Origin of the sequence: Lascolabacillus sp. (assembly GCF_028696275.1) — a bacterium.
Lineage (GTDB): Bacteria > Bacteroidota > Bacteroidia > Bacteroidales > Dysgonomonadaceae > Proteiniphilum > Proteiniphilum massiliensis.
Genome location: NZ_JAQVHI010000013.1, coordinates 1 through 53,712 on the forward strand (window position 1 = coordinate 1; position 53,712 = coordinate 53,712).

47 protein-coding genes are annotated in these 53,712 nt (G+C 39.3%); 25 read left to right on the forward strand and 22 right to left on the reverse strand.

The window, feature by feature from the left end; translation table 11 throughout:
* Positions 1-553: 553 nt before the first annotated feature.
* Positions 554-2,083, reverse strand: a complete 1,530-nt coding sequence (locus tag PHO43_RS04990) for a peptide MFS transporter (RefSeq protein ID WP_053827164.1) — start codon at positions 2,081-2,083, stop codon at positions 554-556.
* Positions 2,084-2,439: 356 nt separating this feature from the next.
* Here PHO43_RS04990 and PHO43_RS04995 point away from each other — a divergent pair, with 356 nt between their 5' ends.
* From PHO43_RS04995 to PHO43_RS05010, 4 genes are all read left to right on the forward strand, one after another.
* Positions 2,440-3,294 carry a prephenate dehydratase gene (locus PHO43_RS04995; protein WP_045090397.1) on the forward strand — a complete coding sequence of 285 codons (855 nt, stop codon included), beginning with the start codon at positions 2,440-2,442 and terminating at the stop codon, positions 3,292-3,294.
* Between the two features lie 76 nt (positions 3,295-3,370).
* Positions 3,371-4,540 carry a pyridoxal phosphate-dependent aminotransferase gene (locus PHO43_RS05000; protein WP_045090396.1) on the forward strand — a complete coding sequence of 390 codons (1,170 nt, stop codon included), beginning with the start codon at positions 3,371-3,373 and terminating at the stop codon, positions 4,538-4,540.
* A gap of 11 nt (positions 4,541-4,551) precedes the next feature.
* Positions 4,552-5,640, forward strand: a complete 1,089-nt coding sequence (locus PHO43_RS05005; RefSeq protein WP_045090395.1) for a bifunctional 3-deoxy-7-phosphoheptulonate synthase/chorismate mutase type II — start codon at positions 4,552-4,554, stop codon at positions 5,638-5,640.
* 95 nt (positions 5,641-5,735) lie between these two features.
* Positions 5,736-6,509, forward strand: coding sequence for a prephenate dehydrogenase (locus tag PHO43_RS05010; protein WP_045090394.1), 774 nt, complete (start codon positions 5,736-5,738; stop codon positions 6,507-6,509).
* An 83-nt stretch (positions 6,510-6,592) separates the two neighbouring features.
* Here the strand turns inward: PHO43_RS05010 and PHO43_RS05015 are convergent, their stop codons facing one another.
* The 3 genes from PHO43_RS05015 to tgt all read right to left on the reverse strand — a co-directional run bounded on the left by PHO43_RS05015 (position 6,593) and on the right by tgt (position 9,766).
* Complete coding sequence (locus PHO43_RS05015; protein ID WP_053827165.1) at positions 6,593-7,402, reverse strand: peptidylprolyl isomerase; 810 nt, start codon at positions 7,400-7,402, stop codon at positions 6,593-6,595.
* An 85-nt stretch (positions 7,403-7,487) separates the two neighbouring features.
* Entirely contained in the window at positions 7,488-8,591 is a 1,104-nt protein-coding gene (locus PHO43_RS05020) for an LptF/LptG family permease (protein ID WP_045090392.1), read from the reverse strand.
* A 44-nt stretch (positions 8,592-8,635) separates the two neighbouring features.
* Positions 8,636-9,766, reverse strand: a complete 1,131-nt coding sequence (gene tgt / locus PHO43_RS05025) for a tRNA guanosine(34) transglycosylase Tgt (RefSeq protein ID WP_045090391.1) — start codon at positions 9,764-9,766, stop codon at positions 8,636-8,638.
* A gap of 202 nt (positions 9,767-9,968) precedes the next feature.
* On the opposite strand from tgt, the gene lipA reads away from it, so the two are divergent.
* From lipA to PHO43_RS05090, 13 genes are all read left to right on the forward strand, one after another.
* Positions 9,969-10,832 (forward strand): lipoyl synthase, encoded by an 864-nt coding sequence (gene lipA / locus PHO43_RS05030; protein ID WP_053827167.1) that lies wholly within the window; start codon positions 9,969-9,971, stop codon positions 10,830-10,832.
* A gap of 81 nt (positions 10,833-10,913) precedes the next feature.
* Positions 10,914-11,621 carry a lipoyl(octanoyl) transferase LipB gene (gene lipB, locus PHO43_RS05035; RefSeq protein WP_045091010.1) on the forward strand — a complete coding sequence of 236 codons (708 nt, stop codon included), beginning with the start codon at positions 10,914-10,916 and terminating at the stop codon, positions 11,619-11,621.
* Between the two features lie 104 nt (positions 11,622-11,725).
* Positions 11,726-12,721 carry an AAA family ATPase gene (locus PHO43_RS05040; RefSeq protein WP_045090389.1) on the forward strand — a complete coding sequence of 332 codons (996 nt, stop codon included), beginning with the start codon at positions 11,726-11,728 and terminating at the stop codon, positions 12,719-12,721.
* 23 nt (positions 12,722-12,744) lie between these two features.
* Positions 12,745-13,617 carry a DUF58 domain-containing protein gene (locus PHO43_RS05045; RefSeq protein WP_045090388.1) on the forward strand — a complete coding sequence of 291 codons (873 nt, stop codon included), beginning with the start codon at positions 12,745-12,747 and terminating at the stop codon, positions 13,615-13,617.
* Between the two features lie 35 nt (positions 13,618-13,652).
* Positions 13,653-14,675: a hypothetical protein gene (locus tag PHO43_RS05050; RefSeq protein ID WP_053827169.1), complete on the forward strand. Its 1,023-nt coding sequence runs from the start codon at positions 13,653-13,655 to the stop codon at positions 14,673-14,675.
* The gene (locus PHO43_RS05055) at positions 14,672-15,655 is read left to right on the forward strand and encodes a vWA domain-containing protein (protein WP_045090387.1); all 984 of its coding nucleotides are present in this window, start codon (positions 14,672-14,674) and stop codon (positions 15,653-15,655) included. The genes PHO43_RS05050 and PHO43_RS05055 overlap by 4 nt, the downstream gene beginning before the upstream one ends.
* A 65-nt stretch (positions 15,656-15,720) precedes the next feature.
* The gene (locus PHO43_RS05060) at positions 15,721-16,743 is read left to right on the forward strand and encodes a vWA domain-containing protein (RefSeq protein WP_045090386.1); all 1,023 of its coding nucleotides are present in this window, start codon (positions 15,721-15,723) and stop codon (positions 16,741-16,743) included.
* 22 nt (positions 16,744-16,765) lie between these two features.
* On the forward strand, positions 16,766-17,488 hold the full coding sequence (locus PHO43_RS05065) for a tetratricopeptide repeat protein (protein WP_045091008.1): 723 nt from the start codon (positions 16,766-16,768) through the stop codon (positions 17,486-17,488).
* Between the two features lie 11 nt (positions 17,489-17,499).
* Positions 17,500-19,335: a BatD family protein gene (locus PHO43_RS05070; protein WP_288011507.1), complete on the forward strand. Its 1,836-nt coding sequence runs from the start codon at positions 17,500-17,502 to the stop codon at positions 19,333-19,335.
* A gap of 9 nt (positions 19,336-19,344) precedes the next feature.
* Positions 19,345-20,205, forward strand: coding sequence for a tetratricopeptide repeat protein (locus tag PHO43_RS05075; RefSeq protein ID WP_053827172.1), 861 nt, complete (start codon positions 19,345-19,347; stop codon positions 20,203-20,205).
* Positions 20,206-20,210: 5 nt separating this feature from the next.
* Entirely contained in the window at positions 20,211-20,912 is a 702-nt protein-coding gene (locus PHO43_RS05080) for a phosphatase PAP2 family protein (protein ID WP_045090385.1), read from the forward strand.
* Between the two features lie 132 nt (positions 20,913-21,044).
* Complete coding sequence (locus PHO43_RS05085; RefSeq protein ID WP_045090384.1) at positions 21,045-21,356, forward strand: hypothetical protein; 312 nt, start codon at positions 21,045-21,047, stop codon at positions 21,354-21,356.
* 117 nt (positions 21,357-21,473) lie between these two features.
* On the forward strand, positions 21,474-22,628 hold the full coding sequence (locus PHO43_RS05090; protein ID WP_045090383.1) for a universal stress protein: 1,155 nt from the start codon (positions 21,474-21,476) through the stop codon (positions 22,626-22,628).
* Between the two features lie 106 nt (positions 22,629-22,734).
* Here the strand turns inward: PHO43_RS05090 and PHO43_RS05095 are convergent, their stop codons facing one another.
* The 7 genes from PHO43_RS05095 to ribD form a co-directional block, all read right to left on the reverse strand.
* Positions 22,735-23,247 carry an OmpH/Skp family outer membrane protein gene (locus tag PHO43_RS05095; protein WP_045090382.1) on the reverse strand — a complete coding sequence of 171 codons (513 nt, stop codon included), beginning with the start codon at positions 23,245-23,247 and terminating at the stop codon, positions 22,735-22,737.
* Between the two features lie 66 nt (positions 23,248-23,313).
* A complete protein-coding gene (locus PHO43_RS05100) occupies positions 23,314-23,826 on the reverse strand; it encodes an OmpH/Skp family outer membrane protein (protein ID WP_045090381.1) in 513 nt (170 codons plus the stop codon).
* Between the two features lie 82 nt (positions 23,827-23,908).
* Complete coding sequence (locus PHO43_RS05105) at positions 23,909-26,620, reverse strand: BamA/OMP85 family outer membrane protein (protein WP_288011509.1); 2,712 nt, start codon at positions 26,618-26,620, stop codon at positions 23,909-23,911.
* Between the two features lie 19 nt (positions 26,621-26,639).
* Positions 26,640-27,416: an undecaprenyl pyrophosphate synthase gene (uppS, locus tag PHO43_RS05110; RefSeq protein ID WP_045090379.1), complete on the reverse strand. Its 777-nt coding sequence runs from the start codon at positions 27,414-27,416 to the stop codon at positions 26,640-26,642.
* An 18-nt stretch (positions 27,417-27,434) separates the two neighbouring features.
* Positions 27,435-28,115: a type IX secretion system protein PorG gene (gene porG / locus PHO43_RS05115; RefSeq protein WP_288009452.1), complete on the reverse strand. Its 681-nt coding sequence runs from the start codon at positions 28,113-28,115 to the stop codon at positions 27,435-27,437.
* 76 nt (positions 28,116-28,191) lie between these two features.
* A complete protein-coding gene (locus tag PHO43_RS05120) occupies positions 28,192-29,502 on the reverse strand; it encodes a DUF6242 domain-containing protein (protein ID WP_288011510.1) in 1,311 nt (436 codons plus the stop codon).
* 120 nt (positions 29,503-29,622) lie between these two features.
* Complete coding sequence (ribD, locus tag PHO43_RS05125) at positions 29,623-30,672, reverse strand: bifunctional diaminohydroxyphosphoribosylaminopyrimidine deaminase/5-amino-6-(5-phosphoribosylamino)uracil reductase RibD (protein WP_288011511.1); 1,050 nt, start codon at positions 30,670-30,672, stop codon at positions 29,623-29,625.
* A gap of 57 nt (positions 30,673-30,729) precedes the next feature.
* Between ribD and prmC the strand changes: the two genes are divergently transcribed.
* The 5 genes from prmC (at position 30,730) to PHO43_RS05150 (ending at position 33,977) form a co-directional block, all read left to right on the forward strand.
* Complete coding sequence (gene prmC / locus PHO43_RS05130; RefSeq protein ID WP_288011512.1) at positions 30,730-31,620, forward strand: peptide chain release factor N(5)-glutamine methyltransferase; 891 nt, start codon at positions 30,730-30,732, stop codon at positions 31,618-31,620.
* Positions 31,589-32,107 (forward strand): regulatory protein RecX, encoded by a 519-nt coding sequence (locus tag PHO43_RS05135; protein WP_288011514.1) that lies wholly within the window; start codon positions 31,589-31,591, stop codon positions 32,105-32,107. The genes prmC and PHO43_RS05135 overlap by 32 nt, the downstream gene beginning before the upstream one ends.
* A complete protein-coding gene (locus PHO43_RS05140) occupies positions 32,097-32,828 on the forward strand; it encodes a ComF family protein (protein ID WP_288011516.1) in 732 nt (243 codons plus the stop codon). The genes PHO43_RS05135 and PHO43_RS05140 overlap by 11 nt, the downstream gene beginning before the upstream one ends.
* A gap of 79 nt (positions 32,829-32,907) precedes the next feature.
* The gene (gene pyrE, locus PHO43_RS05145) at positions 32,908-33,558 is read left to right on the forward strand and encodes an orotate phosphoribosyltransferase (RefSeq protein ID WP_288011517.1); all 651 of its coding nucleotides are present in this window, start codon (positions 32,908-32,910) and stop codon (positions 33,556-33,558) included.
* Positions 33,558-33,977, forward strand: a complete 420-nt coding sequence (locus tag PHO43_RS05150; RefSeq protein WP_045090371.1) for a polyketide cyclase — start codon at positions 33,558-33,560, stop codon at positions 33,975-33,977. Before pyrE ends, PHO43_RS05150 begins: the two co-directional genes overlap by 1 nt.
* 19 nt (positions 33,978-33,996) lie before the next feature.
* Here PHO43_RS05150 and PHO43_RS05155 read toward each other — a convergent pair whose 3' ends face one another.
* The 5 genes from PHO43_RS05155 to PHO43_RS05175 form a co-directional block, all read right to left on the reverse strand.
* The gene (locus PHO43_RS05155; RefSeq protein WP_288011518.1) at positions 33,997-36,420 is read right to left on the reverse strand and encodes a glycoside hydrolase family 95 protein; all 2,424 of its coding nucleotides are present in this window, start codon (positions 36,418-36,420) and stop codon (positions 33,997-33,999) included.
* A 173-nt stretch (positions 36,421-36,593) separates the two neighbouring features.
* Entirely contained in the window at positions 36,594-37,349 is a 756-nt protein-coding gene (locus PHO43_RS05160) for a NigD1/NigD2 family lipoprotein (RefSeq protein ID WP_052673221.1), read from the reverse strand.
* Positions 37,350-37,484: 135 nt separating this feature from the next.
* Positions 37,485-39,323: a YgiQ family radical SAM protein gene (locus PHO43_RS05165; RefSeq protein ID WP_288011520.1), complete on the reverse strand. Its 1,839-nt coding sequence runs from the start codon at positions 39,321-39,323 to the stop codon at positions 37,485-37,487.
* Positions 39,323-41,047, reverse strand: coding sequence for a SulP family inorganic anion transporter (locus PHO43_RS05170; RefSeq protein ID WP_288010157.1), 1,725 nt, complete (start codon positions 41,045-41,047; stop codon positions 39,323-39,325). The genes PHO43_RS05165 and PHO43_RS05170 overlap by 1 nt, the downstream gene beginning before the upstream one ends.
* Positions 41,048-41,093: 46 nt before the next feature.
* On the reverse strand, positions 41,094-41,738 hold the full coding sequence (locus PHO43_RS05175) for a DUF4294 domain-containing protein (protein WP_288011522.1): 645 nt from the start codon (positions 41,736-41,738) through the stop codon (positions 41,094-41,096).
* Positions 41,739-41,965: 227 nt separating this feature from the next.
* Here PHO43_RS05175 and PHO43_RS05180 point away from each other — a divergent pair, with 227 nt between their 5' ends.
* Genes PHO43_RS05180 through PHO43_RS05190 form a run of 3 tightly spaced genes read left to right on the forward strand, consistent with a single transcriptional unit; the run spans position 41,966 to position 47,457 of the window.
* Entirely contained in the window at positions 41,966-43,771 is a 1,806-nt protein-coding gene (locus PHO43_RS05180) for an AMP-dependent synthetase/ligase (RefSeq protein WP_045090368.1), read from the forward strand.
* 51 nt (positions 43,772-43,822) lie between these two features.
* Positions 43,823-46,576 (forward strand): leucine--tRNA ligase, encoded by a 2,754-nt coding sequence (gene leuS / locus PHO43_RS05185; RefSeq protein ID WP_045090367.1) that lies wholly within the window; start codon positions 43,823-43,825, stop codon positions 46,574-46,576.
* 8 nt (positions 46,577-46,584) lie between these two features.
* On the forward strand, positions 46,585-47,457 hold the full coding sequence (locus PHO43_RS05190; RefSeq protein WP_053827186.1) for a YitT family protein: 873 nt from the start codon (positions 46,585-46,587) through the stop codon (positions 47,455-47,457).
* 7 nt (positions 47,458-47,464) lie between these two features.
* On the opposite strand, the gene PHO43_RS05195 is transcribed toward PHO43_RS05190, so the two are convergent.
* From PHO43_RS05195 to nusB, 6 genes are all read right to left on the reverse strand, one after another.
* A complete protein-coding gene (locus tag PHO43_RS05195; protein WP_288011525.1) occupies positions 47,465-50,314 on the reverse strand; it encodes an FAD-binding and (Fe-S)-binding domain-containing protein in 2,850 nt (949 codons plus the stop codon).
* Positions 50,315-50,418: 104 nt separating this feature from the next.
* Positions 50,419-50,616 carry a winged helix-turn-helix domain-containing protein gene (locus tag PHO43_RS05200; protein WP_045090364.1) on the reverse strand — a complete coding sequence of 66 codons (198 nt, stop codon included), beginning with the start codon at positions 50,614-50,616 and terminating at the stop codon, positions 50,419-50,421.
* A gap of 87 nt (positions 50,617-50,703) precedes the next feature.
* A complete protein-coding gene (gene coaE / locus PHO43_RS05205) occupies positions 50,704-51,297 on the reverse strand; it encodes a dephospho-CoA kinase (protein ID WP_288011527.1) in 594 nt (197 codons plus the stop codon).
* 2 nt (positions 51,298-51,299) lie between these two features.
* Positions 51,300-52,289 (reverse strand): YbbR-like domain-containing protein, encoded by a 990-nt coding sequence (locus PHO43_RS05210; protein WP_288010425.1) that lies wholly within the window; start codon positions 52,287-52,289, stop codon positions 51,300-51,302.
* Between the two features lie 16 nt (positions 52,290-52,305).
* Positions 52,306-52,617 carry a preprotein translocase subunit YajC gene (gene yajC / locus PHO43_RS05215; RefSeq protein ID WP_045090361.1) on the reverse strand — a complete coding sequence of 104 codons (312 nt, stop codon included), beginning with the start codon at positions 52,615-52,617 and terminating at the stop codon, positions 52,306-52,308.
* A 27-nt stretch (positions 52,618-52,644) separates the two neighbouring features.
* Entirely contained in the window at positions 52,645-53,571 is a 927-nt protein-coding gene (gene nusB / locus PHO43_RS05220; RefSeq protein ID WP_045090360.1) for a transcription antitermination factor NusB, read from the reverse strand.
* Positions 53,572-53,712 lie beyond the last annotated feature (141 nt).

Genomic DNA, 53,712 nt, shown 5'->3' on the forward strand with positions numbered 1-53,712 from the left:
CAGGTCAGGTAGTTACATGGGATGCTATGACAGCGTCACCACTTAATTATACTCCTGCTGACATTAATATTGGCAAAATGGATATGTCAGGATTTACTGTTCCCGTTCCAGGTAGTGCACAAAAATAGTTACACATCTCAGGGGTATACAAATAAAATTTGCCGAGAGTGATTATATATGAAAAAATTAAAACTTGTGATCATTTTGATACCACTATGTACAAATTTGAGAATTATCCAATGTTGCTTGTAGTGAATAGAAATTTTATTATTTATTATACATTATATTCGTATAGATTAAATTCTCAGATAATAACTTTGAAGTAGTAGGAAATGTATTTTATTTAGTGAGAGAGTATAAAGAGATGTTTTTTGCTTTTCATTTTCGTGAAAGGGTTGTTGATTTTTTAATTAGCAACCCTTTGTTAGGTTTTATGTGTAAAATGATTTTTTTTGACATTATGGTTATTGTGGTGTGAGAGGTAGGAAAAAGAAAAGTAGGAAGAAAACTACTAGTATTCTTCCTACTCGATTTACTGATTTTATAATCTACTCTATTTTGCAATTTTCTCAAGCCATTTCACCATTGCAAGCATAGTGAACATTGATATGAGACACGCAACTACAAACAGCATCCATGTAACAGTCATTGAGAATGATGTATAGAAGATTGCTCCGATAAACAGCAGACTGTTCCCAACTGCAGTTGCTCCAAGCCATGCACCCTGCATGATTCCCTGATATTTTGGAGGTGCAACTTTAGATACGAAGGAGATACCAAGTGGGCTGATAAACAGCTCTGCCACAGTTAGAATAAAGTAGGTTCCGATAAGTAACCATGGTGTTACACGAGCTGCGTCGGTTAATCCACCCATAGCGTCAACTTCCGATTTCAGTGGCAGACCCATTGAGCCTAATGCCATTACAGCGTATGCTAATGCAGCAATACCCATACCTATTGCTATCTTTCTTGGAGTTGAGGGCTCTTTGCCTTTAGCTCTCAGCCATCCGAAGAAGCCAACGATGATTGGAGTAAGGAATACTACGAAGAATGGGTTAATCGACTGGAATATTTCAGCTCCCTGAAGAGTAACAACTCCCAGGTCGATCTTTATAAGACTGAGATTGGTAAAGTCCTTTGCGAAATATGTAAGTGTGAGTCCGTTCTGATGGAAAGAGAACCAGAAAAAGATTACCACTGCAAAAACTGCAAACAGTGCGTATAGTCTCTGTTTAACCTCTTTAACATCCATTTCAACAATAGCCTCACCGTTTTCTGCTACTACCTTTTTATTTGCAGGGTCTGGGAATCTGTTTTTGTTTGTAATAAATACTACCAAAGAGATAAGCATTGCAAAAATTGCAACTGCAAAAGCATAATGGAATCCAGTAGTAAACACATTCAGATACTCATTTGCAAATGTTGTAAGATCAGTGTGACCAACATTAGAAGCAAGTTGCTGAAGTCTGTTTACCCCTTCAGGAGTAATTGTATTTCCGAGATATTGATGAATAAGGTCAGGCAGGTCAGCAATATATGTGAAACCATTTTTCTCAACCCACCAGTTTCTTACCCAAATAGCAAGAAATGGAGCGAAAATTGCACCAATATTTATAAACATATAGAACAGCTGGAATCCTGAGTCACGCATTTTAGCATATTGAGGATTGTCATACATCTGTCCCACCAGCGCTTGCAGGTTACCTTTGAAAAGACCGTTGCCAAAGGCGATAACAAGAAGACCAAAAGATGTTAAAGCCAGAAGTAGACCAAACTTATCGGCAGGTACCGGAGTTTGAGTTGGAATAGCAATAATGATGTAACCGAGAGTCATCAGTAGCAGCCCGGTTAATATAACTCCCTTGTAATTACGGGTTTTATCTGCCAGCAATCCTCCTACCAGTGCAAGCAGATAGATAGATGCATAAAAGATTGAGTAGATGATACCTGTTTGAGTCTCGTCGAGACCAAATTTTGTCATTATAAACAACGAGAGTATAGCCATCATGGTATAAAAACCAAATCTCTCTCCCATATTTGCCAGCGAAGCAGCCAGCAAGCCCTTTGGATGATTTTTAAACATTGTGTATTTATTAAGTTAATATAATATAGTTTCCGGGAAATTTAAATGGCAAATATAACAAGATTTTTATAATTACCGCAGAAGGATTTTACGAAATGTGATGAATGAGTGCTACTTGTAATATTTTCTCGTCATATTGTTTGGAAATATAAAAAATTTAGTACATTTGCACTCATTATCACAAAAAAAGCAATAAAGTGAACAATTCAATTTTTGCATATTCTTTCGGTTTTTACTTTTACTTTAGTAGGTGAAGGCAGGATTTTATATGCAAAGAATGAAGATAAAAAACATATCAAAATAAAATAAAGTCCTGTCGATAACACGATGGGACTTTTTCTTTTATAAGAAAGAGTATGAAAAGAGTAGCCATACAAGGTGGAGTAGGAGCATATCACGAAATCGCAGCACGTGAGTATTTTAAGGGTGAGGAACTGGAAATTGTGCCTTGCAGCACATTTAAGGATATATTTATTGAGGCAGAAAAAGATCCGGATCTTATAGGTATTATGGCAATAGAGAATACCATTGCCGGTAGTTTATTGCAAAATCATGATCTTCTGAAATTAAACAAATTACAGATAGCGGGAGAGCAGAAACAGCGGATTTCGCACTCACTTGCAGTCTTGCCTGGAGTAAAAATTGATGAAGTGCAGGAGGTTATGTCGCATCCGATGGCGTTGATGCAGTGTGAAGAGTTTCTCGATACACTGACCGGTATCAAGATTGTTGAGCATGATGATACAGCATTGGCAGCCAGAGATATAAAGGAGAAGAATATGAGGTCAACAGCTGCAATATGCAGTAGTCTTGCCGCAAAGATATATGGATTGGATATTCTTGCAGAGGGGATAGAGACAAATAAAAGAAACTTCACCCGCTTCCTAATCCTGGCAAAAGGTGATATGCTGCGTGAAGTACAGAAAGAGAATAATATAAATAAATCATCTCTCGTATTCATACTTCCTCATAATGAGGGGAGTCTGTCAAAAGTATTATCAGTATTATCCTTCTACGGTATCAACCTGACACGAATTCAGTCACTCCCAATAGTAGGCAGAGAGTGGGAGTATCAGTTTTACATCGATCTAACTTTTAGCGATTATAACCGTTATAAGCAATCGATTGATGCAATAATGCCTCTGATAAGTAATCTGAAAGTACTCGGTGAGTACCGCGAAGAGAAACATAAAATGAATCAGGATCAGTAAGAAGAACTGGTTATAAGTAAAGTAGTTATAAAATAACAGGTAGTAGAAAAAGTAATAAAGAACATTATAAGATATTATGAGTATTGAACCGGCAGAACATATAAAATCGATATCAGAATATTACTTCTCTGTGAAACTTGCTGAAGTTGCACGAATGAATGCAGAAGGGAAGAATGTGATTAGTCTGGCCGTCGGAGCACCCGACCGTATGCCATCGCAATTGACTATAGAGACACTCTGTTTATCGGCACAGCGACCAGATGTTCACGCATATCAGCCATACACCGGTATACCTGAGCTTAGGAAAGCATATGCAGGTTGGTATAAGCGTTTTTTCAATGTTGATCTCTCTGTTGACGAGGTGTTGCCTCTGATTGGATCAAAAGAGGGTATTCTTCATATATCAATGACTTTCCTGAATGTGGGTGATGGAGTATTGGTTCCCAATCCAGGGTATCCTACATACAGATCGGTTTCCAATCTGCTCAGAGCAAAAGTTATAGAGTATGACCTACTGGAAGATGATGGCTGGTATCCCGATTTTGATGCATTGGAAAAGATGGATTTGTCAGGTGTTAAACTTATGTGGGTAAATTACCCTAATATGCCAACCGGAGCAAAAGGATCTACCGAGCTGTTCGAGAAGCTGGTTGCTTTCGGGAAAAAGCATGAAATCATAATCTGTCATGATAACCCCTACAGTTTTATACTGAATGATAAACCCATGAGCATTCTTTCAGTTCCCGGTGCAAAAGATATCTGCATAGAGCTGAACTCATTGAGTAAATCGCATAACATGTCAGGCTGGCGCATGGGTATGCTTTCCTCAAATGCACAGTTTGTAAAATGGGTACTCAAGGCAAAAAGTAATATTGATAGCGGGCAGTTTAAACCTATGCAGTTGGCAACTGTAGCTGCTCTTTCCAATAGCGACGAGTGGCATACAGATATGAACAGGATTTATGCTGAGCGAAGGGTATGGGCAGAGAAAATAATGGATCTGCTAAATTGCAGATATGATAAAAGTCAGGTCGGCCTGTTCGTATGGGGTAAACTCCCCGATGAGGTGTCTGGCAGTGAAGAGTTTATAAATGATATACTATATAAAGCAAATGTATTTATTACTCCGGGGTTTATCTTCGGAAGTAATGGAGAGAGATTTATACGCATCTCATTAGGGTCGTCGGTCGACCTGATCAAAGAAGCATATAGAAGAATAGAAAATAAAATTAAAACAGAAAATTAAATAATTAAGATATGGAATTCGAATCAATTTTATTACCGGGAATAGATGCAAAGAGACCATTGGTTATCGCGGGTCCCTGCAGTGCAGAAACTGAAGAGCAGGTGATGACCACTGCAAAACAACTTGCTGCAACCGGAGTTAAAATATTCAGAGCCGGAGTATGGAAACCAAGAACAAAGCCGGGTGGTTTTGAAGGGATTGGAAGTTCTGCACTGAAATGGATGAAAGAGGCAGAGAAAGAGACAGGCATGTATATGTCTACAGAGGTGGCAACTGAAAAACATGTTTATGAGGCATTGAAGTATGGAATCGACCTGCTTTGGATTGGTGCCCGTACAGCTGCCAACCCGTTTGCAGTACAGGAGATTGCAGATACCCTGAAAGGTGTTGATATACCTGTATTGATTAAGAACCCTGTTAATCCTGATCTGGAGCTGTGGATTGGTGCACTTGAGCGACTATACAATGCAGGCATTAAAAAGCTGGGTGTGATACATCGCGGTTTCAGCACAACAGATAAAACAGTCTATCGTAATCTGCCGCAATGGCACATCCCAATTGAGCTTAAACGCAGATTCCCGACACTGCCAATTCTTTGCGATCCCAGTCACATTGGAGGTAGTCGCGATTTGATATTCAAGCTTAGTCAGCAGGCCATGGACCTCAACTATACCGGTCTGATTGTAGAGACTCACTGTTCACCAGATGATGCGTGGAGCGACAAAGCACAGCAAATTACACCTGCTGCTCTTAAAGATATTCTCGACAGGATTGTTATTCGCGATACTGTGCAAACAACAGAAGACCTGTCGGTACTTCGTGAGCAGATTGATGAGCTGGATAATGAGTTATTGCAGCTTCTGGCCAAGAGAATGCGTGTATCCAGAGAAATTGGACAGTATAAGCTTGAGCATGATATGCCAATCCTTCAGACACAGAGATATGATCAGATTTTGACCGACCGTGCATACCAGGGTGAGAGAATGGAGATGTCGGGAGATTTTGTAAAAAAAATACTTGAAGCCATTCATTCGGAGTCGGTCAGACAACAGATGCTGATTATGGAGAGGGAGAAAAAGGGAAATAAATCGGCTGAATAGGAAGATTATTAATTAGCATAATAGAGTTAGAACACTCAAATATAGTTTTTCAGACTGTATAGAGAATTTGACAATAGAATAATTTAAATAGTATAATGAGAATATTAATTCTTGGCGCAGGTAAGATGGGTTCATTTTTTGCTGATGTGCTCAGTTTCGATCATGAGGTGGCTGTTTTGGATACAGATCCCAAAAAGATGAGGTTTATTTATAATACGCAAAGGATGACTGACCCTGCCGATGTGAAGGAGTTTGCTCCTGAGCTGGTTATAAATGCAGCTACGCTAAAATTCACTATTGAAGCATTTAACAACGTACTTGAATATCTTCCTAAGAACTGTATCCTTAGTGATATTGCATCTGTTAAGACAGGGTTAGAGGAGTTCTATAAAAAGTGCGACCACCCCTATGTTTCAACACATCCAATGTTTGGACCCACCTTTGCAAGTCTGAGTGATTTAAGTACACAGAGCGCAATTATCATTACTGAGTCGTCGCATCTTGGCAAAGTATTCTTCAGAGACCTCTATAAAGGTTTGAAACTAAATGTATTTGAATACACTTTTAAACAGCATGATGAGACAATTGCCTACTCATTATCAATACCGTTTGCATCCACCCTTGTATTTGCTTCTGTAATGAAGCATCAGGATGCACCGGGTACTACTTTCAAACGTCATATGAATATTGCTCAGGGCTTGCTCTCTGAGGATGATTTTCTTTTAACGGAGATACTTTTCAATCCTTACACATCAGGGCAGGTTGAACAGATTCGGGAGAAGCTTAAGGAGCTGATTGATATTATCGACAACAAAGATTCTCAGAGGATGAAGAGCTTTTTGACTGAAGTCAGAAAAAATATTGAGTAGTAATTGTCTGCAAAAAGAAAACAAAATAATCTAACCACTCCGGTTAGATTATTTTGTTTTAAATCCAGTTACAGAAATATATTTTATTCTACATATATTCTTATAATTTTTGCATCGGTTTTTGGGCGGCTTCTTTCGTCTACCTCTAATGCTGCAATCTTGTCGATAACACTTAAGCCTTCTATCACCTCACCAAAAACGGTATATTCACCATCAAGGTGATGTACTCCACCAACAGATGAGTATGCCTCTTTAACACCTTCCGGCCAGATGAATTTTCCCGGTGCAATTGCATATAGCGAGTCAACTATACTGAGAGTAGAATCCAGTAAATTATTAAAAGCCTGCTTTTCTCCAATTTTGGCAAGACTGTCCAGTCGTGCTTTGTGGGGACTATAATAGGTTCTTATTAACTGATTCTTTATTGGCACATTCACTACCATCTCCATTGTATCCAGTCGCCCCTCACTATATTTTTGTCCATGTACAATATATAGCTGGGAAGCGTCGGACTTCTTCTGCGGATTTTCATTATCCCCTTTTCTGGGTGCAGCGAGTGCACCTTTTTTGTGCACCCTGTTTTTTCTGAATTCAGGCATCAGTTCCATGTCAGAGCGACCGCTTCCTATCTGTATCCCAGGAGGAGCATTTCGTGAGTCCTGTGCACCTCCCTGTATAACAAAGTTCTTTACTACTCTGTGGAAAAGTGTTCCGTTGAAATATCCATCTTTAATAAGTTTAAGGTAATGCTCACTATGCACAGGTGTATCATCATACAAAATAGCCTTCATTGTGCCATAGTTGGTTTCAATTACCACAACAGGGTAGTTTGTCTGCGCTCTTACAATGGTTGCGCATACCAGTAGAGTCAATAGTAATATTTTTCGTTTCATAATAATCAGACGATTTAATTAACCAATAAGTTTAACTTGTCCTCCAATCACTTTAAACTGTTGCCCTGCAGTTCGGGTTTAACTGTTAGTTCGGAGCCTTCTTATAGATAAAGAATGCAATACCGCTAAAAATAATATTGGGGATCCAGGCAGCAACAAAAGGACTCATATTACCCTTCACCGCGAAGGTTGAGCTTACAGTCATAAAGAGGATATAAGCCATGCTTAATGCCAGTCCAATACCGATATTAAGACCCATGCCACCCTTTACCTTTCGTGCAGAGATTGAGGCACCTATAATAGTAAGTATAAAAGCAGAAAATACCATTGCAATACGTGAATGGTATTCAATCTGGAATGGCTGTATGTTTCCCATTCCACGCTCTTTCTGACTCTTTATATAACTCCTAAGCTGAGGAGAAGTCATCATCTGTTGATCAGAAGAGGCTATGATAAAGTCGTTAGGGACAATATACAAAGTAGTATCAATAGATGTGCCGGTAGTGATTTTCTCATGAATACCGTCAAACTCTCGTATCTGATAGTTACGGATTGTCCATTTATATGCCGAGTCATATCGAATAGTCTGAGCAGTCAGTCTTGAATCAAGTTCAAGATCATTGAAGTGATCCATCGAGAAGTTATAACCGGTATTACTTGCCAGGTCGAAATTATCAAAATAGACTATAGTGCCCGGTCCCACCTTAAACTGTATATCCCTGTCACCCGTTTTCTTCTTTCTCGGGTCAACATATGTCTGTTCAAACTCTATACGAGTTGAGTTTGCCGGTGGAATAATAAAGCTGCCGAAAACAAATGTAAACATAGCTATAACAAAAGCAGAGATCATGTAGGGTTTTAGTAATCGTCTGAAGCTGATGCCATTTGAGAGTATTGCGATAATTTCTGAATTGTTAGCCATTTTGGATGTAAAATAGATAACCGCAAGAAATACGAAGAGAGGGCTGAATAGATTGGTGTAATATGGGATAAAATTGAGATAGTAGTCAAATATAATACCATTAATAGTTGCATTATTTGACATGAACTTATCAATCTTTTCATTTATGTCGAATACCACTGCAATAGATATAATCAGTGCAATCATGAAAACAAAAGTTCCCAGGAATTTCTTGATTATATACCAATCAAGTTTTTGTATTCTGTAATAATCCCTATCTATTCTCATGCAATTAAATATATTGGCTCCAAAGGTATAAAAAATCAGGATCTCTATAACCTGCGTGTAACGTTTTCAATCATCATCGGCTTCCACTGAGAAAAAGTGCCATCGATAATATGTTTTCTAGCCTCTTTCATCAGCCAGATATAAAAAGCCAGATTATGAATTGAGGCAATCTGTAATCCCAGTATTTCGTTGCTGTTGATAAGATGACGAAGGTATGCCTTACTATAGAGAGTATCTACATAAGAAGCACCATCCTCCTCTATAGGAGAGAAGTCGTTCTTCCACTTCTCGTTACGCATGTTCATAACACCCTGTTTGGTGAAGATCTGTCCATTGCGGCCATTGCGGGTAGGCATTATACAGTCGAACATATCCACACCCCTTTCAATAGCCTCAAGAAGATTTTCAGGCTTTCCCACACCCATGAGGTAGCGGGGTTTATCTTTTGGCAGAATATCATTTACAAGCTCTACCATCTCATACATTTTCTCTGTTGGCTCACCTACCGCTAATCCGCCAATAGCATTGCCATCAGCTTCCAGTGCCGCGATATTCTCTGCAGCACGGCGGCGAAGATCGGGATATACACACCCCTGTACGATTGGGAAAAGAGATTGTTTATGACCATACGGACATTCGGTCTCATTAAAGCGCTTAATACATCTTTCCAGCCAACGTTCAGTAAGTTCAAGTGATTCTTTGGCATAAGCATAGTCAGCATCTCCCGGAGTACATTCATCAAATGCCATAATAATGTCAGCACCTATAGTACGCTGAATATCCATAACCTTCTCCGGAGTGAAGAAATGCTTTGAACCATCGATGTGAGACCTGAACTCAGCTCCCTCTTCTGTGAGTTTTCTGTTTTCCGTAAGAGAGAATACCTGGAAACCTCCACTGTCGGTGAGCATCGGCTTGTTCCAGCTGTTGAACTTATGCAAACCTCCTGCACCTTTTAAGATTTCTAATCCCGGACGGAGATATAAATGATAAGTGTTGCCAAGAATAATCTCCGCACCAATATCGCTCTTCAGTTCGTTGATATGTACCGCCTTGACACTGCCTACGGTGCCAACAGGCATAAAGACAGGAGTCTCTATTTCACCATGATCGGTTTTGATCAGTCCCGCTCTCGCGTTCGATTTTGTATCTGTATGAATTAATTGGAAATCCAACTCGCTTATTTTGTGTTAAGTTTAAATGCAAAGATAGAGTTTTTGACGTTACAAATAGAATTGTACCTGCTTAAAAAATGCAATGAACAGATACGAATTAGTGTAAAGTGGAATAAAATCGTATTTTTGTCAGTAGTTACATTTTAAAATCACATAATGACTCGTTGTTTTTTTACAACGTGCATAAACATAGTTAATTATTATGGAAAATAAACCGGAATTAATGACAAGAAAGCCTGATTGGCTGAAGATATCTCTCCCTCAGGGAAAGGAGTATCTAAATGTTAAAGATGTTATAGCGAGAAAAAAACTACACACAATTTGCGTTAGCGGCAAATGTCCAAATATGTCAGAATGCTGGGGCAGAGGCACAGCAACATTTATGATTTTAGGAGATATATGCACAAGAGCATGCAGATTTTGCTCAGTAAAGACCGGCAGTCCAAGAGGCATTGTTGACTGGGGTGAACCGGAGCGACTGGCAGAAAGTATCAAGAGTATGGAACTGAGGCATGTGGTGCTTACAAGTGTTGACAGGGATGACCTGCCAGATGGTGGTGCCGGATTCTGGGCAACAACTGTAAGAAAGGTTAAAGAGGTTAATCCGCATGTGACAATTGAGACTCTCATTCCTGATTTTAACGGGGTAGAGGAGCATATTAACCTTGTGATTGACTCAGGACCTAATATTGTTTCTCATAATATGGAAACAGTAAGAAGACTTACACCCAAGATCCGCAGCAGAGCAAAGTATGACACCAGTCTGAAGACACTTGAGACAATTGCAAAAAGTGGAAAGGCGAAACCTAAGTCAGGAATCATGGTTGGTTTGGGTGAACTTGAGGAGGAGGTTATACAGACCATGGATGATCTTATTAATGTAGGTTGCAGGGTACTTACAATTGGTCAGTATCTGCAACCCACCAAAAAGCATCTTACAGTAAAGGAGTTCATAAAGCCAGATCAGTTTAAGAGATATAAGGAAATAGGACTCGAAAAGGGTTTCCAGTTTGTTGAGAGTGGTCCTTTGGTCCGTTCTTCCTATCATGCGGAAAGGCATATCTAATTAGATGCAGTATAGGATTGAGATTACACAATAAATCAGAAGTTTCTAAATAATAATTTAGTGAGGGAGTTAACAGGTGTAATGAAGAGGGTTGAGTTTCAGAATCTTGGGCGAATACGTTATAAGGATGCCTGGGATTATCAGCAGAAGTTATTTGACTTGGTTGTCAATGAAAAAATTGATATGAAGGGAAAAGAGGGACTTGAAGGTTTCTCTGAAAAGAGCCTGAAGCAATATCTTCTGTTCTGTGAACATGAGCATGTCTTTACAATCGGCAAAAGTGGGAACAGACAGAATTTGCTGATTGCAAGACATCTGTGTGAGAGTAGAAATATCGACCTCCACGAAATTGACCGGGGTGGAGATATAACATATCACGGACCTGGTCAGCTTGTGGTTTACCCGATTATCGACCTTGAAGAGTATGGTATAGGCATTAAAAAATATATCTCCATGCTGGAAGATGTAGTGATTAAAACATTAAAACATTTCGGTCTGGAAGGTGATAAAGATGAGAAAGCCATGGGGGTGTGGATTGATTCAAAAGATCCGGTTAAAGCGCGTAAGATATGCGCAATAGGAGTCAGAGTGAGCCGTTTTGTTACAATGCATGGTCTTGCCCTTAACGTCAATACTGATCTATCTTATTTTGATTATATCAATCCTTGCGGATTTACCGACAGAGGGGTAACTTCAATTGAAAAGGAGGTTAACAGAAAAATTGATATGAATGATGTTTCAGAAAGAATGAAAGAGGCTTTTGCAGAAGTGTTTGGAATGACTTACTGATCTCATTTACTTAATCTTTTTTAACCACAAATGTTTATGAAACCGCTTTAACATTCCTAAATTTGTGATTCGTGAAACAGACATCCATTTAACAATTAAATTTTATGAGCCAAACTGTTGATATTAAAGAGTTAAACGAGAGGATAGAGCGCAAAAGTGCCTTTGTACAGACATTGGTTACCGGGATGAACAGGGTAATAGTTGGACAGAAACATCTTGTTGAATCACTGTTGATAGGGTTACTGTCTGACGGTCATATTCTGCTTGAAGGTGTGCCGGGGTTGGCAAAAACACTGGCTATTAAAACACTGGCTCAGCTAATTGATGCAAAATACAACCGTATTCAGTTTACTCCTGACCTTCTGCCCGCGGACGTGATTGGAACCATGATATACAGTCAGCGCAACGAAGAGTTCCTGGTTAAACATGGTCCTGTATTTGCTAATTTTGTTCTTGCTGACGAGATTAACCGCGCACCTGCTAAAGTTCAGAGTGCACTTCTGGAAGCTATGCAGGAACGTAACGTTACAATTGGTGAACAAACATACAGGTTGCCAAATCCATTCCTGGTAATGGCAACACAAAACCCTATAGAGCAGGAAGGTACATATCCGCTGCCGGAAGCACAGGTTGACCGTTTTATGCTTAAGGTAGTTATCTCATATCCAACAAAAGAGGAGGAAGCACAGATTATTCAGCGCAATATATTTGAACCGATTACAACTGATGGTGCTGTTGTCTCAACAGATGAGATACTGGAAGCACGTAAAGTTGTACAGGAAGTTTATATAGATGAAAAGATAGGTAAATATATTGTTGATATTGTATTTGCAACCCGCTTCCCTGAGCAGTACGGCATGTCAGGTTTAAAAGATATGATCGATTTCGGAGCATCACCCCGTGCATCTATCAACCTTGCTCTGGCTGCCAGAGCATATGCCTTTATCAAGCGACGCGGGTATGTGATTCCTGAAGATATTCGTGCAGTATGCCACGATGTTCTGCGACATAGAATTGGATTAACATATGAGGCAGAAGCAAACAATTTAACCTCTGAAGAGATTATCAGCGAGATACTGAACAAGGTTGAGGTGCCTTAATCTGAAAGAGCATAAGGGTATAGATGGAAGCAACTGAACTACTTAAAAAAGTACGGCATATTGAGATAAAAGCGCGTGGTCTTTCCCGAAATATTTTCGCGGGAGAATATCACTCAGCCTTCAAGGGAAGAGGTATGGCTTTCTCTGAAGTGAGGGAGTATCAGTATGGTGATGACCTGAGAGATATCGACTGGAACGTTACTGCCCGCTATAATAAACCCTATATAAAGATTTTTGAGGAGGAGCGTGAGCTTACTGTAATGCTGATGATTGATGTGTCGGAGAGTTTGGGCTTTGGTTCCAGATCGGTTCTTAAACGTGATATGGTAGCCGAAATAGCTGCAACACTGGCTTTCTCTGCAATACAGAACAATGATAAGATAGGTGTGATATTTTTTACTGATAAGGTTGAAAAGTTTATACCTCCCAAAAAAGGGAAGAAGCATATACTTTTTATTATTCGTGAGATATTGGGCTTTGAACCGAATAGTAAGGGTACCGACCTCAATATGGCAATAAGGTATATGACTAATGCTATCAAGAAAAGATGCACGGCATTTTTAATATCGGACTTTATAGATTCTGCCGACTATAGCAAGGCTTTGCAGATTGCAAACAACAAGCATGATATAGTGGCAATCCAGGTGTATGATGAGTTAAGCACTAATCTGAAGTCAGTTGGACTGATGAAGGTGAGAGATCCTGAAACGGGTGGTGAGCAATGGATTGATACATCATCCAAGAGGGTAAGGAATGCTTACAGATCCTGGTGGGAGAATTTGCAAAATAATAAGAACATTGCTTTCAGGCAGAGTGGTGTGGATAATATATCGGTTTCTACAGAGAGTGATTATGTTAAATCGTTACTACAACTTTTCCAACAAAGAAAACATTGATTACGAAAAAACTACATAATGTATTACTGCATTGTATGATACTGACTGCTTTATTATTGCTGTCGGTGTCTACTGTTGAGGCTCAGAGAGCTTCGGCCCATGCTACTATTCAACCAACAGAAATATTGATTGGTGAGCAGGCTTTGATTAATGTTAAAGTGATCTCTCCAAAGGATAAAACAATCTCTTTTCCAGTATATGAAAGTGAGATAGTGCCTGGTATTGAGGTTATAACGATGCTTCCGCCGGATACATTGATAGAGAATAATGTGATGACTCTTAATTTTAAGTATGTTGTCACCTCGTTTGATTCTACTCTCTATCATATTCCTTATATTCCGGTTTTTGATGGTACAGATACAATTTTTTCAAACTCGTTTGGACTTAAGGTTACATCGCCTGATTTGTCTGATTCCACACTTTCTTATCTGGAGAAGATGAATAGGGGGGAGACTGATTCTATCGACTTTGAGCAACTTCAGCTATATGATATTAAGCCGGTTCAAAAAGCTCCTTTTGTGTGGACCGATTATCTTTGGATCTTATGGATTGTGCTGGGTGTTGCCTTGTTAATTGCATTGATTGGGTTGATAATATATCTGATATTGAAGAAGAAGAAAAAAGGATATATATTTAAACCACCTGTTGTTCAACCTGCACATGTAAGGGCTTTGAAAGACTTGGATAAACTAAAGGCCGAGAAGTTATGGCTGCAGGGTCGTGAGAAGGAGTTTTACAGTAAACTCACCGATATTCTTAGACACTATATTTATGAGAGAGAGGGTATTAATGCTATGGAAATGACCACAGGAGAGATTCTTAATGAGGTGAGAAAATTGGAGGAGGTTGATTCGGTTTATAATAACCTGAAACAGATTCTTACTACATCAGACCTGGTTAAGTTTGCAAAATATAAACCCTATCCTGATGAGAATGATTTGAGCTTGGTTAATGCCTATTTCTTTGTAAATCAAACCCGAGAGCCTGATCCGATCTCAAAAAGCGAGGAGTTGGAGAAATTAGAAGGAGAAAATAATAAAATAAAAGAAACGACATGATTTTTCTGCATCCTGAATATCTATGGTTATTATTACTACTTATCCCTCTGATAGTGTGGTATATAGTGCGATTGTCCAAGATGCAGGCATCGTTTAAACTGGCATCTGTAAATGCATTCAAGGGGGTTAAGCCCGGACTTAAGGTCTATATGAGGCATTTGCCATTTGTATTGAGAGTAATCTCAATTGGATTAATAATTTTGGTAATTGCACGTCCTCAGTCAGTTAACAGCTGGGAGGAGAGTGAGTCGCAGGGAATAGATATAGTTCTGGCACTTGACGTGTCGGGATCAATGTTGTCACAGGATTTACAGCCGGACCGATTACAGGCTGCTAAAAAAGTTGCATCTGAATTTGTGACTGACCGCAGGAATGATAATATTGGATTAGTCGTTTTTGCAGGTGAAAGTTTTACACAATGTCCGCTGACAACAGATCACACTGTATTGCTTAATCTGCTTAATGAGATTGAATTTGGACTTATAGATGATGGGACGGCTATTGGACTAGGACTGGCTACTTCTGTTAATCGTCTAAAGGATAGTGAATCGCAATCTCGTGTTGTGATTCTGCTTACAGACGGAACAAATAACAGGGGGCAGATTGCTCCGCTTACTGCTGCTGAAATGGCCCGTTCATATGGGATCAGGGTATACACAGTTGGTGTTGGGACTAAGGGAATGGCTCCCACTCCGGTACAGACACCATTTGGCGTAAGAATGCAGAATATGGCTGTTGATATTGATGAGAAGACACTTACTGAAATTGCTGCGATGACAGGCGGACAATATTTCAGAGCTCAGGATACAGAAGGTCTCAGACAGGTTTACGAAGAGATCGATGAGATGGAGAAATACCTGATCAGCGTACAGAATGTAACACAGCGTCAGGAAAAGTTTCTGATGTTTGCTCTTGCGGCTATGGCATTGATTTTGCTTGAGTTGATTTTACGAAGAACATGGTTGAGAAGTATACCATAATTTCATAATAAATCGGATGCGCATCAAATAGTAGAGTTTTGATAATTAAAAAGAGATAATCAGATATGTTTAGATTCGGAAATCCGGAATACCTTTGGTTTTTTATTGTAATACCAGTTTTGCTGGTGTTATATATATACCTGAATATAAGGAAGCGAAAGGATGTACAGAAGCTGGGTACACTTTCCACACTTAAAAAGATGATGCCGGAGCTTTCTCTTAAACGTTCTTATCTAAAATTCTGGCTAATCTTTGCAGCAATATGTGTTGGTATAATTATGCTGGCGCGACCTCAATTTGGTACAAAGGTAGAGACTGTTGAAAAGGAGGGTATTGAGCTGGTAATTGCAATTGATGTTTCAAACTCAATGCTGGCTGAAGATGTATCTCCAAACAGACTGGAGCGTGCAAAGCAAATATTATCGAGACTGATAGATGTGCGTGGAAATGATAAGGTGGGACTAATTGTATTTGCCGGTGAGGCGTTTATACAGATGCCACTAACTTCGGACACTCAATCGGCAAAGATATTTTTAAATACAATAGATCCTAGTCTGGTACCTGTACAGGGTACTGCTATAGGTGAGGCTATAAGACTTGGTATGGGTTCTTTCTCCAGTGATCAGGAAGCCAGTAAAGCAATGGTTATAATTACTGATGGAGAAGATCATGAAGGGAATGCTGCCGGAATCGCAGCAGATGCTGCTAAAGCGGGTGTCCAGATAAATATTATAGGTATTGGCTCTCCTGACGGCTCTCCACTGCCATCTAACGAATATGGAAGTAATTTTATGACAGATAGTGAGGGCAATGTTGTTGTGTCAAGGCTTAATGAACAGATGAGCATGGAAATTGCTCAAAGTGGTAAGGGTTTATATGTAAGAGCCGACAATTCAAACAGAGCAATTCAGGCGCTAACGGCACAGCTTGATGAGTTAGAGACAACCACTTCATCAAGTTTGGTATATTCAGAATATGACGAGAAGTTTACTGTTTTTGCATGGATTTTACTTGTAATACTGTTTATCGAGATTCTGATATATGATAAGAAGAATCCGATATTCCGAAATGTAAGAATTTTTGAATAAAACCGATTTACAGAGAAATACTATGCGATTAGATTTAAGATATATACTGGTTTCCCTTATTATGATGCTGATATCTGTAACTGTTTCGGCACAGAAGGATGTAAGAAAAAATATCCGTAAAGGAAACAAAGAATATAAGGAGCAAAAATTCTCAGAGGCAGCTGACTATTTTAGTAAGGCTGTGGAGGGTAATCCAAACTCCCAGGAAGCAAACTATAACCTTGGCAACACGTTATACAGACAGAAAGAGTGGGACAAAGCCATAGAGCAGTATAATCAATCTAATGCACTTGAGCAGGAGAATCCAATAAAGGTATCTGCGGGCATGCATAATATAGGTAATGCAATGCTGCAAAAGAAACAGCTTAAGGAGTCGATGGAAGCATATAAAATGGCACTCAGACTAAATCCTCAGGATGATGAAGCGCGTTATAACCTTGCCGTTGTGCAGAAGATGATTCAGGATGAGGAGCAGCAGAGTGACGGTGAGAATGATCAGGAACAGCAAGAACAGGAGCAGGATCAGCAGCAGAATCAACAAAATCAGCCTCAGCCACCACAGGATCAGGAGAAAAGAGCTGAGCAGCCCCAGGAACCTGAACAGATGTCACGTGATAACGCTCGTCAGCTTTTACAGGCTATTGAGCAGGATGAACGAGAGACACAGGAGAAGGTGCAGCAGATTAAAGCTCAGGAGAGAGAGGAGCAGGCAGAAGAAAACAGACGAAGGAATAAAAACTGGTAAGATTTTCAGAAATGATGATAGTCAAATTTAAACGGAACATATATATATATCTGATTTTCCTGGTTGCATTACTTACAGGAAATATAGCTGTTTCTGAAGCACAGGTGACATTCAAGGCAACAGCACCGGCTTCGGTAGTAGAGGGTGAGCAGTTCAGATTGAGTTATGTGTTGAATCAGGAGGGTAGAGATTTACGTTTACCTGATCTTTCTGATTTTGATATACTTTTTGGGCCAAGTACCTCTACCAGCTTCAGCCAGCGTACCATAAACGGCAAAACCACATCAGAGAGATCTGTAACCTATACATATATTTTAGTAGCAAAAACTACGGGTACATATACTATTGGACCGGCTTCTATAAGTGTCGACGGTGCAAACTATCAGTCTAACTCTTTAAAAGTTGAGGTCTTACCACCAGATGAGAAATCATCGCAGAGCTCCAGAGGTGGAGGCTCATCATCTGGATCTGCTACAGTATCTGATAATGATGCATTTATCAGAGCAATAGTATCCAAAAACAATCCTTACGAACAGGAGGGATTTACTGTAACATTCAGATTATATACAACACTTAATATTGTCAACTTCGGAAGAATTCAGTTTCCTGAATTTGAAGGGTTTATGGTTGAAGAGATAGATGTTCCTGTCAATCAGCAGCTACAGATGGAGCGCTATAACGGGAGGAACTACTATACCGCAGATCTTCGTAAAACGCTTCTGTTCCCTCAGAAGTCAGGTCAGATTACCATACCTTCGGGTAGACTTGAAATGGTGTTTTCTGTACCTTCAGGAAGAAGTGTGACTACCTTCTTCGGTTCGCAGGAACTTATGGTTGATGTTAATAAGACACTTGTTACTAATCCTGTTGTAATTAATGTTAAACCACTGCCGGCAAACCGTCCTGCCAGCTTTGCAAATGCTGTGGGGACTTTTACTATGAAGCCAAATATTAATACTACACAGCTGAGAGCCAATGAGGCTATTTCTTTACGACTGGAGATTTCAGGAACAGGTAATATGAAACTTATAAGTAATCCGGTTGTAGAGTTTCCTTCCAATTTCGAGGTCTATGATCCTACTGTTACAAATGCCCTTAATGTAACGAGCAATGGGCTGACTGGTATTAGAACTATCGAATATATGGCAATTCCGCGATATGAAGGTAACTACACTATTCCACCGGTTGAGTTCAGTTATTTCGATATCAATACAAATTCATATAAGACTCTTACAACAGAAGAATACAGTCTTCAGATTGCTAAAGGTGATCCGGGAAGTATAACATCAAGCAATTTTGTGAATCAGCAGGATGTAAGAGTGGAGCAGGATATAAGGTTCTTAAAGACCGGAGAACCAAACTATCTTTCTATAAGTAATTTTTTTGTAGGTTCACTTAACTACTGGCTATGGTATATAATACCATTTGTCCTGCTTGTTGTGTTATTTATAATCAACAGAAAACAGGCCCGCGAGAATGCCAACGTAGCTCTTATGCGAAACAGGAAAGCAAATAAAATTGCAATAAAGAGGCTGAAGCTGGCAGAGAAATATCTTAAGGAGCAGAAGAAAGAGAATTTCTATGATGAGGTTCTTAGAGCGATTTGGGGTTATTTTAGTGATAAACTATCTATACCGGTGGCTAATCTCTCTAAGAATAATATAGAGAATGAGTTGTCAAAAAATGGTATAAGCGGGGAACTAATTTCAAGGTTTATGCAAATACTTGATACATGCGAGTTTGCACGATATGCTCCGGCAGAAAGTGATGCTGAAATGGAAAGTGTTTATAACAACACCTTTAATGCTATTGGTGAAATGGAAAACCGACTCAAGAAAAGTAAATAGTTTATGAGTATGAAACTGATCAAATATATATCTGTTTTGTTTATTGCAGCCTTATTTACTCTGCAGGTTACCGGACAGAATACTTCCGGTTCTGAACAGCAGGATAATTTACCTGCTGCAGAGGATCAATTACTACCTCTGGCTGATGATATACAGGATACAGAAGAATCCGGATTATATGAGATGGCATCCAATGCATACAGAAATCAGGATTACAAGAGAAGTATAGAGCTTTACGAGGAGGCGGTAAGTCAGGGAGTTAAAGAAAACCGCGTATCGGCACAACTATATTATAATCTTGGGAATGCATATTTTCGCGATAATCAACTGGGTAAGGCTATATTAAATTATGAAAGAGCACTTTTATTGGACCCGGGTGATAGTGATATAAGGCATAATCTAAGATTTGCAAACAACAGGACTGTCGATAGGATCGCTGCTTCCGGAAACCTTTTCCTGGTAAACTGGATTGATTCTGTCCGTAATCTTTTCAGCTCAAATGTATGGGCTACTATTGCAATTGTGTTATTTCTTCTATTCTTATTATCTGTAGCTGTTTTCCTGTTCGTGAGAATCCTCTGGGCTAGAAAAACTGCCTTTTATACAGGTATTGTACTTTTCATTTTTATGATAATTGCCAATTCTTTCTCCTTCAGGCAGAAGAGAGAGCGTCTTCGTGGAGACACTGCAATTGTGATGGTGGGTGCAGCTGCGGTTAATGCTTCGCCGGATGTTAACAGTAATCAGTTATTTGAACTGCATGAGGGGACTAAGGTTAAAATCAGAAGCAGTGATGGTAACTGGTATGAAGTAGAAATAGCAAATGGTAGTGTAGGATGGACTTATGAAGATAACATAGAGATAATCTGAGAACTATGAGAGATGCGATAGATTCATTACTTCCGCTGGAACGTGACCTGTTTTTTGCACTTAATGGCAGCGATTCCCAGTTTCTGGATAATGCGATGTGGACATTAAGCGGGAGGTTTATATGGATACCGCTTTTCCTTTTTATCCTTTTTATTTTTTTTTATAAGACTTCGAGGAAAGGTGCATTTATAGTTGCTCTCTTTTTTATTCTTGTATTTGTTTTAAGTGATCAGATTTCATCATCACTTTTTAAACCACTTTTTGAGCGGTTCAGACCTACACATCATCCCGATTTTATGTATCTGGTAGATACTGTTAACAATTATAGAGGTGGCAGATTTGGATTTATTTCCGGCCACGCTACCAACGCTTTTGGATTAAGTGTTTTTTTATCTTTGATTTTTAAATACAGGATTATCACGCTAAGTACATTATTATGGGGTACACTTAACAGTTATACTCGTATATATCTTGGTGTTCATTTTATTTCGGATATAATTGCCGGAGCATTAGTTGGAACTATCCTTGCAATGATACTTTACGGACTATATACCATACTTTACAAAGCACCTGTTAATAACATTATGCAAACAGGCGATAAAGCTGTTTACAGCAGACAGAACGCGAATTATCTTTCCTTTTTTATATTAACTTATATTAGCCTGTTAATCATTTTCTCTCCTGTATTATCAACATTACCTCATTGAACAATGTTATAATATTGGTACTAAAACAAATTGGAAATAAATTAATAGAATAGTTTGGAATCTCTGTTTTTTTGAGTAAGTTTAGGGCATATTATTAATACAAATGAATTTTAAACATAAAAATAATTGACCATGGCAAGAACAATCTCATTTAATGACTTAAGAGAGCTGAAAGACAAACTCCCCGATGGGAGTATCCGTCAAATAGCAGAGGAATTAGATATGAAACCTGAGACCGTAAGAAACTATTTTGGCGGATACAATTATAAAGAGGGCAATAGTGTAGGAATTCATATTGAGCCCGGTCCTGATGGTGGTATTGTTGTTCTCGACGATACCCTTATTTTTGATAAAGCTTTAAAGATTTTAGGACTTACAGACTATCCGGAACCAGAACCGGAACCGGAACCTGAACAGACAGATCAGGCAGAACTTGAAGAATAAAAGAAAAAAGAACCCAATAATTGATTGTTCAACACTCGTTATTGGGTTTTTTTGTAGAGTTGTTTTTAACCCTTACATCTGGAGGTCAACACCTTTGGATGTCTCAAAAAGATTAATATGAAAAAAGAGATTACAAATAGTGAATCACGCGATGAAAAACTGGTAACAGTTGCAATTCATACGTATGAAAAAGCACAAATATTAAAATCTATACTTGAATCGGAAGGCATACCTGCTGTTATACATGGTATTAATCTCATTGAACCTACCATTGCCGGTAGTGTGAGGGTAAGAATCAATGAAAAAGATCTTCCGAACGCATTGCGTGTAATTGAACAGGTGGATTTTAAATCAACTGATGAAAAAGAAGATGATGAAGAAAAGGTGAAAGTTATCAATGAGGTATTAATCCCTGTTGATTTCTCCGACTATTCACTTTTGGCTTGTGAGTTTGGATTCCGTCTTGCAGATGATTTAAAATGTAATGTAAAGCTGATGCATGCATTCTTTACACCTTTTTATCCTGCTTCAATTCCCTTTGGAGACTCTCTTACTCTGCAGTCTACTGATAAGGATATTTATCAGGATATAAAAAAGAATACGGAGACAGAGATGAAAAACCTTATTAAAAGGTTAGAGGAGAATATATCGAATGGTAAATTCCCTAAAGTCAGCTTTACCTATACCTTGGTGGAAGGGCTCCCGGAGGAGGAGATTATTTCATATTCCAAGAAGATAAAGCCTACTGCCATAGTTATGGGTACAAGAGGTAAAAATGCTAAAGATCTGGATCTGATTGGCAGTGTGACCGCTGAGGTGATGGATGGTTGCAGAACCCCTATTTTTGCTGTTCCGGAAGACTCAAAAGTACGCAATCTTACTGAAGTCAAGAGAGTGGTATTTCTTACTAACTTCCAGGAGAGGGAATTTAAAGCTCTTGATATTATGATGAAGCTTTTAAAGCCATATCATATTGAAATTATTTTAGCACATATTGCAAAGAAGGAGGATGTTTGGAATGAGATTAAACTATCGGGATTTCAAAAAAGGCTTTCCGAACTGTATCCACTGTTAAAGGTAAGCTATATGCTTATTGATCAGACGGAGAGACTGGAATCTACCCTTGAAAAATATGTGAAGGAGAATAATATTGATATGATCTCTTTATCAAGCTCAAGAAGGAATATTTTTGCCAGGATGTTCAATCCGGGTATAGCACGTAAGATGCTGTTTCATTCAAATACTCCTATACTGGTTATTAAAGGAATGTAGTTATGATTATAAATCTAACAGTGATTGTCTGATTCCTGTTTAATATCAGATATAAAAAAAGGCCTCAATTAAATTTGAGACCTTTTTTTATACTGTTTAATGTCTTTTACTGTATTCCCAAACGTGTTTTTACTTCCTGAGTAATGTTTACTGCCGAAGGATGAGTATAAACTATTGGAGACTGCATATTAGATACATCAAATACAAAAGTATAGTTATTTGCTGCACCTACTGCCTGTATTGCATCTGAAATTTTCTGATTAACAGGTCCAAGAAGCTTTTGTTGTAACTGCTGCATTTCTTGTTGACTGTTCTGCTGAAATAGTTCGTATCTCTGCAGAATTGATTGCAGTTGTGCCTGCTGATCCATTTTTACGGCATCGGAAGTAGTTGCTGCTGCTGCTTCAAATTCCTGGGCTTTCTTGGTGTATTCATCAACCAAAGCCTGGCCGTTTTTAGTAATCTGTTCCTGTTTTTCTGTTAATTGTGTTTCGATACTGGATAATTCAGGCATAGATGCAAATATCTCCTGAGTGTTTATGTACGCTAGTTTTAAGTCTTGTGCTACAAGCGATAAAGGAGCAAGTGCAATACAAAAGATCAATAATTTCTTTAACATGATTGTTACGTTATAATTTATAATTTATAATTCAAAAAAAGTGGATACAAAGATAATGATAAAATTCTAATAGCCTAATCTTGAAAGTACTTCGTCGCTAATATCAATATCAGGGGTTGCAAAAATAATAGATGTAGCAGATGCTCTGTCTAAAACAACAGCATACCCATTATCAATAGAAATTGATTTTACTGCCTCATAAATATTATCCTGTATTGGCTTAATCAGTTTCTCCTGATTCTTAAATAATTCTCCTTCTGGACCAAAATATTGATTCCTGAGTTCCTGAATAGCATTTTCCTTTGCTACAATCTGATTTTCACGTTTGGTTTTCTCTTCTCCTGCAAGAAAAGTGAGATCGGCCTGGTATTTTTTATACATAGCATTCACCTCTTGAACCTCTTCGTCGATAACTGCCTGCCATTGCTTAGACAAAGCTTCCAGTTGTTCATTAGCGTTCTCGTATGCAGGAATTCTCTTTAAGATATACTCCATATCAATCAGTGCATATTGCTGAGCCATGCTGCTACTGATACCTAACGCCAAGAATAAACCAATAAATAAAACTATTTTTTTCATACTTTGTTTTTTTAATCTGTTTATAATGACAGTTGAAACTTATAAACGTTTACAGTACTCTCTGTAAATAATGTTAAAGATATTAGAACTCCTGACCGATTATGAAGTGGAACTGACTTCCTCCTCTGTCTCTGATGCCTGAAGTGCCATACACTGTATCAAAACCATATGCCCAGTCGATACCCATCAAACCGATCATTGGAAGGAAGATTCTCACACCTGCACCAGCAGATCGCTTCAGGTCGAAAGGATTTATCTCATTCAGCTTCATCCATGCATTACCTGCTTCAAGGAATGCAACACCGTAAATTGTTGAGTTTGGCTCAAGTATAAACGGATAACGTAGTTCAAGTCCCAGACGAGTATATGCTCGTGCCTGCATAGCAATTGAGTTGTTCTCGTATCCTCTCAAAGCAACCGTTTCTGTTGCAAAACTGCTTGTATATCCTGTCATACCATCACCACCCACATCAAACGTTTCGAAGGATGTCAGTTTATCCTTGTTGTAGTGTCCCAGTATTCCGAATTCTGCCCTGGTTGCAACTACAGGTGTTCTGGTTACTGTTAACGGTGTAAGTGGAGTATATGTACGCATCTTGAGTTTCCACTTATGATACTCATTCCACCTATGTTTTGCAGGATCATTTACTGCAAGTTTACTGTAATCCCTGCCATCCCATAATGAGAATGGAGGTGTTGCATTTACACTTAGAGTGAAGTCAGATCCGGTTCTGGTATAAATAGGGTTATCTATCGAAGTACGAGATAACGTTAATCCAAGCGTAATACTATTACTTACTCCTGTTGAGAAATCAAATCTGTTTAATGTCCAGTTTTTAAGACCATAACGTTGGAAACCTAATGTTGCCATAATCTGGAAATAGTCGTCAGGCCACTCTAAACGTTTACCATATCCTATAGATGCTCCAAATATATTGAAGACCTGATCCGGGTCAGCAGCATATTCTGCGAGGTCCTGATAACCGTATCCATAACCTCCGTAACCGCCATAGCCACCATATCCTCCGTAACCATAACCCGGGTAGCCATAACCACCATATCCCATACCGGGATAGCCTCCCATGCCATACATGTAAGGATTGGTATTCTGTCGGTAGTAGTCGCTATTTAAACCAGTATATCTTGAGTAGTATGCATTAACCGAGAAGTGGTTAGGCTTTTTGCCCCCAAACCATGGTTCAATAAACTGGAACTGATATGATTGATAATATCTACCGTTGGTCTGTGCACTCAACACAAGTGTCTGTCCATCTCCCTGCGGAATTATACCTCTGTGCATAGATGGATTAAGCATGTTCCTTAAAGAGAAGTTATTCAGGCGCAGACTAAGTTTACCTACCAGGCCGGTAACACCCCAACCTGCAGAAAACTCAATCTGGTCGTTTCCTTTTGATGTCAAAGGGTATGTAATATCAACAGTACCATCTTCAGGGTTAGGAGTTATACCTTTCCCTATATCTGCAGAAAGTGCCTCCGGATCGAAATGGCCTGTCTGGGCAATTTCTCGAACAGATCTCAGCAGGTCATCCTTACTGAACACTGCTCCCGGTTTAGTTCTTAATTCACGACGGATAACATCTTCGTATAGACGATCATTACCTTGAATTATTACACGTTTGATTGTTGCTTTTGGTCCTTCCACAACACGCAACTCAAGATCGATGGAGTCATTTTCAATATTTATCTCTATCGGATCAATATTTGAAAACAGATATCCGTTATTCTGATAAAGATTGATTACAGCATCTTCATCAGATATAAGTCTTTCCTCAAGTTTTTTCTGATTATACACTTCCCCTGAATTCATATTCAGTACCCTGGAAAGCTGTGCAGAAGGGTATTGAGTATTACCAACCCAGTTAATTGAGCGTATATGATAAAGTGGTCCCTCTTCAAGAAGAATATCTATGTTTACTGTCTTATCATCAAATTTATATACAGTATCCTTTATAATTTCAGCATCTCGATATCCCTCCTCATGATATTTACCAATAAGATTTCTTTTATCCTCTTCATAGAGATCTTCAACGAACTTCTTTGCACGGAAAATATTCCAGAGTTTACCTTTCTCATTAGTCTTCTTCATAGCCCTCTTCAACGTTCTGTCGGAGAGTGCAACATTTCCTTCAATATTTATATTGTTAACTTTAAGTTTTTCCTTTTTATCAACAACAATTTCAAGCACAACCTGATTTTTACCCGTTGTGTCAGGGTGTTGAAGGAGTCTGACTTCAGCATCTCCAAAACCCTTTTCGTCATAGAAGTTTTTGATTAAAATCTCAGCTCTGTCGATTTGAGGAGGGGTAATCTGATTTCCTTTTACAAATCCTATCTTAGCTTCAATATCATCCTGCTCGCTTTTCTTCATCCCGGTATAACGTATGTCAGTAACCCTGGGACGGTCAGTCAGCTTTATTTCAAGCCATACACTGTCACCCTCAATCTTGTTCTGGAGTATCTTAACATCAGAGAAAAGTCCTTGTCTCCAAAATCTTTTAAGCGCGTTTGTTATATCATCACCAGGGATCTGTATCTCCTGACCTTTTGAAAGTCCGGCAAAATTGATAAGTACAAACTCCTGTCCTGCATACATTGTTTCCTCTACACCCGTTACCTTTACATCAGCAATGTAATAGGTCTTTGGGGGTGATGTATAATTCACAGTCAGATCACCCGATTCACTCTGAGTTATTGAATCGTTGGTTTGAGCCAATAATACTGTCTGTGGTAGTACTATTAATAGCAGAAGTAAATTGAATATTCTCTTCAACATTGTGATAATTTCTTTTCTCTTACTGTTCTTTTTCAGGTTTTGATCCCGTACTATTACACTCTATCTGTTCGCTGATTTTGCCGAATCTCCTTTCACGACCCTGAAAGTCAATAATTGCTTCATAAAGGTCTTTTTCTCCGAAGTCGGGCCAGTAGACTTCGGTAAAGTAAAATTCCGCATAAGCACATTGCCATAAAAGGAAGTTGCTTATTCTCTGTTCGCCCCCTGTGCGGATTAATAAATCGGGGTCGGGAATTCCATGAGTTGTAAGGTACATACTAATGGTTTCTTCACTTATATCCTCTTTGTTTAAAACTCCATTTAAAACATCATCAGCAATTCTCCTGGCTGCCTCGGTAAGCTCCCATTTAGATGAGTAGCTTAAAGCAATATTCAGTGTAAGAGTATTGCCTTCTTTGGTCTGATCTATACATTCTATCAGTGCAGTACGTGCATATTCAGGCAGACGATCCATATCACCTATACAGGTGATTCTGACTCCATTTTTTTTAAGCTTTTCAGTCTCCTCACTTATAGCATAAACCATAAGGTCCATCAGACCGTTTACCTCTTCTGCAGGACGGTTCCAGTTTTCAGTTGAGAAGGCATATAGCGTCAGGTATTTTATTGAAGCTTTAGTTGCAGCTTCAACTACACGGCTAATGGCTCTGACACCCTCTTTGTGTCCTTCACCCCTTTCAAAACCTTTATTCGTTGCCCATCTTCCGTTACCATCCATTATGATGGCAATATGATTTGGAAGGCGTTCTTGATCTATATAGTCTAATAGCGACATTTTTTAACGTCTATATTGTTACATTCCATGACAAGGGTCAGTGCGAGAACTGAAATCCCAGGTCAGGAAAATCATAGTTAATGAATACCAATCCTTATTTTTCAGTGTACTGCTTCTGATACCATAAGGATTGTCAAGCAGATCGAAGTTATCAGTAAAAAGTTTCCTCATTGAGAACTCGACCCCTAAATTTATCCTGTTTTTTAATTTATATTTAAACCCAATACCTAAAGGTATATTAGCACTGAAAATACTATTTTCACCAGACGCATAGGTTAATCCTACACCTGTAAACAGATAAGGTGAATATGGTTTTGTACCTAAGTATGAATAGTTATCACTATAGGGTAAAAAATTAAATTCAACCTGTGTTCCAATATCAGTGAAAGTTCTGCTGAAATTTATGTTCCGATCAAAAGGAAAAACATTCCCTGAATCTTCACTGTTCCCGGAAACATTACCTGCTATAATATTTGCCTTTAATGCCCAGTTAAAGTTGATATTGTATCTGAACAATGCACCTCCTGAAATTCCGGAATGCAAATACAATTTCGTTTTGTTGGCATCACCCATATAGAAAGATGTTCCGGTTGCTGCTCCTACCTCATATTTATACTCCTGCGATAGTGTATTAGCCGGAAGTACAACTACGATAAATAATAACAGGTAGAAATAAATTGCCTTTTTGGTATTCCTCATATCAACATCTTATGTTTATACACTTTCTAAACGTAAAAGAGGTCGATAAAGTATATCAATGCGAGGAACTATTCCACTAATTCAGGTCAAATTTATTAAGCCTGCCTTTCCAGACATCTCTGATTTGGGTTTGAGCCTGAGATACTCCGCCGAATATCCATATGTTGTTGTTATCAGTAATTACTGATGCATTTTTTCTATAATTAAATGTAGCCGGTAGAGACTGATTCTCTTCTGCCGGTTTCCAGTCCAGTCCGTAATTGTCTGAATAAAGTAAACTGTTTTTTCCTCCTGAGGCTACTAAGATATATGGTTTTTCATCATAGAAAAAGATAGAACTGCCATCAACTGAAACAGATTCTGATTTCTTTGATTTTAAAGCATAGATTTCGCCACCCTTTTCCTGCAATATCCAAATATCATTGCTGTCTGTGTCGTCAGCTTTGCTTCCTCCTGCAATTGCCAGATATTTAATAGTGTATGAAGTTGTACTTTCAATCTGAACAGCAGAGAAGTTCTTTACCGGCAAATCAGCTGGCGTGCCCGAATTCATCTCCACTAACTGAAGTGATGTAAAATCCTCTGTTATGGCTAATTTAGATGTGCTGCTATCATTTACCATTACAAGAATATCATCTGTGGCAGAGGGTATCACTCCATAAATAGTAACAATCGGAAACTCTGTGACAACCTGCGTCCATGTAAAACCATCAGATGTTCTGAACAGTCTGTTATCATCATCAATTGCAAAAATATAGTTTTCTGAAACTGTTAAGGATGATAACTGAATTGCAGGAGGCAGTCCGGTTACCGATGCAGTAGTCCAGTTATTACCATCACTTGCCGAGGATGATGTTGCATTAACAGCACCGTTTGCTATATAGTATGTAATAAATCTATTGTTGAACTCTACTGTTTTCTGTTGATTCACTGTAGTTGGCAAATAATCTTCAGCAACCTTCTCCCATGACATAATATATGGATCCTGCTGATATATGTATAGCTGAATCTCATAGGTCTTTTTAGTAATACCATCAGGAGCAGTAGTTATAATTTTGTGCAATCTTGAAACTTCAATTGAGTCAGACTGAACCCAGGCAAAAGAGCTGTCGGGTATTAGCTGTATAGTAACATCTGAGAATGTACTCAAATTGTTTGCCCCTCTGATGTTCAGAACTACACTGTCGACATGGAACTGGTACGGCAGTGGTTTTTTGTTAAATATCCTGCTGTTAACCTGATCAATAGAAAATTCAGTTGTTCTCAATAAATTTAAGGTATCAGCTTTTGATGCCATTGAAAAAGAGTATATCTGTGCATCAGGTGAATACTCCAGATCTCCATCATTTGATGATCCGAGACAAGAGGAGAGCAGTAACAAATTCATGATAAGAACCGATGTCCAGAGGAAATATTTAGATATCATTTGTTTCAATAATATTGTACATCACATTAAGTCATGCAAAAGTAGGAAGATTTTTCTCTTTAACCATATTAAAATGAATATTTAAAGAAAATTTCGAGATATTTTGCTCTTTAAATGATACTGAGTGGAGTTGAGGTATCTTTTAGTAGCTGCAATACTCCCTTTTATTTCAGGAGAATTCACTCCTCTATGTAGTTTTTTCTCAGATACTTCAATGTAAGCTTCATCCCAAAGATTTTTATTTATAAATGATGATAACAGTTTTGAACCACCCTCTACCAAAAGAGAATAGATCCTCTCTTGATACAGATGATCTAAAATCAATTCATTGCTCTCTTTTGAGAAGTCAATTTCAATAAACTTCAGGTTATCAGTATTTTTAATGTCATCCGGGATAGAGCTTGTGAATACAATGGTAGGAACTGTTCCATCAAATAAAAAACTATTGCGAGGTATTTTGTTGTTTTTATCTAACACAACCCTTGTAGGATCATCACCGAACCATTTTCTTGCAGTCAGTTTTGGATTGTCTAAAATTGCAGTATTTGTTCCCACAAGTATTCCCTGAACCTCTGTCCTGAATTTGTGAACTATGCTGTGAGTTATTTTATTTGAAATTATTACAGGCAGTCTGTTCTCATCAGGTTTTCTTTTTAAATCGATAAATCCATCTTTACTTTGAGCCCATTTTAAAATTATGTAAGGCCTGGAATATAATTGATTAACAAAGAAGAAACGGTTTATCTCAATTGCCTCTTCTTCCAGTATGCCCTCTACTACCTCTATACCATTTTGTTTCAACATATCTATACCTTTTCCGGAAACCTTAGGATTTGGATCTCTAACGGCAATCACAACACGTGGTATTTTGTTCTTGACAATCAGCTCAGCACATGGCGGTGTCTTTCCGTAATGAGCACAAGGTTCAAGAGATACATACAGAGTTGAGGTCAATAAAAGTGATTTGTCTTTTACCGAATTAATAGCATTAACTTCCGCATGAGCTTCACCGAACTGTCTGTGATACCCTTCACCAATAATTTTATTATCATGCACTATTACAGCACCAACCATTGGATTGGGTTTCGTGAAACCTTCACTTTTGCGTGCCAGGAAGAGGCATCTCTGCATATATATCGGATTTAGCTCCATTTTTTTATACCTTTGTTGTTATCAACTATTAATTCTATGCAAGAACTCACTCATTATATTCGACAAGAATTAGGAAGTCTTTACACTCATACTGAGCTGTTTGCACTTATCCGTATAATTCTGGAAGAAGTCACAGGAATTGACAATACAGGAATTATTTCTGACAAATTTAATAATTTATCCTCATCAGAACTAAGCAAAATAAAAGATATTATAGGTAGACTAAAAAAGAGTGAGCCAATTCAATATGTTTTAGGAAAGACTGAATTTTATGGCCTTAATTTTAAGGTCTCTCCTGATGTATTGATACCGAGACCAGAAACTGAGGAACTGGTTGAGTGGATTCTCTCAGAAAAAGCTGCCGGGCCTGTCTCCATACTCGATATCGGAACAGGTAGCGGTTGTATTGCAGTCACACTTGCAAAAAAACTTCCACAAGCTGTGGTCAATGCATGGGATATTTCAGAAGGAGCATTGGATATTGCCAGGGAGAATGCAAGAATAAATAATGTTACAGTAAATTTCAGCAATCAGGATGTTTTGTCAATTAATGAAGATAATGAAATCATATCAGAAGGTGGTAAATATGATGTAATTATAAGTAACCCTCCATATGTAATGGATTCTGAGAAAAAAAGTATGGATGATAATGTCCTGAATTATGAGCCACATGTAGCACTATTTGTAGAAGATGATAACCCTCTGCTTTTTTATGATAAGATTTCTACAATTGCACTGGATCTGCTCAATGATAATGGGAAACTATATTTCGAGATAAACAGAGATAAAGGTGATGATATCCTCCATTTGTTAAAGAGTAAAGGGTATGATCAAATTGAACTTAGAAGAGATATCTCCGGCAACTTCAGAATGATTAAGGGTGTAAGAACAGTTAGTGGCAGCAAACAGACATACAATCATGAATGAGAAACGAAAGGTTATATCTGAAAAACAGGCGTACTCACGCATGGCACGTTTATGTTCACAAAAAGAGTATTGCAGTTATGATATTTCTCAGAAGTTGTACCGACTGAATCTTAATGCTGAGGATATCGAGAGAGTTGTAAACCGTCTGATTAAAGAGAATTTTATAAACGATGAGAGGTATACCAGAAGCTATATTGGAGACAAAATTAAATTCAATAAGTGGGGGAGAATTAAAATCGAACTTGCATTGAGACAAAAGAAAATTCCATCGGAAATTATCCAAAAAATATATGAAGAGATGCCTGAGGCAGAGACGACCAACTCTCTTGAGTATGTGCTTGAAAAAAAGTGGAAAACAGTAAAGGGGGCAAGTATTAATGAGCGAAAAAACAAGCTTATCAGATATGCTCTTGGCAGAGGCTTTGAGATGAGTGATATATTATCATGCTTGCAAAAAATGGATATTGACTCTATTGATGAAGTTTAGAAAGAGATATGATGATAAAATTAAAAAGAGGAAATCCGGACTTTTTAGAAATTTACTGAATCTATTACTTCCGGAGGTGTGTGTGGTTTGTGGCAGGGAGTTGCTTGAAGATGAAAAAGGAGTATGTCTGAGCTGTTTATTTAAGTTACCCCGAACAGATAATTATAAAGTTATTGATAACAGTGCTGAAAGATTGATGGCAGGCAGAATCCCATTTGAAAGAATTGCATGCTATTGTGTATATGTAGAAGGGGGAATACTGCCACCTTTAATACATAATCTTAAATATTATAATAAAAAAGAGATAGGATTTTTATTAGGCAGGATGTTTGGAGATGACCTGTCAGGGAGCGACTTTATAAAACCTATTGATATTATTGTACCGGTTCCGCTGCATCCAAAAAAGGAGAAAATCAGAGGCTATAATCAAGCAGCTGTAATAGCTCAGGGAATATCAGAATCCACTTCACTGCCTGTTTCAACAGGTAATCTGGTGAGAGTAGTTCATAATCCTACTCAAACAAAACGTACCCGTACAGAGCGATGGGAAAATGTTAAGGATATATTCTATGTGAAAGATAAGCAGCTATTTGAACAAAAACATATTCTGCTCGTTGATGATGTAATCACTACAGGATCAACAATTGAGGCTTGCGGAATAGCTCTGCATAAATGCACCAATCTGAAGATTAGTATTGCAACAATAGGGGAGGTTTTATAAATCAATTAGCGGTTATTGACCAAAAATTCATTTTTAAGCACTATTTTTGCTAACAATTCATGATCAAGTCAATAAAAAAATGAAAAGAGTACAAAAAATTACGGCTGAGAAACTACTCAAAGTGAAGGCTATTAAGCTACAGCCTTCTAACCCATTTACTTGGGCATCAGGATGGAAATCACCTATCTATTGTGATAATCGCAAATTGATGTCATATCCACAAATTCGTAATTTTTTAAAAGTAGAATTTGCAAGGATAATACTTGAGAAATATCCTCAAACAGATGCCATAGCAGGTGTTGCTACAGGTGCAATTGCTCCCGGTGCGCTGGTAGCAGATGTTTTGGGGCTGCCTTTTGTTTATATCCGCTCCTCACCCAAAGATCATGGAATGGAGAATTTAATTGAGGGAGACCTTAAGCCAAAACAGAAAGTAATTGTTATAGAAGATCTGGTGTCTACAGGCGGAAGTAGTCTAAAAGCAGTAGAAGCTATCAGAAGCAATGGTTCAGATGTATTAGGTATGATAGCAATCTTCACTTACGGCTTTCAGCACTCTGTTGATGCAATGCATGAAGCAAGGGTGGAACTTACTACATTGTGCAATTATGATGCAATTTTAGATGAGGCACTGGCTACTGATTATATCGACGAATCAGAACTTAAAACATTGCAGGATTGGCGTAAAGATCCCGAAAACTGGGGTAAACCACATAAAAATATTAAATAATGACAGAATTTGTCAGTGAATTAAAAGTAATTCAGCATTCCGATTCGGATATATTCAGGGTATTGTCGGATCTTCGAAACCTGGAATTAGTCAAAGGGATGATACCTGAAGATAAGATCAAGGACTTTAATTTTGATAAAGATACTGTATCTTTCACAGTAGATGCTATAGGTAAAGTTACATTTGAAGTGATTGACCGTCAGCCTAACAGGCAGGTGAGATTTAAGTCGCTGCGACTTCCATTTGATATCATTATGGAACTTAATCTAAACTCTATAGCTGAAAAAGAAACCGAATTGTCGATGCTTGTGCAAACCAATCTGAATCCCTTTATGAGAGGAATGGTTGAGAAGCCTATGAAAGAGGCAGTAAACAGGATATCAGATGCGTTGACTAATTTACCTTACGACAAAATTTAAATTATATAAGAGCTGAATTTCATTTGAATTTCAGCTCAATTTTTTCCCCTGAGTTCATATTTAGGGTTATATAACTGTTATCTATACTGATTTTTTTACCATTTGCAGTTACAGATGTAACATAATCGGGAGTTTTTATCTTAAAACTGTTTGACACTTCAGCTTTAATTATTGCTTCTGTTAATCTGCTATTTTCCCATTTGGCATCAATTTCAGCACCGCCACGGGCACGTAGTCCTTTGAAGCTCCCATCACTCCATTTCCCCGGAAGAGCAGGGAGCAGGTTGATATAACCGTTATGACTCTGTATCAGCATCTCAGCTATTCCTGATGTGCCTCCGAAATTACCATCTATTTGAAAAGGAGGATGAGCACAGAAAAGATTAGGATATGTTCCGCCACCACTTCTCATATTTACCCCATCACCATAAGCAGGCTCCAATAAACTCTTCAAAAGCTTGTAAGCTCTGTCACCATCATGCAGTCTTGCCCAGAAATTTATTTTCCATGCTCTCGACCATCCTGTGCCCTCATCACCACGGCGGTTTAAAGTTTTTCTGGCTGCCTCTGCCAGGTCTGGTGTCACTTCAGGTGATATTTGATCGGATGGGTATAAGCCATATAGATGTGAAACGTGACGATGTTTAGGGTCCTGCTCTCTGTAATCTTCCAGCCACTCCTGCAGATAGCCGTTACTACTGATCTGCATAGGAGGCAATTGATCTATGACTTCTCTGATCCTTTTTGTTACAAAATCTTCTATTTCAAGTATTTCTGATGCTTTCAGAGTGTTAGTAAACAGCTCTTTAATGATTTGTACATCCATGGTGGGACCCATACAAACAAAAACCGGTTCTTCACTATCAGGCAGATAGAATGCATTTTCAGGAGATGAGGAAGGAGCTGTTACCAGCCATCCATTTTTGGGTTCCCTTATCATGCTTGTTAGAAAGAATTCCGCTGCACCTGCCAAAATAGGGTAAACAGATCTCAGGTACTCTTCATCTCTGTTGAATGAGTAGTGCTCCCAAATATGTTCACATAGCCATGCACCTCCGGTATTCGTTGCTCCCCATGAAGCATGTTCACCAGGCGCAGTGTAATACCACGGATTACTCATCATATGCGCAACCCATCCATCTGCATTATAGAAGGTCTTTGCTGTTTTCTCTCCCGAAGGAACCAAAGCACGTGTAAAGTCGATCAATGGTCTGTGCAGTTCAGATAGATTGCACACTTCTGCCGGCCAGTAATTCATTTGCAGATTTATATTCAGGTGATAATCGCCATTCCACGGTGTTTGTAGTTGATTCGACCACAAACCCTGTAAATTAAGCGGCATACTCTTCTCATTGGTCCCACTTATCATCAGATACCTGCCAAACTGGAAGTAGAGCGCAGCGAATGCAGGGTCGTCATTCTCCTGGAAATTTATCAATCTCTGATTAGTAGAGGTTATATTGTCCTGTTCACCCAGATAGAGTTCAACCCTGTTAAATTTCTCCTGATACAGGTCCACATGATCCTGTTTAAGCTTATCAAATGATTCTCTTTTAGCCTCTGTGATTAGTTGCACCACAGTAGATTCATAATCCTTATCCATCATATCTGTAGATGTGGATACCAGAATTAATGCCTCATCTGCATTTGTAAGTACCAGCGATGATTCGTCCCAACTAATTTCACCTCCTTTATTAACTATCTCAGCAATAGTCAGATATTTCAGACCTTTATCGCCATCATAGCCATCATTAAGCTGACCTCTCATAATCAGCCTGTTTTTTTCAATTGTTACATCTGATCTTTCAGAGCGGTTCAAATTTAGTTTAAAAGAAACTGATCTCTTTAAGTCTGCTGATATTTTTATAACAAGAAGATCATCATCGTGAGAGGCAAAATATTCACGCTTATAATTCACATCACCCAATTCAAACTGTGTAGATGCAACTGCATTGTTCAGTGACAGGCTTCTCAGATAATTCCTGACTGAATCATCTCTGTTGGTGTTGTGGTTATAAATATATTCGATATCCAGATCTCCAACTTTCTGAAAACAGCCATAAGGTGCATCTTTTCCATTACCGAAGGCAGACCCCTGTCCACCGCATCTGAAATGGCGATACATCAATTCCTGAGCTTCAAGATTCTTCCCTTCCAGAAGTAGATTTTGAATTTCAGGAAGATATTCTATAGCATCCGGATTAAACGCTTCGGGGTCTTCACTGCCCGACCACATAGTTATGTCATTTATAACAATCTTCTCTTTTTCTATACCACCATCAGGCATCATCCCAATTCTTCCATTGCCGAGTGGCAGCGTCTCTTCCCATCTGTTGGCGGGTTCTGAGAAATTGAGTGTTAATGTTTGTCTCTCTGTTTTATTCTCACACGAGCATAGAAATATTATTATACCTGCAAATAGTATAGATTGTAATTTAGTCATGAAACCGGATTATCTTTATTCTTTTGAAATATTACTATCAGTGAGTAAAATTAGCACATTCGGCAATAAGAAAAAAATAACCGGATGAACTCTTCACAGAGGTCATCCGGTTTTTGGAAAATCAAAAAAGTCATATAAGAAATAGAACTAATTAAATTGTGGTTTTTTAGTATTTAATAGTATTCATCTGATGTTGTTACAGGTATAGGAATCTCAGTCCCGGCTTGTAATGCAGGCTGATTATATCTGTATACCACATCATAAATCTTTTCTCTTGTATCGCTGTATGTTTTGTCTGTCCACTCTTTTACCTTAACTGATATCATAACAGAGTCGCTGTTCATTACTCGTAAAGGTCTTAAATCGAAGCAGACGAAACCTTCGTATAGTTTATCCGACTGACTTTCATATGCGTTGTGTCTGAATTCAAGTTCAATCACATCTTTGTCAGTATCAGGCCTTAGCTTGTTTTCAACTAAGTTTATAGCATGTGGCTGTTTACCACCATAGTTAAACATAAATGATGCATTAAGATAATCGCCACTAATCCATATTGAGTTTGTCTTAATTGGATCATCGCCAATAATTTCTTCATTATGGGCATTCAACTCAATTACCGGCTTAGTAAGTATTTTCCAAATGTCATTTATCTTCACATAGTGGTCATATCCATCTTTCTGGTCCGACAGTATTGTATAATTCACAAGCACCCTCTGGTGATTGGTGGGTAAAAAATTTACTGCTTTTGCTGCAGGCCAAAGTCTTTTACCATTATCAAGCTGCAGTGAGTAAGCATTATCCCCTTCATTTATAATCGTAGCAATATCAATTCCAAAGTTTCCAAGCGACTTCGAATTATCGTCACATCCGGTATTAATCAACAGGATTCCAATTATTGCCAAACCAATTATGAAGAGTTTTTTTTGCATATCACTCAGATCACAATTTTCACATTAATGACTGCTCACTTTTACAAGTAAGATGCATAAAACTCAAAAACGCTGCGTGAATTTATAAAAAAAGTACAGTTTTAACGATGTTTAACAGTGGTATTTCCCCAACTATTACTTTTTTTTAGGGTATAGCTTATCTATGATATCAGGTCTGTTTATCTTTTTAAGCTCTCTGATAATAGAGCCTCTGCTTTTCTGATCATACCAGAAGAAAAACTGGCGTTGAGCCAATTTCTGGTCTTTCGATTTTGCTGTGTAAACCTGTTGTAGTGTATAAGGATGGTAACCGGTATAATAGATTTCAGTTGCCAGTGTCATTGGCGATGGTGTAAAGTCCTGAACCTGCTCCAGCTTAAAGTCGAGATTCTTCGTAACCGCTGCCAGTTCTGCCATATCCTCTTCAGTACATCCCGGATGCGACGAGATAAAATAGGGTATAAGCTGCTGTTTAAGCTGATATTTATTGTTTAATTCATCAAATAGTCTCTTAAAGCTATAGAATAGAGAGAAAGATGGTTTGCGCATCACATTCAGGGTAGAGTCAGATGTATGTTCAGGAGCAACCTTGAGTCTCCCCGACACATGATTTCTTATTAACTCCTCAGCATACTTGCGGTTGGCACTATTCACCTTATTGTCATCCGACTTATGCAGCAGCATATCATATCGTACGCCACTACCTATAAAAGATTTTTTTACTCCCGGTAAAGCATCAACTGATTTGTAAATATCTAATAGAGCAGAGTGATCAATGTTCAGATTAAAACATACTTTTGGGAATATACAGGATGGTTTTTTGCACTTGCTGCAGATATTTAAATCCTTTCCCTGCATTTTATACATGTTAGCAGAAGGTCCTCCAAGATCAGTAATATAACCTTTAAAGTCGGGCATTTCAGTAATCTGTTTTACCTCATTCAGAATAGATTCTTTTGTCCTTGAGGCAATAAATTTACCCTGATGAGCAGAAATAGTACAAAAGGCACATCCACCAAAACATCCTCTGTGCATATTTACTGAAAATTTAATCATCTCATATGCAGGAATATGCTTCCCTTTATATTTAGGGTGAGGAAGACGCGTATAGGGAAGATCAAATGAAGTATCAATCTCCTCCTCTTTCATTGGAGGGTAGGGTGGGTTAACAATCAAAACTTTATCATCTACTGCTTGCAATATTCTTGCGGCAGATATGCGGTTCGACTGCTCCTCTACTACTCTGAAATTCTTTGCCTGCTTAAGTTTGTCCTTCAGACACTCTTCATGTGAAAAAAGTGCTACCTCTTCTTTGAAAGGATTTTCCGGTATACTTTTCTTGTTGATTAGGAAGGCCGACTGGGGCAGATCATATATTTCACTAATCTTTCTTCCCTCTCTAATGTTTTTAATAAGTTGTTTAAGTGGCAATTCGCCCATTCCATAAATCAGGAAATCTGCACCGGTTTCGGCAAGTATGGTTTTATGTAGAGAATCATCCCAATAGTCGTAGTGCGTAACCCGTCTAAGTGACGCCTCAATGCCGCCAAGTACAATAGGCACATCTGGATAGAGGTCTTTCAATATCTTTGAATATACAGTCACCGCTCTGTCAGGCCGCATGTCAGACCTGCCATCGGGAGTATAGGCATCGTTAGATCGTAATCTCTTGTTTGCAGTATAATGATTAATCATAGAATCCATTACACCTGCTGTTACAGCAAAAAAGAGGTTCGGTTTTCCAAATTTCCTGAAATCCCTTAGATCGTCACGCCAGTTAGGTTGTGGTACAACAGCAACTTTAAGTCCCTCCTTCTCCAGCAACCTTCCAATAACGGCAGTACCAAAAGAGGGGTGATCGATATATGCATCACCTGAAAACAGAATAACATCAGCCTCTTCCCAGCCCCTCAGATTCATCTCTTTCTTTGTTGTGGGGAGCCAATCGGTCATCTGTCTTCTATTATTTGTCATTAATGCACTTTTTTAGGCTTCTGTTCTTTCAAAACAGCATCCAGTTCAACAGCTTTCTCTACTGCCAGTTGTATATCTGAGCAAATATATTCCTCACCTATAAGCTCCGGAATATTAGTTTTGTTTATCTGTTCCCTTACACTTTCCCTAACACCCGATAATATTACATGAATCTTCTCCTTAATCGAATTCTTAATTAGTGCCTCCAGGTTATTTAACCCTGTTGAGTCGATAAATGGAACCTTACGCATTCTGATAATACGTATCTTATGATGCTCTCCAATATTACGCATCTTCTCATCAAACTTGTTTGCAACACCAAAGAAGAAAGGTCCTCTAATTTCATAAACCTCCACACTATCAGGCAGTAAAAGTTTTTCCTCCTCTGTACCCTCATGTCTTACCTCACTGTCAGACTCAATTTTAAGCTCACCTGTTGAATGAGATATTTCGGTATATTCGTTCATTCGTTTCAGGAATGCAAAAATAGCGAGCAATAAACCTACAGAAATAGCAACTGTAAGGTCAATAATAACAGTAAGCAGGAAAGTTGTCAAGAGGATTGCTTGAGTTGAACGCGACTGCTTCATCAACGATACAAAAGTTCTCCACTCACTCATATTATATGCAACCACAACCAAAATCCCGGCAAGGCAAGCCATAGGAATATGTTTGGTCAGATCGCCAAGAAACAGCACTATAAGAAGCAAAACAATAGAATGAATAATACCGGCAACAGGAGTCCTTCCCCCATTGTTGATATTTGTCATTGTCCTTGCAATCGCCCCGGTAGCAGGGATACCACCAAAGAAAGGAGTAATTATATTCGCTGCACCCTGTGCAATAAGCTCCATATTTGAATTGTGTTTCTTTCCTGTTACCCCGTCTGCAACCGTGGCAGATAAAAGCGACTCAATAGCGCAAAGCATTGCAATTGTAAAAGCTGATGGGAAAAGAAGTCTGATACTTTCCAGATTGATTGCTATCTCCTTAATCTGCGGCAGTTCACTTTGAATATTAAATCTGTCGCCAATAGTCTCAATTCCCTCAATGTTTGCATAGTTCCTTAAGAAATAAACCACTACAGACATCAATATGATTGCAATCAGAGAACCCGGAACCCTCCTTGAAACCCTGGGAGTAAGAATAATAATAAGAACACTGACAACTGCAATAATTGTCACCCACCAGTTAACCGAGCTGAAATTCTGAAAATAGATACCCCATTTTTCTATAAAACCTGAAGGCAGTTTTGGTGTAGTAAGTCCAAAAAAGTCCTTAATCTGTGTAGAGAAGATTGTGAGAGCTATACCGCTTGTGAATCCCACAACAATAGGATATGGTACAAACTTAATAATGGATCCAAGTTTCAGGAAACCCATAACAACAAGCATTACCCCGGCGAGTACGGTTGCTATGGCAAGTCCCTGGACCCCATACTGTTCAACAATCCCGTAAACTATTACTATAAAAGCACCGGTTGGACCACCGATCTGTACAGTGCTTCCTCCAAGAAAAGAGATGATAAAACCTGCTATGATAGCGGTGAATATACCCTTCTCGGGTGTTACACCTGAAGCAATACCAAATGCAATTGCAAGAGGTAAAGCAACAACACCAACAATCAATCCTGACATCAGGTCTGCCAGGAATTTTTCTTTGTTGTAATTCTTAAATGTTTGAAATAATGTGGGTTGGAAATCCTTAAGTGAATTTATTCGCATAAATTATATCATGAAACTATAATGAGGTGCAAAGATACAAAAAATATCAAACTACCCCTTGTTCCACGAGCACACATACACGTTCGGTTATTCTGTCTTCACCATAAGGATTATAGCGCACTTTCAGACTATTACCAAACATCCCTGCAAAAAGATTGTAACTCCAGGCCTTGAAGCTTCCCATGAAAGCATCAATAATGTGATATGAAGATGAATTGGTTTCTCTGTCAACCAGTTTCATCAGCAGCTGCCCCTGGGATTTAGTCAGCTTCTTCATTTTTGGAGTGTACGCATCTTTCAGATACTTCTCCATCTTATTAAGATGCTCCTGCCTGGCTTTATCATCAGGCAGCGTCTCCATATACTCGTATGTCTCCGTAATTATTCTTGCAATTTCCTTGGCATAAGGTAATGTTTTCTTTACATCTCTAACCAGCTTTAAATAAGCTATCTGATCTTTTGTGCTGCGGAATGTAAGGGGAGAATATTTTATAAAATCTCCAAGCCACATACAAGCAATGGTGTCTCCCTCCATTACAACTGCCGGATATACGTTAGGCATTAGATATATTGTTGATAATGGAGCTCTCTTATCAGGAGTTATATTTGTGGCATAATACTTCTGCGCTTTAACCGCTGGCGGTAAAAGCGATATAATTAGAACGAGTGAAACGATACCAAGTCTTTTCATAATGGTACAAAGATAATTAGTCGTTTTAATTTTCAAAATAAAATCTCGTTAAGTGTAGTTAATTAACCCTCGAGTTTTAAGAATGTTATGCAGATTTGGTTTACGAAAAACGGACAGCTATTTGTTTATTAGTTCAGCAAAAAAGTATCACTTTAATAATAAAAAGATGAGTTTGTATTTAAATCACGATAATAAAATGTATTTTTGAAATAAAAAGATTTACTGCTATGACATATTTCCATTTAGGTGAGCTCGTTTTCAAACAGGCTCAGAAATATAAAAACAGAACTGCTTTAAAGTATCAGGATGCAACAGGTGCATGGGTGGATATGTCATGGGACCTGTTTGCCGAGAAGGTGACAAAAACGGCACAGGCAATGGCCGAAATGGGAGTAAAGCCATATAACAACGTGGGCATCTACTCACAGAATATGGAGAAGTATCTGATCACAGATTTTGCAGCTTTTGCCAACAAAGCAGTTATGGTTCCTATGTATGCAACCTCCTCCCCAAGTCAGGTGAAATATATAGTGAACGATGCAGAGATAAGTCTGATTTTCGTTGGAGAACAATTTCAGTACAACAACGCTTTTAAAGTTCAGCAGGAGAGTCAGTTCCTCCATAAACTGATTATCTTCGACAGAAATGTTGTTTTGCAGCCTGAAGACAAAACCTCGGTCTATTTTGATGATTTCATAACCACGGGCGACAACTCTGAGTCGGTTGCACTTGTCAATGCCCGCATCAGGCAGCTTAAGGATAGTGATCTTGCAACTATAATTTACACATCAGGAACAACAGGCGAGCCTAAGGGTGTTATGCTTACGCATGCAAATTATCTTAAGGCAATGAGGATTCATGACATGAGATTAACTAATCTTTCTGAAAAAGATCTCTCGATGTGCTTCCTGCCGCTCACTCATATTTTTGAAAAAGCGTGGACAACCTACTGCCTGCACAGAGGAATTGTTGTAGCCATAAACAGAAACCCCGCCGAAATAAGGGAGACAATAAAGCAGGTTAGACCAACAATTATGAGCAATGTCCCCCGTTTCTGGGAGAAGGTCTACGATGGTGTTAAAGAGACAATAGATTCATCTTCAGGTGTTATCAAGTGGCTGTTTACCGATGCGGTAAAAACGGGAAGGCGGCATAATCTCGACTATCGCAACAATGGTCGTAAAGCTCCACTGGGCAATAGCATAAAATTCTTTCTATATAAACATACTATCTACTATCTTATCAAGAGGATAGTGGGTATCGACAGGGGTAATTTTTTCCCGGTTGCCGGCGCACCCCTGTCAGATAATATAAATGAATTTCTCCAGTCGATCGATGTTCATATAGTTTATGGATACGGACTCACAGAAACAACTGCAACAGTAAGCTGTTTCACCTTTCCCGGCTTTAAAATAGGCACAGTGGGCAAGGTTATGCCTGATACCGAGGTAAAAATCGGAGAAAACAGCGAGATACTTGTAAGGGGAGGAACTGTTATGAGCGGTTACTACAATAAGCCTGAAGCAACAAAAGAGGTCTTCACAGAAGATGGTTTTTTCAGAACCGGAGATGCAGGCATGCTCACTGACGATGGTGAAATTATTCTCACCGAGAGAATCAAAGATCTGTATAAAACATCCAACGGAAAATATATAGCTCCTCAGATGATAGAAACCCGTATAAGCGAAGATAAGTATATCGATCAGGTAGCTGTAATAGGAGATGAAAGAAAGTTTGTAAGTGCACTGATCATTCCAAACTATTTAGCACTTAAAGCATATGCAGACAGTCAGGGCATACCATATGAATCCACCGATGATTTAGTGAAGAATGATGTTGTTCACGATTATGTCTTCGGTAGAATTGAGCTGTTGCAGTCACAGTTTACCAATTATGAAAAGATTAAAAAGATCACACTGCTGCCACAACCATTCAGTATCGAGTCAGGGGAGCTTACAAATACCCTTAAACTCCGCAGAAAAGTAATTCTTGAACGTTATGCCGATATTATTGATCAAATGTACATCGACTAAAAGTAAATAAATCATTATCTTTGCACCGTTTTTTTAATAGAAGTAAAGGTCATGGATTACAATTTCAGAGAAATAGAAAAGCGGTGGCAAAAATATTGGGTGGAAAACGGAACTTATAAAGTAACCGAAGATAGTTCCAAACCTAAGTTTTATGTATTAGATATGTTCCCATACCCCTCAGGAGCTGGTCTCCATGTTGGGCATCCACTGGGATATATAGCATCAGATATTTATTCAAGATATAAGCGTTTGCAGGGCTTCAATGTGCTGCACCCAATGGGTTATGATGCATATGGACTGCCTGCAGAGCAGTATGCCATACAAACTGGTCAGCATCCTGCAGTTACTACCGAAAATAATATCAACCGCTACCGTGAACAGCTCGATAAGATAGGGTTTTCTTACGACTGGTCACGTGAGGTTCGTACATGTGATCCTGATTACTATAAATGGACTCAATGGGCATTCATTAAGATGTTCCACTCTTACTACTGCAATCAGGCAAAGCAGGCACGGCCTATTGCTGAACTGATTGAAGTGTTCTCAAAGCAGGGAACTGCCGGACTCGACCTTGCATGTACAGAACCAATGGAGTTTACGGCTGAGGAGTGGAACAGCAAATCAGATAAAGAGCAGCAGGAGATCCTGATGAACTACAGGATTGCCTACTTAGGTGATACAATGGTAAACTGGTCGCCCGACCTGGGAACAGTTCTTGCCAACGACGAGGTCAGCGAAGGTCTCTCAATCCGTGGCGGTTTCCCGGTGGAACAGCGTAGAATGCGCCAGTGGTGCCTTCGTGTCTCTGCATATGCGGAAAGATTGCTTGAAGGGTTGGATAAGATTGATTGGACCGACTCACTGAAAGAGACTCAGCGCAACTGGATTGGTCGCAGTGAAGGTGCAGTAATGCATTTCACCTCTTCAAATGGTGTAACCTTTGATATATTTACCACAAGAGCCGATACAATATTTGGTGTAACTTTTATGGTGCTGGCACCTGAAAGTGAGCTTGTTGATCAGCTTACTACTGAAGAGCAGAAATCTGCTGTTAAGCAGTATGTAGAGAACACCAAAAAGAAGACCGAACGCGAACGTATAGCTGACAGGTCGGTCTCAGGCGTCTTCTCCGGTACCTATGCAATCCATCCGTTCACAGGTCAGAAGATTCCGATCTGGATCTCTGACTATGTACTTGCCGGATATGGAACAGGAGCAATAATGGCAGTACCGGCGCATGATAGTCGCGACTACGCCTTCGCAAAGCATTTCAATCTGCCAATCATCCCACTTATCGAGGGTTGCGATATCTCTGAGGAGAGTTTCGATGCCAAAGAGGGTATTATGATGAACTCCGGTTTCCTGAATGGACTTACCGTTGCACAGGCTATTCCTGCTGCCATTGATGAGGTTGAGAAACGTGGATTGGGTTACCGCAAAATAAATTATCGCCTCCGCGACGCTATATTCTCAAGGCAGCGTTACTGGGGCGAACCATTCCCAGTATATTATAAAGATGGCATGCCATACACTCTTGATGAGAGTGAGCTGCCTCTCGAACTTCCGGAAGTTGATAAATATCTCCCCACTGAAACGGGCGAACCTCCTCTGGGAAGGGCAAAAGAGTGGACCACCAAAGAGGGTTATCCGCTTGAACTTAATACTATGCCGGGGTTTGCAGGCTCATCTGCCTACTACCTCCGCTATATGGATCCTCATAACAACGAAGCACTGGTATCAGAGAAAGCAAATAGCTACTGGAGAGATGTTGATCTCTATATCGGTGGAACAGAGCATGCAACAGGACACCTCGTTTACAGTCGCTTCTGGAACAAGTTCCTTTTCGACCTTGGCGTCTCCTGCGAGGAAGAGCCGTTCAAGAAGCTGGTTAACCAGGGTATGATTCAGGGAAGAAGTAATTTTGTTTATCGCATAAAAGGTACAAACACCTTTGTTTCACATAATCTCAAAGATGAGTATGATGTCACCCCTATTCATGTGGATGTAAATATCGTACATAACGATGTTCTTGATATCGATGCATTCCGCGAATGGAGTCCCGAATATAAGACAGCCGAATTTATACTTGAAAAGGGTAAATATATTTGTGGCTGGGCAATAGAGAAAATGTCCAAGTCGATGTACAACGTAGTCAACCCCGACGATATCGTTGAAAAGTATGGAGCCGATACCCTACGCCTGTATGAGATGTTTTTAGGGCCCCTTGAGCAGTCGAAACCGTGGGACACCAACGGTATTGATGGTGTTCACCGATTCCTGCGCAAGGTGTGGAATCTTTTCTATAAAGAGGATGAGCTTAATGTATCTGATGATGAGCCAACAAAAGATGAGCTTAAAGCACTTCATAAGCTCATAAAGAAAGTGTCCTACGATATCGAGCATTTCTCATACAACACTTCGGTATCAGCATTCATGATATGTGCAAACGACCTGACATCACTGAAGTGCAACAAGAGGGCAATTCTGAGTCAGCTCGTTATCTGCCTTGCACCTTTTGCTCCACATATCTCAGAAGAGCTGTGGCACGCCCTTGGCAACGAGAGTTCAGTTTGTGATGCCCAGTGGCCCGAATGGAACGAGGAGTACCTGAAAGAGGATGTTTTCTCCTATGCAATATCATTTAACGGTAAATCGCGCTTTGTGCTGGAGTTCCCTGCCGAAGCAACCAACAAGGAGATCGAGGCAGCAGTTCTTTCTCATCAGAATTCACAAAAGTGGATAGATGGAAAAACGCCAAAGAAAGTTATTATTGTCCCTAAAAAAATCGTCAATGTAGTTCTTTAATAAAAAAAATGGAGAGATCAAAAGCACTTGGTATTAAAAGGTTCTATTGGAAAGATTACCTTTCGATATTACTTGGCACATTTATGTATGCACTTGGGGTAACCCAGTTTATTATGCCTCACAAGTTTGTATTGGGAGGACTTACAGGTATAGCTGTGCTTGTTAATTATGCATTCGGACTTCCGGTATCTGTTCAGGTACTGGTTATGAATGGTATCCTGTTAATGATTGCATATAAGATACTTGGTGTTGAGTTTCTCATAAAGACTATCGTAGGGGTTGCCTCTCTGTCAATTTTTATTGGTATGTTCGAGAGTCTTGATCTACCGACGATAATGATGGATGAGCCTCTGATGGCCGGACTGATCGGTGCAATTGTTGCCGGTGCGGGTGTGGGACTGGTTATGTCTGTCAATGGAAGTACAGGTGGTACGGATATTGTCATAATGATCATCAACAAGTTCAGGAATGTCACCCCGGGTCGCATGATGCTGCTTATTGATCTTGTTATTGTTTCCTCCTCATTTGTACTTTTCAGAAGCGTTGAAACCATCGTTTATGGTCTCATCATAATAGCGGTGGTGTCTACCTCGGTCGACTGGATATTAAACGGTATCAGGCAGTCGGTTCAATTTTTCATAATCTCTCAGAAGTATGAAGAGATTGCCGATGAGATTAATCATCATATGCACAGAGGATGCACAGTGCTTGATGGAACCGGATGGTACACCCAGCAGCCACAGAAGGTGCTGCTGGTAATGGCAAAGCGAAGTGAGTCAAACTCCATCTTCCGTATGGTCAAGAGCATCGATTCAGAAGCATTTATCTCACAGGCCAATGTAAATGGTGTCTATGGCAAAGGGTTCGACAGGATGAGGTGATTCCTCTCTATGATCTGAATTCGTCAACTATGTTGTGCATTGTTGTGCATTTGTCAACAAGGTAAACGAGCGACTTATACGCTACTCCGCTGTTAATAGATAGTCCAATCTCACAGGTCCTGCTGTTGGAATAACCCTCACTCGCATTCATTATCTCATGTTTTAACGGTGAGAGAGCAGCATTATTCAGTTCCGGATAGAAGAATCCACGGTCACCCGCCCATCCGCAACATGTCACACTATCCGGCACAATCACCTCATCTGCACAGAGCGATGCAACCTTAAACAGTTTCTCCTCCAGCTGCATCTTTGTAGCACTGCATGTAGAGTGAACAGCAATCCTCACAGGTGCTTTTGTGAACTGGAGCCGCCCAATCAAAAAATCATGAATAAACTCAACCTGATCATACAGTTTTAGTCTCCCGTCCAAAGTCTCACGCATATGCAGGAGGCATGGACTCATATCACACACTATCGGCAGTTCACCGTTCCTGCTTGCTTTTAAAAGCGCCTCATTCAGCTCATTCTCCTTCCTGGCGGCCTGTTTTCTGAAACCTTTACTACTGAAGGCCATACCGCAGCAAAGTCTGTTTTTCTCTTCAGGGATAATAACTTTATACCCCGCTTTTCTCAAAACAGAGAGCATCTTTGCAGGCAGATCCTCTTTCTCTTCGTAACCGAACGAAGGGCCACCCATTGATCTTGTTATGCATGATGGGAAATATACCACCTCAGGCGAATCGGGGTTCTCATTTGAGTATATATTCTGTTTTATCTTTTTGCTCCCTGATGGTGTATATTTTGTCCATAGTGGGAAAACACCATCCCCAAGCTTGTAAATACCTCTTGCAAAGTTCTCCATGGACTTATATCCAACCACCTTAGATATAGAGTGGGGCAGAGTAATAAATCCCCTGATAAAAGATGTAAGCGGCGCCATATTTGAGGCAATAGTGTCAGCCACCATATTTGCCAGTTTGCCATTCTGCTGCCATCTCAGCTCCTTCACGAGCTTACCCGTATCAATGTCAACAGGACAAGCTATCCCACATAGTCCATCCGTAGCACAAGTCTGATCCAGCGGATATGATATCTCCCTCACCTGCTTCAGAATACTCTTCTGCCTATTTTTCTCTGCAGAGCTGCTGTCAGCAATAAACCTGTATGCAACAATACGCTGTCTTGGTGTCAGAGTAAGATCTTTGGAAGGACAAACAACCTCGCAGAATCCGCACTCAATACATTTATCTATAATAGGATTTGCATCAGGTATCCGTTTGAGATTTTTTATAAATACCTCGCTGTCATCATTTATAATAACCCCCGGATTAAGAACATTATCAGGATCAAATGCCCTCTTTATACGCTTCATCAAATCGTATATATCGCTTCCCCATTCTTTCTCCACAAACGGGGCCATATTCCTGCCGGTACCATGCTCCGCCTTAAGGCTGCCATCATGTTTCACAACAACCAGTTCAGAGAGCTCATGCATAAAAGTGGAATATCTTTTCACCTCCTCCACACTGTTTATATCAGGGAAAACTGTGAAATGGACGTTCCCGTCGAGTAGATGTCCCCACATCACTGCATCGCTGTAACCGCTGTTCACAAGAAGCTCACGCAGATCAGTAAGCGCATCACCCAATCTCTCTCCGCTAAAAGCCACATCCTCTATAATACTTGCAGTGTGAGCAGGGCGGGTAGCCGCCGCCGAGGTGAACAGACCATTACGCACATTCCAGTAGAGGTTGTATAAAAACTTATCAGTAGTAAATTTTATTGGAGTCAATGTCTCTATATGAGCAAGCCTCTCCTCAATTTCACGCATCTGATTCAGAAGAGTAGCCTCATCATCTGCCGAAGTATCAATAAGCAGAGCTGCCGCACCCTCAGGCAGTGTCTTCAGTTCTTCCGGCATACCCTGCTGATCTTCAACAGCCCTAAGTGCATTTCTGTCCATCAGCTCAGCAGCACTCACCTGGCAGCCCCTGAGCGGGATAATAGCCTCACTCACATCACGCAGGTTCCTGAAGTAAACCATTGCAGTAGCCTTCAGAGGAGCATCATGAACAGTTCTGAAGGTTGCCTGTGAGATAAAGCCAAGCGTTCCTTCCGAACCAATCATCAGATGCTGAATTATATCGATTGGATCATCAAAATCGATCAAAGAGTTTACTCCATATCCGCAGGTATTCTTAAGCTTAAATTTCGATGCAATTCTGCTTTCAATCGCCTTGTTCTCAGTAGCATCCCTGTGCAGCTGAACTATATCACCAATCAGTTGAGGATTCTCAGCGATAAAAGCTTTGCGGCTCTCGCTATTGCCCGTATCCAGAACAGAGCCATTTGCAAAAATAATGCGCATCGATTTGATGGTGTTGTAGCTGTTGTGCAGAATACCGTAGCTGGAGCCACTTGCGTTATTAGAGATGATACCACCAATCTTGGCCGACTTAACAGATGCCGGTTTTGGTCCCAGTTTCCTTCTATATCTCCTTAGAATAAGGTTAGCCGCACCACCTGTCAAACCACACCCAAAAGTGGCTGTCTCCCCATTATCAGTAATAACCGAAAAATCAAAACCCTTGCCCGCCTCCATAAGTATGGAGTCAGAAATAGTCTGCCCGCTCAAACTAGTTCCCCCCGCTTTAAAAGTCACAGGAATCTTCTTGTCGTTGCAAAACCTGAGCAGGCGAATAACCTCCTCCTCAGAATTTACCTTAACAACCGCTTTTGGTATGAGACGATACAGACCGGCGTCCGTACCCTTTGTAAGGCGAGAGAGCTCATCTGTAAACAGCTGATCTGCAGTGAATATATCAGCAAGCTCTTTATGCAATTGTTTTTCAGTCATTCAATAAAGGATTTACATGTAAGAGCACAAACTTACAAAATAATATTAAAAAAGAGCAGTTAAACAACCGCTCTTTCAATAATCATATAGGTAAGTCTAAAATCTTAATTCAGTGAGATGAAGATATCCTTTCCTTCAGTCTCAATAGCAATCTTCTCTTCACGTCCCAGCCATCCTAATGCAGCGTAAAGATCTTTATCAGTTAATTTTGTCTCTTTCTTAAGAGCCTTTATCTCCAGCTTTCCTTTCTTATCAAGCACAGTCCATACTTTCCCGGCATTAATACCAAATTTCTCAATCATTTTTTTTCTATTGTTTACAAAATTAATAGTCTAATTAAGCTGCAAAGTTAAATCTAAAAATCTTAATTGCAATAATTTAGCTGCAGTTTAAGCTGAGTGAGTGAAAGATAACTCATCAAGAATCTTCGAAACCTGCTCTATCAGTGAGTGGCTGCTATCATTGTAGATAACATAATCAGAATGCTTCACCTTCTCCTCTTCGGGCATCTGGTTAAACATACGCGCCTCCACCTGCTCCCTGCTTACCCCGTCACGTTTCATAACCCTCTCAATCCTTGTTTCCTCGGGAGTATAAACCGTAATCACTTTATCAACAAACTGATTAAAGCCGGCCTCTATCAGAAGAGCAGCATCAATAACAACAACAGGGCACTCCCTATAGCTATTGCACCACTCCAGGAAGCAGTCGGCCACCACAGGATGAATAATTGAGTTAGCAATCTTAATATTCTGATCATTGCTGAAAATCAGTTCGGCAAATCTCCTTCGGTTCAATCTATCGTTCTCGTAGATATCAGGCCCGAAATGATGAATAAGCTGCCTTCTAATTGTTTGAGAAGTGTCATTAAGCCTTTTCGCCTCGATGTCAGCATCAAATACCGGTATGTCGTAAATGCGGAAAATATCACACACAACAGACTTACCGCTACCTATGCCTCCGGTCACACCAATTCTGATCATCTTCAGTCAACATTTTCAAATAGGAACTCAACCTGAGTAGGTGATAGCTTCGGCTCAATAGCTGTTGCCGGCGCTTTGGTCAGACTAATTTCAACACGTCCATCCTGATTATCCCTGAATTTCCTGTAATCCAGCTCAATCTCGAAATCCTCAGCAACAATCTTCTTATACTCATCAAGAGTAACAGAGAATGTAACCTTAGCACGAGAAGGGAAAAACTTCACATCAAGATTTCGGGGTAGGTGAGTAGCCCTTATCGGAACCTCGAATGTTTGCTCAGTATACTCAACCACCGGGATATAAATATCCACCTCAGTAGGAGAGAATTTCACCCCCTCCACCGGATTAATCTTAATCTTCAGCTGAGAGGTAGCGTTAAGATTCTTAAACAAAGTATATTCAGTAGTAGCAACCTTAAGCTTGTCGAGCGACTCCTTCGATCCGTATGCCATAACCGTTTCAGGAATAAACGTTACAGAGTCGACAACCAGATTAGCCCTGCTCGTGGTCAGCTCCCCGTCAAAAGCCACGGTCAGCTCCTTACTCTCCAGCTTAGAGGTAGCCAGAGATAGCGTCATAGGGTAATACCCCCTGATAATCGTACCCGATGCAAACTTACCCCGCAGCAGTTGACGAAACTGCTCACCCTGAATAAGCGTAGTGCCATCTTCCGTCAATGCAGCAAAATCGATCTCCAGCGAGTCCTTTTTCCTAATATCAAGCCTGAAAATCTCCGCCCCATTATCAGAAACGCTCACATCAATATAAGCAGGCAAAGGATTATCAAACACCACATCTTCGGGGATATTTGTGTATTTCAATGGTACACGGTAGGTACCTTCAATATTTTGTTTCTGGAAGAAGAGCATCAACCAGAAAATAAAAGCTACCAAAAGGAAAAACAGGAAAGCCAGCATACTCTTCCACGGCAAAGCAGAGAAGTATGATTTTAACCTGGGAACCCCATCCTTTATGATAGCTTTTAAATCCATTGCACGAATGAATTTATTATTGAGCAGCTATATCTTTTGTAGTTTGGAAAACCGATGTCTTCTCGATTTTAATCCTCACACCATCGGCAATCTCCACAAGGAACCATGTGTCGCCCACCTCTTTAATTCTTCCATGAATACCACCTGCAGTAACAACCTTATCGCCTGTTGTCATGGCTTCACGGCTCTTCTGCAGCTCTTTCTGCTTTTTCTGCTGTGGGCGGATCATGAAGAAATAGAATACTGCAATAATTGCAATAAGCATGATTAAAGTTCCACCCATTCCACCTGCAGGACCTTGTGCTGTTGCTTGTAATAAAATATTCATAAGAAATTATTTTTTATAAGTTTATAATTAATTTTTAAAGATAAGATTTTCATTCTTAATTTTATGCACTATCGCATCTAAAATTCCATTTATAAAAGTACCGCTCTTAGGAGTACTGTATGATTTTGCGATATCAATATACTCATTCAGCGAAACACTGGTAGGGATCGATTCAAAAGTAAAAATCTCGGCAAGAGCCACCTGCATTATAATAAGATCCATCACAGCAATCCTCTCGAAATCCCATTTATCTGTATTCTCCTCAATAAGATCCCTGAATTTTTTCTCCCCAAGGATAGTCTCATGCAGAAGTTTCAGTGCATACTCCTTATCCTCCTCATCCTTAAACATTGGTAGAAGCGGTTGGTCAGCCCCCTTATTTTCATTAAATCTCTTTATTGTTTTGAGCACGAACGACTGAATAATCTCTATATCATCATTCCAGTATATACATTCATCCTCAAGGAGATCGTATAGCTCCTCACTTCCGCATATAAACTGCTTAAATACCTTTCTCCAGAACTCCCTGTCCTCATCGTATGTTGGCGCTTGAATCTGAGAATAGTTCTTATATGTTTCCGATTCCAGAATAACCTCCAGCAGGTTTTTAACATATGACTCATTCTCTTCCCACGATTGTGGTCTGTCGAGGTTATACTTCTGCAGCTGCTTGTTGTCGCTCAGCTGTATTATGAACTTGTTCTCAAGAAGATTCATGTTTGGATTCAGATCCTCTTCTGAAGGAAGGAACTTATTCTTTTTAGCCTCCACTCTCTGTTCGTACACCTTAGTTACTTCCAGCATCAGCTGCAGCATGTAATAATAAAGATCGTATGATTTTTGTAACCCGAACAACAGCTCTTTTTCAGCTTTTCTTAAATCTCTATTCGTATTTTGATACCATGAGTAGACTAACTGAACAGTCCTTATACGAATTAAATTTCTGTTTATCATTTTATGAATGAACTTATTTCTTAAGCAATAGCTTATAATGAGTTGCAAAAGTAGTTATTTTTTTCGGTATTAAATATACAAAAAATCAAAAGGTTGTTATAGATTGGTTTATATTTCATTAGTGATTGGTGGAATACTTGT

Coding starts and splice junctions, on each gene's coding strand:
- PHO43_RS05190 (WP_053827186.1), top strand. CDS start 46,585: ATGGAGAGATCAAAAGCACTTGGTATTAAAAGGTTCTATTGGAAAGAT.
- PHO43_RS05105 (WP_288011509.1), bottom strand. CDS start 26,620: ATGTTGAAGAGAATATTCAATTTACTTCTGCTATTAATAGTACTACCA.
- PHO43_RS05055 (WP_045090387.1), top strand. CDS start 14,672: ATGATTTTTCTGCATCCTGAATATCTATGGTTATTATTACTACTTATC.
- PHO43_RS05180 (WP_045090368.1), top strand. CDS start 41,966: ATGACATATTTCCATTTAGGTGAGCTCGTTTTCAAACAGGCTCAGAAA.
- PHO43_RS05200 (WP_045090364.1), bottom strand. CDS start 50,616: ATGATTGAGAAATTTGGTATTAATGCCGGGAAAGTATGGACTGTGCTT.
- ribD (WP_288011511.1), bottom strand. CDS start 30,672: ATGCAGAGATGCCTCTTCCTGGCACGCAAAAGTGAAGGTTTCACGAAA.
- PHO43_RS05020 (WP_045090392.1), bottom strand. CDS start 8,591: ATGAGAATAGATAGGGATTATTACAGAATACAAAAACTTGATTGGTAT.
- PHO43_RS05070 (WP_288011507.1), top strand. CDS start 17,500: ATGATGATAGTCAAATTTAAACGGAACATATATATATATCTGATTTTC.
- PHO43_RS05170 (WP_288010157.1), bottom strand. CDS start 41,047: ATGCGAATAAATTCACTTAAGGATTTCCAACCCACATTATTTCAAACA.
- PHO43_RS05165 (WP_288011520.1), bottom strand. CDS start 39,323: ATGACAAATAATAGAAGACAGATGACCGATTGGCTCCCCACAACAAAG.
- leuS (WP_045090367.1), top strand. CDS start 43,823: ATGGATTACAATTTCAGAGAAATAGAAAAGCGGTGGCAAAAATATTGG.
- PHO43_RS05060 (WP_045090386.1), top strand. CDS start 15,721: ATGTTTAGATTCGGAAATCCGGAATACCTTTGGTTTTTTATTGTAATA.
- PHO43_RS05120 (WP_288011510.1), bottom strand. CDS start 29,502: ATGAATTTGTTACTGCTCTCCTCTTGTCTCGGATCATCAAATGATGGA.
- PHO43_RS05010 (WP_045090394.1), top strand. CDS start 5,736: ATGAGAATATTAATTCTTGGCGCAGGTAAGATGGGTTCATTTTTTGCT.
- PHO43_RS05005 (WP_045090395.1), top strand. CDS start 4,552: ATGGAATTCGAATCAATTTTATTACCGGGAATAGATGCAAAGAGACCA.
- yajC (WP_045090361.1), bottom strand. CDS start 52,617: ATGAATATTTTATTACAAGCAACAGCACAAGGTCCTGCAGGTGGAATG.
- PHO43_RS05095 (WP_045090382.1), bottom strand. CDS start 23,247: ATGTTAAAGAAATTATTGATCTTTTGTATTGCACTTGCTCCTTTATCG.
- PHO43_RS05065 (WP_045091008.1), top strand. CDS start 16,766: ATGCGATTAGATTTAAGATATATACTGGTTTCCCTTATTATGATGCTG.
- PHO43_RS05075 (WP_053827172.1), top strand. CDS start 19,345: ATGAAACTGATCAAATATATATCTGTTTTGTTTATTGCAGCCTTATTT.
- PHO43_RS05085 (WP_045090384.1), top strand. CDS start 21,045: ATGGCAAGAACAATCTCATTTAATGACTTAAGAGAGCTGAAAGACAAA.
- prmC (WP_288011512.1), top strand. CDS start 30,730: ATGCAAGAACTCACTCATTATATTCGACAAGAATTAGGAAGTCTTTAC.
- PHO43_RS05050 (WP_053827169.1), top strand. CDS start 13,653: ATGATACTGACTGCTTTATTATTGCTGTCGGTGTCTACTGTTGAGGCT.
- PHO43_RS04990 (WP_053827164.1), bottom strand. CDS start 2,083: ATGTTTAAAAATCATCCAAAGGGCTTGCTGGCTGCTTCGCTGGCAAAT.
- uppS (WP_045090379.1), bottom strand. CDS start 27,416: ATGTCGCTATTAGACTATATAGATCAAGAACGCCTTCCAAATCATATT.
- PHO43_RS05160 (WP_052673221.1), bottom strand. CDS start 37,349: ATGCAAAAAAAACTCTTCATAATTGGTTTGGCAATAATTGGAATCCTG.
- PHO43_RS05080 (WP_045090385.1), top strand. CDS start 20,211: ATGAGAGATGCGATAGATTCATTACTTCCGCTGGAACGTGACCTGTTT.
- PHO43_RS05175 (WP_288011522.1), bottom strand. CDS start 41,738: ATGAAAAGACTTGGTATCGTTTCACTCGTTCTAATTATATCGCTTTTA.
- PHO43_RS05100 (WP_045090381.1), bottom strand. CDS start 23,826: ATGAAAAAAATAGTTTTATTTATTGGTTTATTCTTGGCGTTAGGTATC.
- coaE (WP_288011527.1), bottom strand. CDS start 51,297: ATGATCAGAATTGGTGTGACCGGAGGCATAGGTAGCGGTAAGTCTGTT.
- lipA (WP_053827167.1), top strand. CDS start 9,969: ATGGAAAATAAACCGGAATTAATGACAAGAAAGCCTGATTGGCTGAAG.
- pyrE (WP_288011517.1), top strand. CDS start 32,908: ATGAAAAGAGTACAAAAAATTACGGCTGAGAAACTACTCAAAGTGAAG.
- PHO43_RS05000 (WP_045090396.1), top strand. CDS start 3,371: ATGAGTATTGAACCGGCAGAACATATAAAATCGATATCAGAATATTAC.
- PHO43_RS05195 (WP_288011525.1), bottom strand. CDS start 50,314: ATGACTGAAAAACAATTGCATAAAGAGCTTGCTGATATATTCACTGCA.
- PHO43_RS04995 (WP_045090397.1), top strand. CDS start 2,440: ATGAAAAGAGTAGCCATACAAGGTGGAGTAGGAGCATATCACGAAATC.
- PHO43_RS05045 (WP_045090388.1), top strand. CDS start 12,745: ATGGAAGCAACTGAACTACTTAAAAAAGTACGGCATATTGAGATAAAA.
- nusB (WP_045090360.1), bottom strand. CDS start 53,571: ATGATAAACAGAAATTTAATTCGTATAAGGACTGTTCAGTTAGTCTAC.
- PHO43_RS05140 (WP_288011516.1), top strand. CDS start 32,097: ATGAAGTTTAGAAAGAGATATGATGATAAAATTAAAAAGAGGAAATCC.
- PHO43_RS05150 (WP_045090371.1), top strand. CDS start 33,558: ATGACAGAATTTGTCAGTGAATTAAAAGTAATTCAGCATTCCGATTCG.
- PHO43_RS05155 (WP_288011518.1), bottom strand. CDS start 36,420: ATGACTAAATTACAATCTATACTATTTGCAGGTATAATAATATTTCTA.
- PHO43_RS05015 (WP_053827165.1), bottom strand. CDS start 7,402: ATGAAACGAAAAATATTACTATTGACTCTACTGGTATGCGCAACCATT.
- lipB (WP_045091010.1), top strand. CDS start 10,914: ATGAAGAGGGTTGAGTTTCAGAATCTTGGGCGAATACGTTATAAGGAT.
- PHO43_RS05090 (WP_045090383.1), top strand. CDS start 21,474: ATGAAAAAAGAGATTACAAATAGTGAATCACGCGATGAAAAACTGGTA.
- porG (WP_288009452.1), bottom strand. CDS start 28,115: ATGAGGAATACCAAAAAGGCAATTTATTTCTACCTGTTATTATTTATC.
- PHO43_RS05040 (WP_045090389.1), top strand. CDS start 11,726: ATGAGCCAAACTGTTGATATTAAAGAGTTAAACGAGAGGATAGAGCGC.
- PHO43_RS05210 (WP_288010425.1), bottom strand. CDS start 52,289: ATGGATTTAAAAGCTATCATAAAGGATGGGGTTCCCAGGTTAAAATCA.